Consider the following 57,671-nt stretch of genomic DNA (forward strand, 5'->3'; position numbering starts at 1 on the left):
CCCGTGGTGCGTGGTATGGAGTGCGGCAGCGTGGCTGCCGCACCAGCCGTGCGTACCGGCAGGCGCTGGTCGCAGCGGTTTGCCGTGCCGATACGTGAGCCTGGTGAGCGGGGAAGGATGAAGGGGTCGGGATGTTCGCCCCATCACCCACCAACCAGCGATGACCCTGATACAGCACCTGCACGATGTAGTGCTAGCCGTCGATAGGGGCGACGCATGCGTCGCTTCTATCGGTACGACAGGAACCGTATGGGCACGGCACACCGTGCCCATACGACCACGCCGACGATAATCTACCGACTCGTCGGTCGTACATCTACGTATTGAACACTACATTAGGCGTTCTCTGTCCTCCGCTACTCATCTTCGCGTTCGGCCAGCTTTCGGTCAAGCATCAACAAACCAACGCCATCATTACCGATGAGTTTAAGGTGCTGAATGATCTCGTCAGCGTTCTTCTCCTCTTCAACCTGCTCATCGATAAACCACTTCAACATACTCATCGTGGCGTAGTCGTTCTCCTGGGCGGCCAGTGCATAAATAGAATGGATCGACGCTGTAACCCGTTGTTCATGCGCCAGTGCATGCTCGAAGGCGTCAAGTGGTGAGGCATACTCGTTCTGCGGCTCGTCAATTGCACCGAGGGTTACTCTCCCGCCACGGTCATTCACGTAGTCGAAGAAGCGGAGAGCGTGCTCGCGTTCTTCTTCGCTCTGGATGCGGAACCAGTGCGCAAAGCCGGTCAATGAGAGCGACTCGAAGTAGGCGGCCATAGCCAGATAGGTATACGAAGCGGCATATTCATAGGTGATCTGGCGGTTCAATGCCTGTTGAATCTTCTCACTAAGCATGGGGGTTCTCCTTTGCTGCAAAACCGTACTATTATGATACAACATCTTTGCTCGGGTTACCTGCTCTTGCCCCCGAATCGTTCTTGACAAGCTGGCACGGGCCGCGTATAGTGCGAGAGCAAGATGGACGAGACTGAAAGACTGACATTACATAATAATAGGAATTATCATGGGTGAAAAAGTTGTGATTGTTGAGTCGCCGGCAAAGGCGCGGACGATTCAAAAATATCTGGGCAAAGGCTACAAGGTTGCTTCGAGTATGGGGCATGTGCGTGATCTGCCCAAGAGCGGCCTTGCAATCGATATTGAACACGATTTTGCGCCTTCGTATGAGATTGTCAAGCCAAAGGTTGTCAGTGAGCTGAGCCAGGCTTTGCGCAACGCCGAGGCGGTCTACCTGGCGACTGACCCGGATCGGGAAGGTGAGGCGATTGCCTGGCATATTACGCAAGCGGTCAAGCTACCGAAGAAGACGCCGGTGTATCGGGTGGTCTTCCAGGAGATTACCCGCAATGCTGTGCAACAGGCGCTGCAACAACCGCGCCAGATCAATCAGAATCTGGTGGAAGCGCAGCAGGCCCGGCGCGTGCTTGATCGGCTGGTCGGCTACCAGTTAAGCCCGTTGCTTTGGGATAAAGTAAAGCGAGGCTTAAGCGCTGGACGTGTGCAGTCGGTTGCCGTGCGCTTGATTGTCGAGCGTGAACGGGAGATCGAGCAGTTTCAACCGCAGGAATACTGGACTATCGAAGCCGATTTGCTCAAAGAGGCCGGTGTTGCCCCGCGCGATCTCTTCCGGGCGGTTCTGATTGAGCGCGATGGGAAGAAGCTCGAAAAGTTCTCAATCGAGAACCGCGAACAGGCCGAGGCGATTGTGGCCGATCTGCAGGGGGCGGCCTACGCCGTCGTGCGGGTGACGCGGCGTGACAAGCGGCGCAGTCCGGCACCCCCATTTACCACCAGCACCCTGCAACAAGAGGCAGCGCGCAAGTTGGGCTTTAGTGCCAGGAAGACGATGACCCTCGCCCAGCGTCTGTACGAAGGTGTTGATATTGGTGGTGAGGACGGGATGGTCGGTCTGATTACCTATATGCGTACCGACAGCGTCCAGGTTGCTGCGGAAGCGCAAACCGAAGCGCGTGATGTGATTGGCAAGCGTTTCGGCAAAGAGTATCTGCCCGATCAGCCGCCGGTGTACAAGACGAAGGCAAAGGGCGCCCAGGAGGCGCACGAGGCGATTCGGCCAACCAGCAGCGCCCGCTTGCCCGACCAGTTGAGTGGAAAGCTTGAAAACGATTTGTGGCGGCTCTACGATCTGATCTGGAAGCGGTTTATTGCCTCGCAGATGGCACCGGCAGTCTTCGATAGCACAACCGTTGACATTGCTGCAACACCGGTCGTTGCCGGTGCGCCGGCCTACCTCTTCCGCGCCACCGGATCTGTGCTCAAGTTCCCCGGTTTTCTCGCCGTCTACAACGTAAGCCTCGATGAAGGCGAAGAAGACGAAGACAGTGAACGGCGTTTGCCGCCATTGGCTGAAGGGGAAGTGCTGCAACTGGTTGAGTTGTTGCCGATCCAGCACTTCACCGAACCGCCGCCACGCTACACCGAGGCCAGTCTGGTGAAAGAGCTGGAGCGGCTTGGCATCGGGCGGCCCAGTACCTACGCCTCTATTCTCTCGACAATCCAGGAACGTGAATATGTCGAGATGGTCGATAAGAAGCTGATCCCGACGACGCTGGGGCGGGTGGTGACCGATTTGCTGGTAGAGCATTTCGGCAACATTGTCGATTACGATTTTACCTCGGCTCTGGAACAGCAGCTTGATGATATTGCGGAAGGATCGAAAAAGTGGGTACCGGTGCTGCGCGAGTTCTATGGCCCCTTCCGTTCAACGCTTGAACAGGCGCAGCGCCAGATGCGCAATGTCAAACGCGAAGAGATCGTCACCGATCTCGATTGTCCGAAGTGTGGTCAAGGGAAACTGGTGATTCGTTTTGGCCGGAACGGTGAGTTTCTGGCCTGCTCGCGCTACAACCGCGAAGGCGACGGTGAGTCGTGCGATTTTACCAGTGATTTTCACCGTGATGAACAAGGCCAGATTGTGATTGACAAGGCCAGTACACCTGAGACGAGCGATGTACTGTGTAATATCTGTGGCCGGCCCATGGTGATCAAAAAGAGCCGCTTCGGTCCCTTCCTCGGCTGTTCGGGCTATCCTGAATGCAACAACACCCGCCGGATCGGGCGTGACGGCAAGCCGGTACCGCTTCCCGAACCGACCGGTGTGCAATGCCCGAAGTGCGGCGAGGGTGAGTTACTGCGCCGGCGAGGAAAATTTGGCCGTCCGTTCTACGGCTGTTCGCGCTACCCGAAGTGCGACTACATTACCAATACGCTCGATGAGGCGCAGGCAGGTGAGGCACCGGCAGAGCCGGCAAAGAACGAGCCTGCATTGCCCTCACCCCCTCGTTCGTCAAAGCGCACCCGCAAGATTGCTTGAGTACTCGTCTGGAATCTATATTGGCTTTACCTTATGGGCAGGCGGATATAACATCTTTGCCTGCCCTGTGCGCATCTGGCTGCCAGCTCGCCCTTCTGGTTGTGAGAGCTACCCCCCGGCGATGCGCATTGGTATCGAGGGTGTTGGATTAAAGTGCGATAGAAGCTATCGCTCGTGATCGCACCATCACGCTGGCGGTGTTCGCCGCTGAACAAGTAGCCGAATCTCTTTCCGGCGGGGATACTGTTTCCAGTCGGGTTGCTCGTAGCGCGTCGTTTGGAGTGCGGCAGCCATGCTGCCGCACCAACCATGCTCATGAACAGGTGCAGATTGTGGCGGATTCCTTGCCGGTACGTGACCCCGGTAAACGGTAAGCATGAACGCGAGCGGAAGTCCATCTCTCTGGGTGATTGTACCGGTGCAGCGTTGACAACGTAGCAAAGCACCATGCAAGGGTTAACAGGTGGCGAGTGATCGTCTCGGCGATGATGCCCAGGATTGGTCAGGAATTGATATGATGTTGTCCCTGGTGTATTGGAAATAGCTTTTGGGGAACAAACCACAAAAAGACGATCATCCCGACCAGTTCCACCAATGACTGAAACACAATGGTGACGACGGTAAGATCATAGACTGGCGGTAATGTCAACGCAATTGGCAGCACCACAAACGAATTGCGGGTGCCAAAGCTGAAGGCAAGCACTCTCCCTTGCGAAGCCGGTAGCTGCAAGCCGACGGCTAGTGTATAGCTTAGTAAGCAGGCAAGGGCCAGAAAACTGGCAAAGATCAAAAGCAGTGGCAACAGCATCCTGAAACTATTCAGGACAGTGTTGGCCTGCGTTGCGGCAACGGTAAAGAGTACCAATCCCAGCAGAGGGATAGGGAACATCGCTAACCGCTGCAACCAGCGTCGGCGTGCGGGGTTTGTGGCTAACGATCCTTCAGTTGCCGCTGCTGCCAGTAGCGGAAGGCCAATTAACGCTGTCGCTTCCCCAATAATGTTCGGTGAAGCCATTAATATACCGGCTTGATCGCCGAGAAACAACCAGATGTACAGAGGTAGACAGAGAAATTGCAACAGCAGACTCAGCGGCGAAAAGGCAATGGCATATCGTGTATCACCACCGCCAAGATGGGTAAACGTGATGAACCAGTCCGTACAGGGTACCAGCAGAACGAGGAGAACTCCCAGACGTAGCGCCGGGTTGTCGGGTAACCAATGGATCATCCCCCACACCAGCAGCGGAATGATCACAAAATTGCCGGTCATGACTGCGATCAGAAAGCGTCGGTCGGCGAATACGTGCGGTAGATGTGCGAGCGGTACCTGCGTAAACGTTACATACAGCAGCATAACAAGCAACGGCCACAGACCAGCTTCAATAGCGGAAAGATGATGCGGAAAAAGCACCCCGGTCGCTAAACCGGCTTCGATGGCGATAAGATACACCAAAATCTGATAGCGTTCGATAGTTTGCTGAAGGGAAATCACAATAGTCCGCACTCCTGCACAACGAATAGCTTGACCTCTGCGTAAAGTTTGTCGAACGTTCACGAAAGCGAGGGCAACATACAACTTCATCCTGCTGTATTGAAGATACCGGCGGTCACTTGCCGGGTTGTGGGACATAAAAAATGTAGCACAGGACGCAGCCTGTGCTCTCTGGGTTACTACCCTACCACAGCACCGGCTCTAGCCGCTGCCCGCCGGAGCACGAACCGGCTAGAGCCTCGCCATTGCCATTACCGGCTACGCAATATTCATGACTTCCACACCATTCTGTGCCATATGATGCAGGAAGAGGACATGGTGCAGATCGCCGTCGTGAGCGTAGATGCCGAGGTTGCGTGCGACTTCTACCGGCGTGTCAAACGTATCAACCGCGTTTGCCGCCACAATAACCCGCCGCTTAAGATTGAGCGCATTCGCCTCCAGACGCAGGTGCATAGCCGCACTATACACACAGAGATCGGTGCAATCACCAACCAGCACAAACGTATCAAGCTGGGGATGCTCGGCCAGCCACGGCCCAAAGCGGGTACCGAGATGTGAACTAAGCGAATTCTTTTCAATCACCACAATCTGATCGGCGAACGGCAACTCGGCCAGCTCACGAATCGTCTGGCTCTCGGCAGTACCGGCGAGGCAGTGGGGTGGATAAGCGGCAAATTCTGGTGTCGCCGGATCGTGCGTATCCTGCGTTAACACGAACGTGCGTACCCCCAGGTCGTAAGCGCGCCGGAAGAGGTGCACAACCGGCTCAATCAGAGCACCAACCCGTGGGCCGGCCAGTGGCCCCTCCTTGCAGAAGCCATTGATCATATCAATCGAGCAGAGAGCAACGCGCTCTGGGGTATTACCAACAATCGTCGCCAGATCGACCTGGGGAAGGCTCATGTACCACGCCTCCAGATAGGCGAGAAATGGTGTACTGCGCTGGGCCAGGTCTTTAATTGCGGCCATAACTCCCCTCCTTTCTTTGGTGTAAAACTGACACTATTCTACCACGCTTTGATCATACAGTCAAGGGGAGATTGGTGGGGGACTGAGCAAAGAGATCGGTAGACAACAACCAGTAGCGCAGACATCTTTCCCGCACACGAACATGTCAACTCCCTTCTCTCTCCTAATTCTCTATTTCCCCTCTCCAGGTGCCATCATCACCGGTTTGCTTAATGCGGCTTCCCTCTCCTCTCTCCTACTCCCTACCTCCTCTCTCTTATCTCCCCTCTCCTCTCGCCTATTTCCTCGCTCCTACCTCCTATTTCGCGCTATAAATCCCGCGCCACACTGATGAGGTTTCAAGTATAATGAGAGCATCTTGGACTGTTCAGTACCGGTTTGTCCAACGTGGTGGTGCAGGTACACGTGACATCGAGCCATACCAGGCTGAGGGAGGGATACGCAAATGGTGCGCGAGCGATATATTCGGCAGATCAGTGCCCTGCGCGAAGATTTGCTGCGGATGTTTAGCATGGTCGAGCAGCAGTTGCTACGGGCGATTCGCTGTCTGGAGACGTGGGACTCGACGGCTGCGGCTCAGATTATCAACGATGATCGGCAGATTGATGAGGCCTGGCGTGCGCTCGAAGAGAGTGTGATTCACGTGCTGGCCACCCAACAGCCGGTAGTAGCTTCTGATTTACGTCTCACCAGTGTGGTGTCGGCGATCGCCAGTGAGCTAGAGCGGATTGGTGATTACGCGAATAGTATTGCCAAACGGGTACGGCGTGCTTCGCGGCGCGCAGTCTTCATTCCACCCCCTCCCCAGATTCACGAGATGGCGCAGTTGGCGCTGCAAATGTTGAATACCAGCCTGGAGGCGTTTTTGCGGCAGGACGCTGATCTGGCCCGCTCGCTGACGGCGCACGATGAACGGGTTGATGAAATGGAAGATACCCTGCGCGAGTTGATCATTGCCGAGGCGCGGCAAGACCCGGATCGTTTTGAGGCAGCGCTTGATCTCCTTGATATGGTGCATGCACTTGAGCGGACTGCTGATCGGGCGACAAATATCGGTGAGCGCGTGATCTATCTGGTGACGAACAGTCAGACGACATTGAATTGAAGTCGATCTACCCTCGTTCGTTCCGGTGATGATGGTGACGAGTGGCAGTTGATATTCGTATGAGCCACTCTCACCCTGGCAGGTACGCGCTGCGATACGGGCATACTCATTGCTGAATGTCACTGCGGGTTGGTTGGCCCGCATCCCTTTGAAATCCTGCTGCATATCGGGTATTATTGCTACTAGATGTGATGAGCGCCGGCGCTTTGGATCATCGCCGGCGCTCGTGTGTGAGTCTGGCAACGGTTATATATTCCAGGTGAGGCAACTGTGAGTCGACCAACCTATCTTCAGGCGTTAGCCGAACGGGTTTTGATTTTCGACGGCGCAATGGGCACCTCGATTGATACCTTCGACCTGACAGCCGCTGATTACGGGGGCGAAGCGACATTTGGTTGTCGTGATTATCTGGTGATCACGCGCCCTGATGTGATCGAAGCGATCCATACCTCTTTTCTTGAGGCTGGCTGTGATGTACTTGAGACGTGTACGTTCCAGAGCACCCGTCCACGGCTTGCCGAATGGGGGTTGGGCGAACGCACGGTCGAGATCAATCGGGCGGCTGCCGCGTTGGCCCGTCGTGTTGCTGATCGGTTCGCCGCTCGTGATGGTCGGCCACGCTATGTTGCCGGTTCGATGGGGCCAACCGGTAAGTTGCCCTCTTCCGATGATCCGGCGCTGAGTGATATTACGTTCGCTGAGCTGTCGGATATTTACTACGAGCAGGCAATCGGTCTGATCGAGGGTGGTGTTGATCTGCTGCTAGTCGAAACGAGTGTTGATATTCTTGAAGTCAAAGCTGCCCTCGACGGCATTCGACGGGCGAAGATTGATCTTCAGCGACCCGATATTGCGGTGCAGGCTCAGGTGTTTCTCGATCTGTCGGGTCGTATGTTGCTCGGTACTGATGTGCCGGCCATGATCGCGACGCTCGAAGCAATGCCGGTTGATGTGATCGGGTTGAATTGCAGTACCGGCCCCGAACATATGCGGGCGGCAATTCAGTATCTCACTGCCCACTCGCGCAAACCGATCTCGTGTATCCCCAACGCCGGCTTACCGCTAGAAGTTGATGGCCGCACGGTCTATCCAATGGAGCCAGAGCCGTTTGCGGCTATCCTGGGTGAGTTTGTTCGTGAGTATGGAGTTTCCGTGGTTGGTGGTTGCTGTGGTACCCGTCCTGCCCACATTGCCCGCTTGCGCCAGATATTGGGTGACATACCGCGCCCGAAGCAGCGGCAGGTTGAGTATATTCCGAGTGTGAGTTCGGGGATTCGGGCTGCCGCCCTGCGCCAGGACGCAACCTTAACCATGATCGGTGAGCGCCTGAACACCCTCGGTTCACGGAAGGTGAAGCGCTTACTGCTGCGTGATGATTACGATGGCGCTCTGGAAGTCGCCCGTGAACAGGTTGAGAGTGGCGCGCATATGCTCGATGTCTGTGTCGCTACGACCGAGCGCAGTGACGAAAAAGAGCAGATGACGCGCCTGATCAAAAAGCTGACGCTCAATATCGAGCTACCGCTGGTCATCGATACCACCGAGGCCGATGTTCTCGAAGCGGCCTTGTCGATCTATCCCGGTCGTGCGCTGATCAATTCAGTCTCACTTGAAGGTGGTCGTGGCGCCAAGATTGATAAGGTGTTGCCGCTGGCAGCCCGCTACGGTGCAGCCGTGATCGCGATGACCATTGATGAAGAGGGCATGGCCCACACTGCTGAACGCAAGGTTGCCATTGCCGAACGCATCGCCCGCATCGCTCAAGACGAATACGGTATTCCTGCCGAAGCACTGGTGTTTGATGTGCTGACCTTCCCGATAACGACCGGTCAGGAAGAGTTGCGCTATTCGGCTATCGAAACACTGGAAGGAATTCGCCTAGTCAAGCAACGCATCCCCGGCTGTTTCACCACGCTCGGTGTCAGCAACCTGAGCTTCGGCGTTGCCCCGCATGCCCGTGCTGCGCTCAATTCGGTCTTTCTCTATCACGCTGTAGCTGCCGGCCTGGATACCGCGATCATCAATCCGGCGCATGTTACCCCGTATGCTGAGATCGATCCGGCTCAGCGCGAAGTGTGTGAAGACCTGATCTTTGCCCGCCGCGAAGATGCACTGGCGCGCTTCATCGCCTATTTCGAGCAGCATGGGGCTTCTCAGGATAATGAACGCGAAGACCCGACTGCTGCGATGACAGTTGATCAGCGTCTGCACTGGAAAATCCTACACCGAAAGAAGGAAGGAATTGAAGACGATATCGATCAGGCGGTTGATCAACGCTTGCAGGCTAACGGCTTGCGCTTGAGTGATCCGGCAGCAGCGCTACGCAACGAACACGGCACCTCACCGCAAGGGCAGGCTGCGGTTGATGTACTGAATACGGTTTTGTTGCCGGCTATGAAAGAAGTTGGCGATCTGTTTGGGGCCGGTCAGCTCATCCTGCCGTTTGTTTTGCAGAGTGCCGAAGCGATGAAGAAGGCGGTTGCCCGCCTTGAACGCTACCTTGATCGGATCGAAGGCGCAAGTAAGGGGAAGGTAGTGCTTGCCACCGTGTACGGTGACGTTCACGACATTGGCAAGAATCTGGTCTACACCATTCTCTCGAATAATGGCTACACCGTCTACGATCTCGGTAAGCAGGTGCCGATTAATACAATTATCGAGAAAGCGCTCGAAGTACAGGCCGACGCCATCGGTCTCTCGGCGCTGCTGGTGAGTACCAGTAAGCAGATGCCGCTCTGTGTCCAGGAGCTGTACCGCCGGGGCATTCATATTCCGGTTCTGGTGGGTGGGGCGGCGATTAACCGCCAGTACGGTCAGCGGATCACCTTCGTTGATGATGAAGAGCCGTATCCTGCTGGAGTCTTCTACTGCAAGGATGCGTTTGAGGGATTGGAGACGATGGATCGCCTGAGCGATCCGGCGACACGCGAACAGTTTATTGAGCAGACAATTCGCGAGGCGGCGAATGTGCTCCATCGGCGCGTAACCGGTCGGGTTGCGCTCACCGAATTGGGTGAAGCAGCAAAAGCCAGTGCTGATGGTGTGCGCTCGGCTGTGCGTACCGACGTACCGGTACCGGTGCCGCCGTTCTGGGGATGGCGGGCAACCAGCCGTATTCGCCTGAGTGACGTTGTGGAGTGCCTCGACCGCAACAGTCTGTATCGCTTACAGTGGGGTGCAAAGAACGCTAAAGGTGCCGAGTGGGAGCGTCTGCGTGCCGAATTCGATCAAAAAGTCCGTGAGCTGATCGCCGAAGCCGAGCGCGATGGCTGGCTTCAGCCACGTGTCATCTACGGCTATTTCCCGGTACAGAGTGATGGGCTTGAATTGATTGTCTACGATCCGGCAGATCGCCGTCGTGAACTAACGCGCTTCGTCTTTCCGCGCCAACCTGCCCGTGAACGGCTCTGCATCAGCGACTACTTCCGCAGCGTGGAGAGTGGAGAGTACGATCTGGCAGCGTTCCAGATTGTCACCATGGGTAGCGCGGTTGATGAGCTGGTTGAAACCCTGCAACAACGCGGTGACTACAGCCGTAGCTACTACATCCACGGCCTGGGCGTCAGCCTGGCCGAGGCGCTGGCAGAGTATACCAACCGCATCATCCGCCAGGGTCTGGGCCTTGATGAACGGCGTGGCAAGCGCTACTCGTGGGGCTATCCGGCCTGTCCTGATCTGGCCGAGCATGCCAAACTCTGGCAGATTTTGCCCGGCGAAGAGATCGGGGTAACGCTGACCGAAGCCTTCCAGTTGGTGCCTGAGCAGAGTACGGCTGCCATCGTCGTGCATCATCCAGAAGCGAAGTACTTCAGTATCGGCAGCGCACTCGAACGGGCAGAGATGGATCAGCGTGGTGATGATTAGGTGTGGTTTGCCTGGAGTGGATAGGGGCCGGTTGTTTGAGCGATTCCGTAGGGGTGGGTTCTGAACCTGCCCCTACGGAATCCGCCCTGCGGAACCTGCCCCTGCCAACCCGCCCCTACGGAATCTGCTCTTACGGAACCCGCCCATCCGTAGCATGCAGATGATCCTTACGGATCGTTGCCGAGGAGATGGATTGTCACCGTTCACCCCCTGGCTGGTGGCCGGCAGCGATGCACCGTACCACTCAGGACGGACGTGATAGTGGGTAGCCGCTAGTTCTTATCGACGCGCTACGTCACGCCTCAAGACAGCATCTCAGGTTATCCCCATCCTCTGTGCCCTCCGCACCTCTGTGGTAATAAAGGTAGCAACCTGGTTACATTACTATTTTGTCATCCAGTACTCCCTTTCTACCCTCAGTCCTATATGCATATATAGCCAAAAAGTCATGTAGACCTGCCTGAATATGCTGGTTATCTTCAAGATGAACGAAACTTCATCTCACACCAACGAGGTAGGGTTTGCAATGACGAAAATTTCATATTCGGTACGCTGGCTGATCGCCCTTAGCATCCTGCTCATCTGGACAGCAACACCCGTTCGAGCTGCTGGTGTCGTCGGCAATGGTACCCCAGCGAGCTGTACCGAAGCCGCACTACGGGCTGCTATAGCTGGCGGCGGTCGGATCACCTTCAACTGTGGCCCTCAACCTGTCACTATTACCCTCTCCAGTCAATTAGAGTTGCGTCAGGATACCGAGATCGACGGCGGTGGCCCTCAACAGGGTGGCCGGGTGACGCTGAGTGGTGGTGGACGTACCCGGATTATCTGGCTATACAATGTGACCCTCACTATTCGTAATCTGACTCTGGTTAATGGGCGAAGTGTGGAAGGGGGCGCAATCCGTTCGGCGGGTCTCAATGCCCGAGTCTTCATTTACAATAGTATCTTCCGTGACAACGATAGCACTGCCGGCACTGATGAAGAGGGCGGCGGGGCGATCTCGATGCACTTCGGTCAGTTGCATATCGAAGATAGTTTGTTCGAGAATAATCGGGGCATTAACGGTGGTGCCATCTATAACCTGCGTTGTCCGATCACTGTGCTGCGCTCGATATTTCGGAATAATGATAGTTCGCACGGCGGTGTGGTAGCGAATTTCGGCTTCGGTGGCGCCATCTACAACGATGGTGCCGGCCCGCGCGATGTTGGTGGACGAATTCTGATTCGGGACAGTATCTTTACCGGCAATAAGGCTCGTAACTTTGGTGGTGCGGTGTATTCATACCTCTACCATCCTGATCGCTCTGAAATCGAGCGTAGCTTTTTTGCCGATAACGTGGTGTACCTCAACAGTAATGGCCGGGCGAGTGGTGGTGCGCTGGTTCACCATAATGGGCCATTAACCCTACGCGACTCAACCTTCGTGAATAATCGCTCTGAAGATATTGGCGGAGCTATTCTGGTCGCACAATCGACATTCCATGCGGGCTGGAATACCGCTTTGTTGAGCAATTTGACCGTCGTCGGTAATCGGGCCGATGCGCCGAATGCCGATAAGGGGAACGGCGGTGGTCTTTACTTCAGCGGTGGTCAGGCAACGGTCGTGAATGTAACTGTGGCGCATAATTACGCAGATCGGCTGGGTGGTGGTATTTACAATACCTCGAACAACAGTGCCGATGTTGAGTTACGGAATGTCATTGTGGCTGCTAACCGAATCGGTAGTTCACACGACTCGGTGCAATGCTTCGGCACGTTTCGCGGTAGTCGTAATCTGCAAAGTCCGGTTGGTCGGGCCTGTACTTCCGGGATTTCGCAGGCCGATCCGCGAGTTGATACAACAGTTGCCGCTCACGGCGGCCCAATGCCTACGCTTGCCTTGCTGTCCGGTAGTCCGGCGATCAACGCCGGTGCCAGTTGTCCCCCGACCGATCAGCGCGGTGCCCCGCGGATTGGCGCCTGTGATCTCGGTGCGTTTGAGTATGGCTCGGCTGCCCCATCTGCCAATCTCGAACCACCGACATTGCTTGGTTTGAACAGCAATGGTGGACCGCTAGTCCAGCTCTCATTTACGCCGGTCAATGGTGCAGTGCGCTACGACGTCGAAGCACGACGCTCTGATGGTGTGGTCTGGATGTTGCCGCTGCTCAACAACAGTGTGTTGCTCGATCAGGGTCAGTATACGTTACGCCTGCGTGCCTGCAATGATCTGGTATGCAGTGATTTCAGTAATGGGGTGGGCGTAACCGTAACGCAGTCCCCCATCAAGTCATTCATCCCCCTGGTCGGGCGGTAGATCGGCAAAATCAATCACGCGATTGCGTCCGCCGCGCTTGGCTGCATAAAGCGCGGCGTCGGCGTTTTGGATGAGGGTGGTGATGTGATACTCACCTCTCTCATACGTAACGTAGCCAATCGATATGGTCACCGGTCCTATCAGTTGGTTGGCAAACGTGATTCGGCGCTGCTGTACCGTATTGGCGAGTTGCTGTAAGCGGGTACGGGCAGTTTCCCGATTGACTCCTGGTAGTATCAGGACAAATTCCTCACCACCGTAACGACATGCCAGGTCACTTTGCCGTAGATACCCGCGAAAAAGTACGGCCAGTTCGCGCAAGAGAACGTCGCCGGCGTCGTGGCCATACGTATCGTTGAATTGCTTAAAATGATCAATATCAATCATCGCTATGGTCAGCGGTAACTGCTCGCGCTGCGCCCGGTGGAGCTCACGCGGCAGACTGCTCTCCAGATAGCGGCGATTGTAGAGGCCGGTCAGGGGATCGATGATCGCCTGCTCGCGTAGGGTGGTTCTCAGTTCGAGGTTGGACAGCGCCAGTTTGATCGTATCGCCGGTCATAACAATCAGTTCGCTTCTTGGTAGCTCCTCACCGGCAATGTGCAACAGACCGTAAATTTCACTCTGCACAACAAGAGGGATACAGGAGGTGCAGGCCGGGGTGTTGCTGTGAATATGTGGACAGCGAATACTTGTGCTGGTGCAGGTGCGATGGATTAATCCCCGGCGTAACGCCCAACATTCATCGATGGTCATGGTTGGCGGTGCATGGGCTGCTTCGCCCCATTGGGCCAGTAAATTGAGATTGGCCTTTCCGGCCTGACGTACCATTAGATACCCACTCTGGCGCGGAAAGATGCGTTGCAGACTGAAGGAGATGACCTCCGCCGCTTCCGTTGCGGTCTGACAAACCTGCAAGAGGTCGTGTAATTCGTTGACCATCATGATTTCGGCTGTCTGGCGGCGAGCTTCAACGATGGCTTGTTCGAGGCGCTGATTGGCTTTCATCAGCAACTGCTCGAAATGACGACGCTCGCTGATGTCGCGGTTGACGGCTACGATGCCGGTGGGTGTGCCTTGCTCATCACGGATCAGGACAACTACAGAATGGATCGGCACATATTGCCCATCGCGTCGCCGTTGCTCAACTTCACCCTCCCAGCGTCCGCTCTGCCACAGGATTGCCGCAGCATCTTCGGCATTGGTGTCGGCGAAGCGTGTTTCAAGACGCTCACCTAATTGCCGACCAATCATTTCGTCAGCCAACCAGCCGTATATGCGTTCGGCACCACGGTTCCAACTGGTAACGACATAATGGAGATCGGTCGCAATAACGGCATCAACAAGTTGATCAAGGAGTTCGGCTTGCTGACGTATCTTTTGATCGAGCTGATGCTGAGCAGTCATATCACGCCAGATCGAGACGAAGCCATTGGCGAGCTTGCCGGCGTGCAATTCAATATGCCGCTGCACACCATGACGATCAAGCAGGGTCGTGGTTCGTCGTACCGGTGCTCCTGACTCAACCAGGTGACGCAGACTGGCAAAGGTGCCGTCGTTGGCTAATTCGGGCCAGAGATCGAGCATGCGCTGGCCGAGCAGTTCTTCGCGTCGATACCCGGTAATCTGGCACATAGCAGCATTGACGACCATGATTTGCGCATCGACGATCTGGTTGCGCGGGTTGCGGATGACTTCATACATGCCAAATGGATCGGGCAGTGTTTCAATCGCAGCCCGAAAGAGCGTGTCGCGTTCTGTGGTCGGGGAGGTGCTGGCGTAGCCGAAAATCCACTTACGTACCGAGTCTATCGTGATCGATTGCAGGTGATAGGTGGTTTTGTTGATGGTTATCGTGACATGCTCACCATCAAGAGCGCGTTGATAGTTCTGTCGCCACCGTTGGTGCTGGGTGACATCACTTTCGTCCGGTAGCATGAGCGCTCCGGTACGAATCGGAACAGGTATACCGGGTGGAGCTTGAGTAATAAAAGCCGGATTAGCGTAGACGAGAAGATGCCCGGTATTGACAATCCATACTGCGAAAGGCAATTGCTCCAGGATGTCAATTGCCGCTACAGTGCTCAATTCCGGCCAGCGCGACTCAGGGGTATCGGATGGAGTGGTTGCTGGTGTCATCGCGCTCTCCTGCGACGCGAGATCGATGCTTTTTTATATCATAATTCATTCCTATCATATTAAACGAGAAGATTTATTGATACTCAGAGGTAATCAATAAACTCGATCCTGATAGTTACCTCTGTTGATTGCTACCCTGCTCGTGATCTGCCGTGCATCGTATGACCGGTACAGTTGAGTCGCCGATAGTATGCCATTCCGTCACCATATACAACCGTCTCCACAAGATGCCGCAGAGAATACTTACTTCAACAATTCCGCTGGCAACAGTAGCTATCGGCACTGCCAGCACTCCCACTATCGGCCATAGCAAGGTTGCCACGCCAATCCGGCTCAGCAACTGAGCACCGTTGGCAAGTAGTGGGGTACGGGCATCACCGAGGGCTACCAGAGCACGCCCGGTGATCTCGACGATGACGTAGATCGGTAGCCCAAGCGCAAAGAGTTGGAGAATGGCAAAAGTCAGATCGCCCGCAGCACTATCGAACGCTCCACGCTCGAAGATTAGACGGATCAACCAGCGTCCTCCGCCGATCAGGGCGAGTGCACTCATTGCCGCGAGGAAAGCCGCAGTTGTGATGGTGGTCAGCCAGCATTGCTGAAACAGCTTGCGATCACGGCTGACCGCCGCTGCAGCGAGATACGGAAAGGCAGCCTGACCAATTGCAATGCCGCATAGCCGTTGCGGCAGGTGACCAAGCAAGAGCGCGTTGTGCATCGCACCTAAGCCGGCAGCCTGACCACCCAGGCTGGCAATCGCTGTGTCAACGATGGCATTGCTGTAGTTAATAGTGCCTGAAATGGCGCCGGGAATGGCCAGGCGGAGTGTGCCGCGTACCAGTGGGTCGTTGATCTGCCAGGCCGGACGCACATGCAAACGATGGTGCCACAGACCAGGAATCAGAATCAGCAGTTGAATGACCGAGTCGCCGAGCGAGCCGATGGCGACAGTGATAATGGTTGGTTCCGGCATCAACAGCGTGAGAATGATCATCGTATTGCGCAGGGCAATTCCGGCTGCCGGTAAGAAGAACTGGCCACGGGCAATCAAGACCGCACTGAGCACGCCTTCAGCGACCAGGAGCACAAGTTCGGCGAGCATAATTCGGGTCAACAACGTAGCCAGCCCCTGCGTCTGCGGATCAAGTCCTGGCGCGACGAACCAGCGGAGCAGCGGTGGGGCAGCCAGCCAGAGGACAAAGGTAATGGGTATGACAACGACCAGCATCAGGGTGAGCACCCGGCTTACCAATAGCGAGATTGTACGCTGATGGGTACGTGCAGCCAGTAACAGGTGCGGCACCAGCGCATTGGTCAATGCACCACCGGCTATCAGGGTACTGATCGTTTCCGAGAGACGAAATGCTGCGTATAACGCTGCCGCCTCTTCACCAATCCCAAAGTGCGCGTTGAAGAGTATCTGGCGCACGACACCCAGGGCGGCTGAGATGAGGAAGGCTGCCATAAAGATAAGCGAACCTTCTGCAGTGGAAAGCGGCAGGGTTGGCCATTCCCGCAGCGGCACGGTGCGGAGACGGTGCCAGATGGTTGATGGAAAGTATTTCTGAAAAAGCATGTCGATGATATGGAAATGAGTTGTAACTGCTATCTATCAGATTGTATGCCCGTCTTGGTATGGCAGGCAGTTGTCGTATCATCCATCAGATGAGGCACAGATTGGAGTCTGTGCTATTGTTCCTGTGGTGCCCGTCAGATGTCACCGGATCACCCCGATACGTGCTCACCGAATGGGTAATGTCGCTATGACTCCTGCAATCGTTTTCTCCGCATGGTGATCCCAGTCGATTATAATAGATCAGGGCAAAGCTGACCATATGAAACAGACTGTATGCTTCCAACACCACGCCTTCTCATACTCGTATTGCTGGCTGTGCCATTGATTGCCGGTGCAGCGTTTGTACCGTATCTGGCCTGGGTCGCAGTCATCTACCTGGTGGTAGTTGGTGGTGTACTGGTCAGCGATGTCCTGCTCTCACCGCGACCTGACCAGATTGACATTGAGCGACTACACGAGTCGCGTCTTTCTCTAGGCACGGCCAATCTGGTCACCATTCTGGTAGCCAATGCCTCGGCCCGACCATTGCGCTTTGTTGTGCGCGATGAGTATCCGGTCGAGATGCCGGTTGATGTTGATCTGCTGCCGGGCGAAGCCGGGCCGTTTGGTCTCTGTGAGCTGCGTTATCATCTGCGCCCACAACGTCGTGGTGATTATCAGTTTGGTGATATTGTCATGCGTTACGACGGAGTACTCGGTTGTCATCGGCGGCAGGTGCGGTTTCCGGCAAGCCGACCGGTGCAGGTCTACCCAAATCTGCTGGAAGTGCGCAAATACGATCTGTTGATCCGACGCGGTCAATTACGCACGATTGGTCTGCGCTCGATCCGGCAATTGGGGCAGGGGGGCGAATTTGAGCATCTGCGCAATTATACGACCAACGACGAGTATCGCCGGATTAACTGGAAGGCTACTGCCCGGCGTGCGCAGCCAATTGTCGCCGAGATTGCGGCCGAGCGCAGTCAGCACGTCATTGTAGTGATTGATGCCGGGCGATTAATGGCGGCACCGGTGGCAGATCCGGCGCATCCTGATGATCCCGGTCTGACCCGCCTCGACTACGTTGTGAATACAGCGTTGATGCTCAGTTTTGTTGTCCTTGGCAAAGGTGATTATGCCGGTATGCTCACCTTCACCGGTCAGGTTGAGAACTTTATCGCACCACGCAAGGGTAAGGCACAGTTCCATCGCCTCCTCGCTGCGCTCTACAATGTCCAGCCGCAACTGGTAGAAGCTGATCTGCCGGCAGCCTTAACCTATCTCGATCAACACCAGCAGCGGCGTGCTCTGATTGTTATTTTTACCGATCTCTCGCATCCGGCGGCTGCCCAGCCGCTTATTAGCCATCTGCGCCGGTTGTCGCGCCGGCATTTACCGCTGTGTGTGACGATTAATGATCCCAACATTACCGGCGTTGCCGGCCATCCGGTACAGGATAGTCAGGCTCTGTTTCGCCGGTTAGTCGCAGAACAGTTGGCCGATGAACGGCGAATGATCCTTGATCAGATACAGCGCAGTGGTGCGCTGACGCTCGATGTGCCGGCGACGGCCCTAACCGTTTCGGTTGTGAATACCTATTTGCGCCTGAAAGAGGAAGCGCGGCTGTAAGAGGTTGTTTTTCTACTCGTTGAGATGACCCTAATCGGGTCTGGTACTGAGACTGGCATGCAATATCTCGTCATTTTCTTGTTCGTTACCACCACCTGGTGGTCATGGTTATCACCGATGCAGACATTGCCTGTCCGCACGGTCGAGATTGGCCGTTCGGCTGAGGGGCGTCCGATAGAGGCGGTCGTGTTTGGGGATGGTCCACGTAAACTGGTCGTGATCGGCGCTACGCACGGTGCGCCGGAGGCCAATACCTATCAGTTGGCGCTGGCGCTGATCGAACATTTTCGCGCCAACCCTGCCGCTATCCCGCCCGAAGTACGTCTGGTCATTATTCCGGTTTTAAATCCCGATGGTCTGGCCCGGGGCTGGCGGTTTGATGCTGCTGGTGTTGATCTGAATCGGAATATGGACACGTCCCACGATGCCTGTCCAGATAACGACTGGCGACAGCGTGTGCAGGGTGCGCGAGGGATTGTCTCGGATACCGGCGGTCCTTACCCCGACTCACAGATCGAGAGCAGGCTCATCCGGGCCTTCTTGCTGGATGCGGCAGGGGCCATCTTTCTTCACTCGAACGCTGGATTAGTCTTTCCGGCCAGTTGCGAACATCCGCCCTCAATCGCGATGGCCCAAATCTACGCTGCGGCTGCTGACTATCAGTATGCCCGCTTTTGGGATCGCTACACGATTACCGGCGGTATGCACGATTGGGCGGCTGGTCTGGGGATTGCCGCGATTACCCCGGAACTGGTGACCGGTAATCAGCCGGAAGTCGCCGAGAATCTGGCCGGCTTGCAGGCCGTTTTGCAGCATGCGAAAGATGTCTTGCTCTTGCCCGAAGCGGGAGAAATTAATAACATCACGGTACCGGCTGTGATCTATCGTTTCTGGCGTGCGCTTGGTGGTGAAGCGCGGTTTGGGGTGCCATTAGCACCGGCTGAGGCAACGACAACCGGCTTCCGCCAGCGCTTCGCTCGCGCAGTAATTGAGATTGATGAGACGCAGCGCGATACCGTTCGTTACGTGCGCATGGCATCCTTGGGTAGCGAGGCGATGACCGCACGTGCGTATGGCGGAGCCGATGCAATTGGGGAGGCCATTTCCTGGCCTGCCGGACCATTCGCTGACTTCTGGCAGCGAAACGGCGCCTATCTCATGTTTGGTGAGCCGCTGAGCGAACCGTTCGAGACCCGCCTGGCCGATGGCAGTCGTCGTATTGCTCAGTACTTCACCCGTGCAGTCTTGCTGCTTGATCCGGTCACCGGTCAAATCGAGCTAGCGCCGCTCGGCTTGTGGGACGCGGCGCGTGCTGAACTTGTTCTGCCTTCAACGTCGCAGACGATACGTTAACTGTTCTCTTCAATCACCGTCACCCGTCCACATGCCGGGCAGGTGCGTGCCTCGCTCTGGCGGATTGGGCCACCTGGCAGACGTACTCCGCATGGGCAGACATAACCGGCCAGCCGGGCCGGATTACCCATCACCAGTCCATAATCAGGAACATCACGGGTAACGACCGATCCGGCGGCAACCATTGCGAAACGTCCAATTGTCACCCCACAGACAATGGTCGCGTTTGCGCCGATACTGGCGCCGTACTTCACCAGGGTCGGGGTGACCGTCCAATCCTCCAGACCTTTCAACGTACCGTCAGGGTTGATTGCACGGGGTGTTTTGTCATTGGTAAAACAGACATGTGGTCCGACAAAGACGCCATCTTCTATGGTGACCCCGCGAAAGACCGAGACATTGCTCTGAATCTTGACGCGGCTCCCAACCCGAACACCTGCGTCGAAATAACAGCCTTTACCAATAATCGACTCGCTGCCAATAACCACATCTTCGCGAATTTGCGTCCAGTGCCAGACTCGCGTATTATCGCCGATTTGGGCCTGTGGATCGACCGTTGCGGTAGGATGAATAATAGCCGGCCTCATGGTGATGATCTCCTCGCTACTACAAGACAGCGGTGCCTGATTGCAAATGCTGGCGTACCCATTGCACGATAGCATTCATATCGATCTGTTCGGGAAAGGTGGTGTCAACCGTCAGCAATGGCCCGCCGAGCGGTAATGGTGGAATATCGCCGCGGCTTCGCACCAGTTCGAGATCGTCCGGCGATCGATCATCACAATGGCCGGGGTGACGCGCTCCCTGCGCGATCCGAGAGAGGATACGTTCAACCAGGACATCACCGCTGGCAACACAGCGGATCTGGATCGGAGTAAAGGGGGCAATTGTGTGCAGGTTTTGCATCCGCTCGGTATCGAGGTCTACCCGAAAATTGCTCTCCATAATCAGCGACTGACCACTCTGCAAGATTGTTGCCGCAGTATGGTAGAGCATCATGATCGCGGTTGCACCCACCCGGCGTGACCATTCCCGATCCGACCTTCCTAACCCATCGAACATCAACTCCTTGAAGGTATCTTTGCTCAGCAACGGGAGGCGTAAGCCGGTGGCTAACGCTTGCGAGAGAGTGGTTTTACCGGTTGCCGGATGACCGGTCACGATGATCAGAGCTGGTGTTTGCACAGATTTTATTATATCAGGTGACTGGCAATCTGCGCGGACTATCGAAGCAAGGATGAATAGTGATGAGATAATACTGTACTTGTACTACAGTTGTATACGGCGATAAAGTCTCCTTGCTTTCCCCCAAACAGAGGTCATGTACGAAAGTGACAACAAAAGAATGCCATACTTCTAACCATATCCATGCCAGCCATAGCAGACACAGGTACTGGGGAAGATAATTCTTCCCCAGTACTCACTACGATTACCCTACACCCCAATTTCCACTCTGTTAGCGCTGGATCACCGGTACAAAAATGTCATAACTCGACGGATTGGTGTTCGGCGGTGCCGTAATCGTGACGGTCCGAATGATACCATTCGGCGGTGAAACGTTTTCGCCCCGATTGTTGCTGCGTCCCTGTGAGTCTTCACCGGTAAGGGCATTGTAATCAACAACAATCCCAATGTCGTATGTGCCTGGTTCACCGAAGATCGCATTCCAGTCAACAGGCGTACCCTCACTTGCGGAGACCCAACTGGTGAACGGAACGGTATAGGTAGCCCCTGCATCCATTACTTCTTTCGGCACTTGTGCCGATACCGTCGCACAGGCCGGGGTCGCACCTGCGCCGGCGTTCGGATCAGGTGCCGGCACTGCCGTTAATGCCGGTGTTGATGGATTGGTTCGTTTTGCGATACAGAGATCGACAAAGAAACCACCACCACCAACGGCGGCCACCACACTACGGGTAGCACTGAGATTATCATTGCGCAGATTCCGTAGCGTGAGTGCAATGTTCGTAAAGCTCCCATTATTCGTCTGGACGTTGAAGGTGTCGATTAAAATATCGGGCTTCGCTGCCACGACCTTCTCAACCGCGAAGTACAGCAGTTTCGGCGTGTATGAATTCAGGCCAGGGTCTTGAATGAACTGTGCTCGATACTGCATACAGGTCGCCTGAATCTCTTCATCGGGGAAGGCATTGATCAGGCGCACAACATTTTCGCCGTTTTGGGAGCGTAACACAGGATCGGTGGTATTTCCATCAAGATCACGCCAGCGTGATGGGTTGCTGGTGGATGTTGATGGGTTGAAATCGCTCTCGCGACAGGTACCACTCGTCACCACTGCCCGGAACTGAATCCGAATATCAGCTTCAGGGTTGGTTAGTGGTGGATTCAGATCAGCAAACCACTTCATTGCCAGGAGCCGCGAAGTTTCTCCCTGGGTCAAGACAGAAAATGGTTGTGAGTAGTACCAGCCTTCTGAGGCGCGTACTGTGCCGGTTGTCTCGCTTGCACCACCGACCCCGCCCACAAAGATGGTGTTAGTTGGCTGGTTTGATTGATTTGAACCACCGATAACATACATCCATGCCGCATTTGCCTGCGCCGAACCATTTGATGGTGGTACAGCCGGTACCAGCGCAACAGCCGCATTGAGTCGACGATTCGGTTGAGGAAGAACATAGTCATTATTCTCGTCAAACCCTACGAAATAGTTACTGCCACCGGTTAAATCTTCGAGCAGGAATTGATCGTTGTAGATGGCAACCGGAATAGTCGCCGTAGCCCCGGCAGCTCCCGGCGTGCCCGTTGATGTCGAGCCGGTCACGTAGTAAATTCGGTTATTGAAGCTAATGCCGGTAACACCCTGACGTCCCTGAATACTGATCGCCTGGCTACCGCCGCCACCGGTACGGGCAACCTGGTTTGTCCAGGTCAGTACGCCGGTCGTTGGATCGATGTCGGCCCGGTATACTGATGTATTCAGTGTCGTACACTCAATATCGGTACACCCCCCAAGCAGGAAGATAGCATCTTTCTGTACCGGCACGCCACCTTCGATACGGGTTGTGCTGGCTGCGATAGCCGTGCCGGAATGCAGGGCAAATGGCAGATCGGACAGTCTGGCCCAGACGGTCGCCGATCCGGCAGAGGTTGGGTGGACAAGATCACCATTGGGGTCAACTTTGGTGTAGAAGACGTAAGGATAAATATCTTCTTGCAAAAGTTGAGCCGGTGCAATGCTTAGTCCGCCGATGGCATAGATGAAGTCGTTCCCAGCGCTGGTACGCACGTGAACGACCTGTACATTTTGCACCCCGCGTAAATTGGGGGAGTTTACATTAGTGATGATATTGCCATTACCATCGAGGGTCGGAAAACGCCAACTGTCCGAAGCGTTCCAACCAGTGAGCTCACCGTTTGCGTTTACTGTTGCCCGTTGCACCAGATTGGTGGAAAAGTCGTATAGCAGGCAGTTAGCATCGTACATACTGCCACCGATCACAAAGATGTAGCCAAGATTTGTCCCGCTTGAAGCCGGTACAGCAACTGCTCCCGCCCGTGATCGTCCTGCCAGAGGTGTGTCGCAATCAGGGCCGGGGTCGGTGGGTTGGATCGGAAATGCAGCAAACGTGTCGTTACCATTAGGATACGGCTCTGCCCGTGCTTCCAGTTCACCGGATTCCTGATCAACAATACCGCGATAGACGTAGGATGAACGGTTGTCCTCGTTAGCAATCGGGCTGGTAGCGCCACCGACCACAAACAGGTATCGATCCAGGGCGACGACCGGCGCATCACTCAATGCCTGTGGCAATATTGCAGTAGCAGTACGCCAGTTGTTGCGGTTCAGGGCTCCTGCAGGTGCCAGCTCGATGGCGCCGATCTGATCAGGGTTTGCTGGTGAGTCAGGCGTTGCTGCGACGACTGTGCGTTGGAATATCCCACCGGCAAACTCGGCCTGGGTATTGTCAATGATTTCAGTCACTCCAGTTTCATCCTCGAGTGCCTGCACAGCAACCGGTGGCAGAAGTACAAGCAGTAACGCAGCACCGATGAAGAAGAATGCAAGCAGGCGTACTGATCGGTGCCAACGTGGGTCAACTCTCATTGGGAACCTCCTCGCAGCCAGTATGAAACTGATAGCGTGGTTGATGGGGAATGACGACAGATAATATAAAAGCCGCAGAGACGCGCAATGGCATCTCTGCGGCAATCCTACCCACCTAGTTTACACTACATACATTCCCGTCAAGGCGCAAGCGCAGATTCTGCTCAATCGTTGAGATGAAGCCGGCTCCCTGTCCATTTGGTTCAAGCACAACCACCATGTCAGACTGGCTCGCACTACCGTTGAAGAGCTGGCTATACATCCGTGGCATCGCCGTGGGTGGATCGAGCGGGTGGCGGTAGAAGAGATAGGCCTGCAAGCGGTAGGTACCGCGTGGAATCTCCTCGAAGGTGTAGCGCACCCGACCATCGGTACCGGCCACAATTGGTGCCCGATAAACACTTCCGGTCGAGAAGTCTTCGAGAATAACCTCACCCACGTTCGGATAGCTCAAACCACCAACCGATTGGAAGTGATTACCAGGGATAGTTCCACGCCATTCACCATCGCTACCATTGATACATGGTGCGCTTTCAACCTCAGCGTTGATAGCCAGCATAATACGGTCTACATTGTTTAGCCCATCCGCTCCACGTGTCAGGGTTTCGGCAATGTAGAAGTGGCGTGGTGTAGTTGCGACGCCATCTCGGAGCCCAGTCGGCGGTATAGATGAAATGGCAAGTACGTAAATGTCGGTCTGGATCGACTGATTACTCTTGATCTGCTGTGCGCGCTGTACCATTTGAGTAATAGGGCGATCCATGCCCAGGTATGTTCCGCCAACTTCAGTAGTCTGGCATTCAGCGTTGTCGGTCACATTCGGTATCGTTTTGCAGATGTGCCCGTTGGGATATGTGTTGTTGTTACTCTGCCCACCAATCAGGCTACCGTTACCAGCATCAAAGAAGATGTTAGTAACACCATCGGTCACGAAGATAATTGCCCGCCGATAGATCCACTCACGCCCTAATTGATTGGTCTTGGTAGGAGCACTTTGCAGTAATTGCTGAGCGCGGTACAACCCGCCGGTACCGTTAGTACCACCTTGCACTTGATACGGATCGTTATTCACCTTTCCTGCGTTTAGCACCGCATTCTTTAGCGCTGCCGGATCTGAGCTGAAACCGAAGCGATTTGTAGAAGGAACACTCTCATTGAACCAAATCAATGCCATCTGGTCGATTGGACGTGTTGGATCATACCCTGCATTGCCGGGCATATTGGTCTGTTCAATCAGGAGCCGGATAGCTTCCTTGGCCACGTAGATCCGACGTTCTTCTAGCGGTGTCCATCGATATGGGGGTGAACCGTTACATCTGCCAGTTGGGGGGGGCGATCCAGGAGGACCGCTCAGGCATTGTTCGGTCCTACCGTTGACCTTCCCACGACCGGAGAAATCCATGTTCATCGACCCTGAGACGTCAAGAATGACGACGTATTGTACCGGTGGGCGTTCATTCGCTACAATCTGGTACTCCGGCCACAGCTCAACACTACCAGTCAGACGCACGATGTTGGTATCTTCAGGTGGTGGTGGTGTAGCCGAGCAAGCCGTACCCTGCCGCTCAGGATTACCGAGGAAGATGAAATCCATGTAGGGGCGGTTATTTTCACGTCCATATGCGGTGAGCACGAAGAGGCCGAAGCGGACAACACGGTAGGCTGCATTTGACCCCTGACCGATAGCAACATCGTAGATCGGCAGGATCATGCGCGTACTGTTGCTAATGTGCGCATCGAGTGCCGCCCGCCGATCATTGCTGGCAGTGAAGCCAGAGCTACCATAGACCCAGTCGCCGACATTCAGTTGCCCGGGCCGTTCGGGGTATCCGGCAGGCTGGGGTAAATTGGGGGCCGGCCAGGGTGTGACTTCCATGAACCCTTTTGAGAGTGAACCGGTGCCGGTCAGCGCATATTCTAACTCCTGAGCACTGTTGGCATTAGCACCACTTGCTCCACGCCCGTCAAGCCAGCGTAACCAGCCAAAGCCACCGGGCACGTTATTGTCGGCTACGTAGAGCCGCATTTTGGTATAGCCTCTGTATGTGCCACTGGTGAACTTTTGCCAGTTATTATCAATCGTTCCATCACCGTTTTGATCGCCCGGATTGCGAAATTCGTTGCCGGAAATATAGTCATTGTTGATCGCAATCGGATACACACCATCCGTGGGTGGACAGGTACCAGCGTAGGAGGTTGCGCCAATCGGTAACTGGTTCTGATTGACGACCCGGGCGAAGAAGGTGTCTACTTCACCCCTTAAATTGACCTGAATGTAGGCTACATTATCTGGCGCTACCGTTCCATCACGGGTGATTTGGGCGCCACCCTCAATCGGCTCGCCACGGGCATTCAAATAGTAGGCCTCCATCCGAATATTCGGATTGTTGGCCACATCGATCCCATTTGAGCGAAGCGAATTGACAATCGAGTCGTAGATAACCGTATTAGTTGTCCCGGCCGGTCGGCGAATATAGGTATTCATCGCCGACAGCGAAGCAGCGTTAGCTGCCGCTACAGCGCGTCGTTCCTCAGAGAAGGTGCGCCCGACGTCAACCGACAGCGCAACCATTCCGATTAATACGACGATCATCAGGGCCAGGAGCGGGATGCTCTGCCCGCGCACCCGTTTGAGCGGGCGATACGTGTGTGATCTCTTCACCATACTTTCCTCCAGTTGCTGCGTTGACACCATAGTGCAGGAGCGCGACCTAAACGGTGGCGGGCTGTCGTCTATCAGCCGACAAATTGACTACGAATGGGCATTGTGTGGGTAACGCGCAGAATAATCTCCTGTCCGAATGCCGGCGCGAATGGGAAGAAGAGCCGGTAACGGTAGCGAATGGTTACTCTGATCCAGCAATTCTGACCGGCATTGCGCATATCGACCCGCGGTGTCCTTGTTGCGCATGTTCCACTCAGATTCGCTGGATTGGCACCCTTGGGGTTTTCAATAATCACAAAACCATTTGGATTCGTCGGGTTACCTGGATTGAACACAGCCGTCTGGTTGGCATCATCCACCCCATCGCCATTCAGATCAAGCAGATTTGCTACACCCATCGGCTGGGTCCCGCCGGCAGTGCGAATACGTTGAAAAATCTCGGCATAGTTCAGGCGTACTTCAGTTACCTGGCCGCTACTGTTGGTTACCACCACCGGATAGCTACCATAGGTAGCACCTTCCTGCGCTGCGGCCCGTAACGCCTGAAGCGTAAAGAAGATCAGACCGAGATCAACGGCTGCGGCGAGCAAGAGAAAGATGACCGTAGCCGAGAGGGCAAATTCAACTATCGCCTGGCCGACTGTTTTGCGACGACGTTTCGTGTTCATCATGTCCCCACTCTCCTACGGTTGCATCAGCACTTGCATCTCTTGCCAATCGGCAACATCGCGGGCACAGGCTACGCCACGTGGGTTCCTGGGATCAACGCCCAGGTTCTCAATCGAACGGCGTTGGACGACACGCAGGTTGATTGTGCCGTCTTGCAGCCCAATCAAGTCGAAGAGTGGCGTAATGCTCCGTACCGGATAGTTAATCTCGATCTCAATTGGCCCGCGGTCATTAAGATTTCGGGTTTGACCACCATTCGGATAGCGAATGATAACATAATCCTCAATCCGTCGTCCCTCATTCCCACTGCCATCGAACAGCACAATGTCCGACCGGATCGCTTCCATAATCCCGCGCACGCAGGCATCTGCTGCAAAGCCGGGATAATTGGCCGGTGGGTTGTTCCGCAATTGCAACCAGCTTTCGTATGGCGGCAATTGCGCGGCTGCCTCGGCACCGTTGCGTGCTGCCTGTGATACCATCGAGTAGGCGAAGATCAGATACCCGAATTCGATGATACCAAACAAGACGATCAGCATAACCGGCAGCAAGAGTGCCATCTCAACGATAGATTGTCCGGGTTTGTTCTGCATAGCACGCACTCCCGCAAAAGCTTTTGCTCTGGTTATCAGTATAGAACGCCTCACAGGATGGTTGAATAGTCCGAAGGTACCGGCTTTTCACAAGGGTATGAAAGTGGATTCTGGCCGGGAATATACTGCAAGATAAGGATAGCGCAGGCTTCAAGCCTGTGCCATGCTCTAACATTCAGCCTGTTATGAAATCAGTTCCCTTGATCGCGATCCGCAAGTATCTTTTCCACCAGGCTGCCAATAGCTCCCTGAAATATATTTGAACCTATTTCAAAAAACATCTACGAGAAGGTATCTTAATTCATTGCTGCTCGATTCCATGTTCATGACGAGCACACTCGGCATCCGCGTGACCAGCCGGGTGAACGACGTTGCACGCGCCAGATCGTGAGCACGGCTGGCGTGGCAGTATGGCTGCCGCACGCCAAACGACGCCACACACGGATGATGAGCGAGCAAGGCAACCAATGCAGCACGTGATGGCACCGGAGATGGTTATTAGATCGCGACAGTACAACTTTCTTTTTATGAAATAAGTTCTGCTTCCACGCCTGGTGTATCCTGGTTTCCGATCCGGTTTTCACGTACCCATTAGCCGTATATAGCTTTCAATCATGTCCGCCAATATATTGTACAATCATGCGTTGCCAGTAAGGCCAGTCGTGGTACCAGCCATCCCAAATGCGCAACGCATTGCCGATGCCTTTCGCCCACAATTGACTCGACAACAACTCGTTCGACCACGCTGACGGATCGTCTCTTCCGGTGACCAGGATGATGTCGGTTTCACGCAGGCGATCTATTGTCCATTGATCGTTTAAATTGGGCACAAAGTCCACCGGATTGTGAAAATAGACACCCTGCGTATAGGTGCTGAAAAATCGCTTTAGATCGTAGAGGCCCGATAAACCAATTACTCGCCGCACCAGGCCAGGATGACGCAAGGTAAAGACGACCGCCTCACTGCCCCCGAATGAGCAGCCGGTGGCGATCAGGAACGGGTTGGGGTTGAGATGGCGCACGAGCGGTAACACTTCAGTTATCAGATAGTGCTCGTACTGTTCTTCGCGCCAGATGCGGGCATCGGTGTCGGCAGTGTAGTTGTACCAGCTTTCGCTGTAGACACTATCGACGCAAATAAGTTGTATCCAACCCTGTTCAAGGTGATGACTGAGTGCTGCAACCATCCCCCGGTCTTCATACTCGTAAAAGCGACCATGTGATGTGGGAAAGACCAGGACCGGCGCACCGGCATGACCAAAAACAAGTAGTTCCATCGTTCGGTTAAGGGCAGGGCTGTGCCACGAGTGATACTGGCGTTGCATACATGTAAGTTTGTTGTCTAAGCAGCGATTACGGTAGCTAAAATGATAGCTTGCTGTGAACTGGCTGTCAATGAAAGAGTGTCGTGAGTATGATAACAGGTACAACAACGAAATTACAGACACTATCGTGGTTCCACGTGGCAATGCTGGTTTGGATGCGCTGGCTGATCAGTCTGGTCTTTCGGCTGGTCTACCCATTGCTGACGTTTCTTGCTGCCAGTTTTGCCGTGGATTTGAGTACAGCCAGTCTGTTAATAACTGTCCAGGTTGCCGCGTCGCTGCTGAGTCCGCTGGGTGGGGTGTTGAGTGATCGGTTTGGTGATCGGATTGTGATCCTCTGGGGCGGGATCATCTTCGTGTTGGGGGTTGCAGTTTGTGCTGTGAGTAGTGGTTTTGGGCTATTCCTGTCCGGATATGCGATTGTCGGTCTGGCAGTGGCGATTGCGATGCCGGCGTTGCAGAGCTATGTAAGCGCTCGCAGTCACTATTCCCAACGAGCGCGTTTGCTAGGGGTGCTGGAGTTGAGCTGGGCACTCTCGGCGCTACTCGGTGTGCCGCTGGTGACCTGGGTGGCAGAACAGTTTGGTTTAGCGATGGTTTTTGCCGGTCTGACGGTTGTTGGCATTGCCACGGTTGCCTTGATGACAATGCTACCAAACGATGAGTCCATTCATTACGTGCAGTCCGGTGGCGATGCATCTGCCGGGGGCAATCCAATCCAGATCGTGCTCAAACCGGTTATCCTGGCTGCGCTGAGTTTTATCTTTGTGCAGATGGCTGCCGTTGAGTTGATTTTTGTCAGCTATGCGGGCTGGTTAGAGCACACATTTGGGGCTACCACGGCAGAACTGGGTTTTGTCTTCGGGTTATTAGGGGGCGTTGAGCTGGTTGGTTCGCTGGCAGCAACCCTCTTCACCGACCGCATCGGTAAGCGACGAGCAGTGCTCGGTGGGTTTGCGCTGGTAGGCGTCTGGTTGCTTTTGTTGCCGCAGAGTACGTCATGGCTCACGTTTCTGATCTTGCTGCTGGCGTTTGATTTGTGCTTTGAGTTTGCCATCGTCTCGACCTTCCCCTTGATCAGTGGTCTCAGTGCGCAGGGGCGTGGAACAGTCCTCGCGGCAATGACAGCCAGTATCGGCGGCGGACGGATTCTTGGTTCACTTGTAGCGCCATGGTTGAGTGTGACTGCCGGTTATGCGGTGAATAGCACGTTGGCCGGAATACTCGTGCTGTGTGGAGTAGGCTTTGGTATCATGGCTATGAGAGAAGGTCGTGCCTGAAAACGGCAATGTAACTAAACGCACCGGCCTTGCATCTTATTGGTAGTGATGCGAATTATTGTGAAAGGAACAAGACATGGCTCTTATACAGGAAAAAGATCGCAAGGCGGTGCAGGAAGTGTTTACAGGTCTGAAGCGACCGGTAAGCATCGTGCTCTTCACCTCTGCCGAAAGTGGTGAGTACAGTGAGGTCACCCAGGAACTATTGCAAGAAGTCGTAGCCCTCCATCCAATGCTGAGTCTGCACGTCTATGATCTGGAGCAGGACAGCGCCTATGCTGCAGAATTGGGTGTTGACAAAGCGCCTGGGATTGTCTTCCTGGTTGGTGAAGAGCGGCAGAATCACGGCCTACGCTTTGCCGGATTGCCCAGTGGTTATGAATTTGCTTCCTTAATTGAAGCTATCCGTCTGGCTGGTGGTGCGGTACAGCCCGACTTGCAACCGGCGACTCTGGCGTTGTTGGAGACGATTCAATCCCCAATGCACTTGCAAGTCTTTGTGACTCCGACATGTCCATACTGCCCGCGCGCAGTAGTGATGGCGTACCGCCTGGCTCTGGCCAATCCGTACATCTCTGCCGAAGGCATCGAAGTGACCGAATTCCCCGCATTGGGCGACCGCTATGCAGTGATGGGAGTCCCCAAAACCGTCATTGATAATCTTGTGCATATCGAAGGTGCGGTGCCCGAAGGGATGATGGTCAATAAACTGCGGGAAGCGATTGCTGCGGCGGGGTAATGCCTGGTCTGCGAGAGTGATACCTCTGTAGACTACAAGAAAGCCGGTGTCGTCTTACCTGCCGTTAAATGCAGGATTCTCCTATCGGGATAGCTGAAGGTGATGCTTTCGGCTATCCCGATAGCGTTGTGCAGACAGTCGCTTGAGTCGTGGCTGGCTTGTAAGAACAGGGCTATCGGCGATAGCAGTTGAAGCTCGCGGATTGCTTCTGGTGGAGTGCAGGCTGATGTCTACGCAATTCCTTCCGCAACAGACTGCTGTGGAACAGGTTTAGATGGTAAAAGCGCCGAGAGCTGTACTCCATCGCAGACGTGCTATACTGAAAAAAGTAGCTGTGCTGGAGGAATTGCTGTGTCGGGACTGACCATTGATCTGTCACTATACGATGATGAAGAGGCTCTGCTGGCCGGTTTGCGGCGCGGTGACCCTGATGCCTGTACGTGTTTTGTCAAACGTTTTGCTCCGCTGGTGTATGCCCGCGCACTCCACCTGGTAGGCAATGCTGACGAAGCCGAGAATGTGTTGCAGACGACCTTTATCAAGGCGTGCGCAGCGTTACCCGAATATACCGGTGCCGGCAGTTTACGAAGCTGGCTCTACCGAATTGCATCGAATGAGGGATTGATGCTGCTGCGGCAGAAGCGGGCGCAGCTCGATCTTGACGAAATAGGTGATCTCAGCAGCGACATCTCACTCTCGCAATTTGCACCACGCTGGGCTATTGATCCGGCCAGGCGTGTGCTCGATGAGGAATTACGGCGCGAAATTATGCAGGCAATCACCACATTACCCGATGCATTGCGGGTCGTGACAGTCTTGCGCGATATTGAGCATCTGAGTACTGAAGAGACGGCCAGACAACTGGGTATCAGCCCGGCAGCAGTGAAGGTGCGTCTGCATCGTGCCCGCTTGCGCCTGCGCGAACTGCTGGCTCGCTATGTCGAAGCGGTGGAGGAGCAGCGTGATGTTGACGAGTGACCATCATTCCTGTCATGAACTCATCGATCTCCTGAACGATTATCTCGATGGTGAATTGAGTGCGGCTGAGTGTAGTGAATTGGAAGAGCAACTTCGTCGTTGTCCAGATTGTCGGCGATTACTGGCGTCGTTGCGGCAGACGATGAGCCTGCTCCATCACCTTGCAGATGAACCACCGCCACTACCACCTGCTCTGGAGGAGCGTTTGATCGTTCAGATGCAACAGCGCCTGCGGGCAAAAATCAATGACCGTAATGCGCAATGAGTAATTGTCGGAAAGCATACGCTACCGGTGATAAGGGGCGGGTTGCCCTCCATAGCAGGCGTAATGTGCGACGTAGTGGCCGACCAGCGATAGGGATTGGATGCAGGGCACCAACTTCTTGTTCGGCAGTTACAGCGTAGAGCGGCAGGATTGTCAGGCCGGTTCCGATCATCACCATACGCTTAATCGACTCCAGATTGTCGAGTTCGGCGATGATGCGTGGCGTTAATGATTGCTCACGCAGGGCATGATCGAGCCAGATGCGCGTTTGACTGTTCGATTGGCGCATCACCATTGGCTGACCCGATAGCTCGTGCAAATGAACCTCACTACGTCCCCACCACGGATGGCGGCGACCAACGACAACGTATTGATCAAATTCGCGCAACGCTTGTTGCTGCAAATCCCGTTCCGCGCTATCGAGTTCACCCTCGATTGCCCCCAGATCGAGACCACCATTCCGTAATTCATGCACAATTGATGGAGTCGTGCCAGTTTGGGTACTCACAGCGAGGTTGGGGTAGCGCTGGCGAAACATCTGTACCCATTCAGGTAAGAGATAGGCGCTTACACCGGGTGTCACCCCAATCGTCAACTGTCCATCACGCAGACCGGCAACATCTGTGACAGCCAGTTCGGCCTCGGCGACCAGGCGAAAAATGCCCTCGCAATACGCCAGCAGGCGTTGACCGGCTGGCGTCAGTTCAACACCACGCCGGCCACGCACGAAGAGTTCAGTGCCTAACGAATCTTCGAGCGCACGGATATGCTGGCTCACCCCTGATTGCGTCATGTGTAACTGTTCAGCCGCTTTGCTGAGACTCCCGGCGGCTACAACGCGGGTGAAGATATCGAGTTTGTAGAGATCGAGCATCGTTGCTCCTGGTTATGCTGTTGAGAGAACCTATCGATACTAAACGTTCAGACCTGTACATCCAGCAACATGCATCTATTCCTGGATGCAATGATTCTTGTGCACCTGAGCTATAAGTCTCTGCTTAGAGATAGTATAAGCATCTTTCGGCTTCTGCCAAGGGGGTATTTCTGCTATCGTCATAACTGTCAAATCCCAACACTCTCAACAAGCAATTGGCGCCAATGCTGTCATGCGGGATCAGGTACAGCTGATCATACGTGAAAAAGAAGGGAAGTAGAGCGATGTTGCTGAAGTATTTCTACGACGAGATGCTGGCGCAGGCTTCGTACCTCATCGGTTGTGCAAAGACCGGTGAGGCAATGGTCATCGATCCGATGCGCGATGTAGAACCGTATTTGCGCGTCGCCGCTAAAGAGGGCTTACGGATTATCCACATCACGGAAACCCATATTCACGCTGATTTTGTCAGTGGCGTCCGTGAGCTGGCTGCTCGTACCGGTGCGCAGATGTACCTGAGCGATATGGGTGATGCCAACTGGAAGTATGCCTATCCGGAGATCGAGAGGGCGATTCTGGTGAAGGATGGCGATACGTGGATAGTTGGCAATATCAAGGTACAGGTGATTGCTACTCCCGGCCATACCCCAGAGCACATTGCTTTCATGATTACCGATACTGCCGCTGCCGATCAGCCGATGGGTGTGTTCACCGGTGATTTTCTGTTTGTTGGTGATGTTGGGCGCCCTGATTTGCTGGAAGAGGCAGCCGGTATTGCTGGCACGAAGGAGCCAGGGGCACGCAAGCAGTTCCAGTCGGTGCGACGGTTTGCCGAACTTCCTGACTATTTGCAGGTGTGGCCGGCTCACGGTGCAGGCAGCGCGTGTGGGAAGGCGTTGGGCGCCATTCCATCGAGCACACTCGGTTATGAAAAGCGTTTCAACCCGGCGTTCCAGTTTGACGATGAAGATGCGTTTGTGCGCTGGTTGCTGAAGGGTCAGCCGGAACCACCGCGTTACTTTGCCCGCATGAAGTACGTCAACAAGGTCGGGCCGGCGCTCCTGCATGATCTGGCAACCCCGGTAGAGGTCGAGCGACCACTTCTCGATCAGGCAATGGCAGAGGGGGCAATGGTCTTTGACCTGCGCAGTGCTGCCGAGTTTGTCGCCGGTCACGTTCCGGGCAGCATTAGTGTTCCCATCCGCAAGATGTACAGCACGTATGTGGGCTGGTTCGTCGATTTCAACAAGCCAACCTACCTGGTCGTACCGGATGACGCCGACATGAATCAGATTTTGAAGGATTTGCGGGCGATTGGGGTAGATGATATTCCCGGTTATCTGCCGGCGTCGGCACTCGGTGATAATCTCGTGCAGTTGCCGACCGCTACGGTGAAAGACCTGAGCGCCGCACTGAGCGATCATTCGGCAGTCATTCTCGATATGCGTAATCTGACCGAATACGAAGAGATTCATCTGCCCGGTGCGCTGCACATTCCGCTCGGCTACCTGCCGCGCCGTCTGGACGACATTCCACGTGATACCCCGATTATTGCGCACTGTGCAACCGGTTATCGCTCACAGGTTGGCACGAGCTTACTGCGCCGGTTTGGTTTTACCAATGTAGCAACACTGGTCGATCCGCAGGGCACCTGGCGAGAACTGGCTTCAGCAGTTGCTGTTTGACAGCGTGCTGTTTCTGCCGGGAGGAGTGGCCATTACTACCGGCAGAAACAACCGCAAGGTGAATAATGGTTAGCCCGCTGTGTAGCGGGCGCAAGACGCAGGGAGTACTATGACGTACACGCATACTAACAGTGGACCAGCCGGTGCGGTTCACACGCTGGAAGCCGGTCACATTGCTGAACTCCTCAACCAGTTGATGGAGCGGATGGATCGGCTCGAACGGCACCTGGCGAAGGTTAATACCCTCGCCGATGAAGCGCCGGCACTACTGGCGATGGCGACTGATACGGTCGATGGGTTGTACCGTGACGCTGCCAGTGTCGGGGTTGATATTGACGAACGGTTGAAGATAGGTCTCGTCGCGCTTGAGCGGTTAACCGAGCCGGCGACTTTACGAGCACTGGCTGGCTTGAGTGAACAACTGGTAACACTCGATGAACTGGCCCGGCAGGCACCGGGTTTTGCGGCTATGACCGTCGATATGATCGATGAACTCTACGCGGCGATTCGTAAGCAGGGCATCGATCTGGAAGACACGGCACGTCAGGGTTTGATCGCACTACGCAATCTGGTTGCCTTGATGCAATCCGATGAGATGAAAGCCCTGATGAGTTCGGGTGTGCTTGATCCCAAGACCCTGCAGGTTATGGGCGCTGCGGCCCATGCGCTGGTAAGTGCTCAACGCGAACCACGACGGGCCGGGCCGATGGCGTTACTGGGCGCACTGTTCAACCGCGATGTCCAACGCTCACTCGGTTTTGCCCTGAATTTCGCCGAACGATTCGGTCAGAAATTGCCGGGCTAGTTAGAAACTCGTTACCGGCATGTCGCAGCATAAGCTGCTATTCGCATGAGAAAGAGGTACTGCTATGGCCAAGAGCCACTATCAGGTTGTTATTGCCGGTGGTGGTACCGGCGGTCTTACCGTTGCGGCCCAATTGATAGATCAACCGAATCCGCCAGAGGTTGCACTGATCGAACCATCAACCGTACATTACTATCAGCCGTTGTGGACACTGGTTGGTGGTGGTGTGTTTCCCCGTGAGCAATCGGCACGCCCGGAAGCCGATTATATTCCACCCGGTGTGACATGGATTAAGGAAGCAGTCAAGGCATTTGACCCTGATGCGAATAGTTTGACCCTAAGCAACGGTGAGACTATCACCTACGATTATCTGGTTGTGGCATTGGGTATTCAGATTGATTGGGGCAAGATCAAGGGTCTGCCGGAGACGCTGGGGAAGAATGGCGTCTGCTCGAACTACTCGTATGACACCGTTGAGTATACGTGGCAGAATATTCGCACGTTCCGTGGTGGAAATGCGGTCTTCACCCAACCGGGTACGCCGATCAAGTGTGGCGGTGCACCGCAGAAGATCGTCTATCTGGCCGATGACTATTTCCGTCGATCAGGCGTTCGTCAGCAGAGTAAGATCAACTTTTACCATGCCGGTACAGCAATCTTTGCTGTCAAGAAGTATGCTGATGCGCTGAATCGGGTTGTTGCGCGCAAGGGTGTCGATGTCCATTACCAGCACGATCTGATTGAAGTGCGCGGTGAAGCGCGTGAAGCGGTGTTTATGAATCTGGCAACTAAGGAGACGGTGACCGTCCATTTCGATATGTTGCACGTAACACCGCCAATGAGTGCACCTGATGTGATCAAGAGCAGTAAACTGGCTCATACTACCGGTTGGGTAGAGGTTGATAAGCATACGTTGCAACACGTGCGCTACCCCAACGTCTTTAGCCTGGGCGACTGCTCGAATCTGCCGACATCGAAGACCGGAGCAGCGATCCGTAAGCAGGCACCGGTGCTGGTTGCGAATCTGATGGCGGCAATGGCGAATGAGACGCTTCCCGCCACTTACGACGGCTACACCTCATGTCCGCTGGTGACCGGTTATGGTAGTCTGATCCTGGCCGAATTCGATTACACTAACCAGCCCAAAGAGAGCTTCCCCTTCGATCAGTCCCAGGAGCGCTACAGCATGTATGCGCTGAAGGCATACGGCTTACCGGCGATGTACTGGAATGGGATGCTGCGGGGTCGGATGTGAGAAGGAGTTGGGAGTTCTTAAGTTGGCATAATCATTGTCTGAAGGAAACCTTTATCTTATTGCCATTATGAATTGCGATAACGGGGCGGGTTTAAAACCTGTCCCGTTATCGTGTGTTATGCAAAATCCTGGCTGACGCTGTGCGTCTTTTGATTGCCAAAGCGCTGCCAGGTTTGCCACCAGCGAACCGCTGGTGGGTTGTCGCAGATGTTCCGTACCTTCGCGGTCAGATGCAGTGCCAGGGAGAGGAATTTTGCGCGACTTGCCCGTGTGCTGCTTGCGGGGCTAATGTGTGACACGCCCCCACCCCACGCCGCCCCCAGCGGGGGCGGGAGATGGGTTTCCGCTGTCGCGTATTTGGTTCGGGTTTGTGCCAATTTGTGACCAACATGGTACACTGCGGGCCTCGTACCGGGCCTTGAGCGTGGCTGGTGCGGCAGCATGGCTGCCGCACTCCACACTGCGCAACACGCGCATGATGCGCGGGCAAGACAATCCATCCAGCGCATGATGGCACGACCGGAGCTGCGTTCTGCCAACAGGTCAGGAGCAGTACCTGCTGTCGTTGGCGATTGACAAGCGTTCGTGAGCCTCAGTGACAGTCTGGGAGCACAACCGTAAAGCTTTATGAAGTAAGTTCTAACATCGCACGTGGTGGATGTGGTAATGGTTCTCTCCTGCCAGATCACATCTTGCGTGATACGATTCGTCACTGTCTTCCACCGGATATGCGGCGAACCGTGACCATCCGTTCCCGCTGCAACGATCCACGGGGATCACCGGCATGCTACGGAGGGGCGGGTTCTAGACCTACCCCTACAATAGGGTGCATGTGACTGTTCATATTGCCATACGAGGGATGTGGTGAGGATAAGGAGTGGCGAAAGGGTACTCTCGGTATGGCATAGCGTCTGATCAGTACCGCTGATCACTCACCGAGATGCGTAAGAGCAGGCCGATAATCAGGAAGTTCACCACAACCGACGAACCGCCATACGAGATAAATGGCAACGTAATACCGGTTAGCGGGATCAGGCGTAGATTGCCGCCTAAAATGATAAATGCCTGTACGGCAATGATCGACGTAAGCCCCACGACTAGCAATTGCTCGAACCCGCGAAAACGGCCCGGAATCGCTAATGCCAGGTGATAACCACGAAAAATGAGGAGCATGTACGCGATCAGCACGGCCAGTGTACCGGCTAACCCCATCTCTTCACCAATTGCCACGAAGATAAAATCGGTATGCACCGCCGGTACATACTCTGGCACACCGCGCCCCAGGCCAGCCCCGAAGATGCCGCCGGACGCCAGTGCATAGATCGCCTGTACGATTTGGTAGCCAGATCCCTGAGCCACTGCCCAGGGGTCAAGCCAGACCGATACCCGTAAGCCCACGATGGGCAGCAGACGGTACAGCAAATAGGCACCGCCGGCAAATGCAGCCACTCCCACGACAACATACAGGCCGCGTCCTGTGGCGATGTAGAGCATGGCGAGGAAGACTCCAAACAGCAGGAGTGCTGCGCCGAGATCACGTTGGAAGACGATGGTCAACATCGCAATAGCCCACATACCGACCAGTGGAGCCAGGTAAGGGAGTGGTGGTAAGGTAAAAGGCCCGATCCGATAGTTCGACTGTACTACTTCACGGTATTCATTGAGATACGAGGCCATGAAGATAACCAGAATGATCTTGAGTAGTTCCGACGGCTGGAAGTAGAAGAAACCGAGATTAAACCAGACTCGTACTCCGCTGTTATTGGGGTCAACGCCGAAGACAAAGGTCGCCAGGATGAGTGCCAATCCGAGCGTTAGCCAAAGGTAACGATAGTGATCGAGCACGTCGATGAATGAGAGACGGAACAACCGGATGCAGAGATGATCGAGGGGGGTAAAAAGGATGGTTGCCATGATCAGCGTGCCCAGCGTTACCCACAGGGTTTGCCTGGCAGCGATGCCTTCGTAACAAGGGAACCGCTCACCAGCCAGGTTGCTACAGATGTAAATCTGATTGAGACCTGGCTCAAGCCGCGCCGTCATCATCAGGCTCAGTCCGGCCAGTAAGGCCACTAATGGCAGTATCACCTGGTCGGCTGTTGGGCTGCGCCATGAAAGACCAAGCGAAATGGCGAGAAACAGCACGAGGGGGAGGCTTGATGGCCAGAGGATGCTGGCCAACCCCTCAATTGTCGTCTGCAATTCACTTTGGCCAGTGGCAACAACGACTAACAAATAACCGGCCGCAAAAAAGAGCAGCACGGTAACGAGCAGTTGCAATTCCACCATGCGTAACTGGCGGAGGCGGGCAACAGTTGCACGGAGTGATGCCATAGTGTGTCTCCGTGGAAGAATACCGGTCATCGTGATCGCGAGAGTTTATCCAAAAAACCGGCTGTGCAGGTAGCGGTGTCGCCTTGATGTCTATCGCGTGATTGGGATGGCGACTATGCGGGTGGCTTCCTGCTGCGGATACTCTCACCATTCTGCGCAGGCATTATAGCAGGCATTGCAGTCGTCAGATGCAGTGAGCTACGCTGAATACGGATTGTCCTTCCGCTTCCAGACGATATACCACCCTGAAGTGCGAAAGCACAGCTTCCACACTTCAGGCAACGCAGGATGTGGATGGCTAGAACCTATTAAAAAACATCTACTAGAAATTATCTCATGCATTATGTGCATGATGAGTGGGCAAGGCAACCCATCCAGCGCGTGATGGCATCGGAGATAGTCGTTAGCCATCCTTGCTGCCATACCGGCAGCCTGGCAGTGGGATATGTTGTTGTTGGTGATTGGCAAGCGTTCATGCACCTGTGCGACCGTTTGGGATCACGACAGCACAACTTTTACGAAATAAGTTCTAAGCACATCAGGCGATCCCTCAACAAGGCGTACTGTTTCAGAGGAAGCGATGATTATCATATCGGCCAGTTCGGTTCACGCTCGCAATGATAACCGGCCTGTTCGAGAGAATTGATGACCATCTGAGCGTGCTCTTCATCACGGACTTCAAGGATGAGTTCAACGCCGGCACGGTCAATTGGCACTCGCCACATACCACGGCGGTGGAAGAGATCCATGACGCTGGCACCGGTCGAGGCAACGTGATTGACCAGGCCGGCCAGGCCGCCCGGGCGATCATCGACGCTGGTACGGAGCAAGAGATAGCGTCCCTGGCGAACCAGAGCATACTCGATCACCCGCATCAGCAGATTCGCGTCGATATTGCCCCCACAAAGGATCGTTGCCGTCACCTGATGTGGTTGCACCGGCACTTTACCACTGAGCAGGGCTGCAACACCTGCGGCGCCGGCTCCCTCAACAACCAGACGACTGTATTGCAACACGTGCGCGATTGCCATCACAATCTCTTCATCATCAACGGTAACAACATCATCAACCAGCGCCTGGATCATCGGTAGGGTGAGTTCACCAGGACGTTTTACTGCGATACCATCAGCAATCGTATGTGCAGTCGGTGCCGTTACCGGATGACCGGCAGCGAGTGAGGCCGGCACCGGCGCACAGCCGGCAGCCTGTACACCGATGATGCGCACATGCGGTAACAATGTCTTCACGGCCAGGGCGATACCACTGATCAGGCCACCACCGCCGATTGGTACGACCAGTTGGTTTAAATCGGGTAGGGCTTCGACCAGTTCCAGCCCGATTGTTCCCTGACCGGCGATCACCCGTGGATGATCAAAGGCATGGACGTAGGTCAACCCACGTTCTTCTTGAAGAGCGTGCGCGTAGGCCATCGCATCATCGAAGGTGGCGCCGTGCAAGATGACCTCAGCGCCCAATCGGCGGGTTGCCACCACCTTGGTCAATGGGGCGCGTTCAGGCATCACAATCGTCGCTTTTACCCCCAGTAACTGGGCTGCCTGCGCGACACCCTGAGCGTGATTCCCGGCGGATGGTGCAATCACGCCGCGTTGTTTCTCTTCAGGTGACAGATGAATAATCGTGTTGTAAGCACCACGAATTTTAAATGAACCACTCTGCTGGGTATTTTCGGCCTTGTAAAAAATTGACCCACCCAGTTCAGTACTCAGGCGGGTGGCCGGCAAGACTGGTGTGGGCAGAATAATATCCCGCAACGCCCGTCGGGCAGCCTGAATATCGGCCAGTTCAATTGCGAATCGGCTCATGGAACGTCATTGCTCCCTGGACTAATGGCCTGCATTGGCCTAATCTTCACCGGTGATAAGTTCCTGGGCATTGGCGGCACGGGCAGCCAGGATGCGGAAACGCATAGCCGTCTCGCGATCACGAACCTGCTCGGCTGCCTTCATCAACACACCGATAGCCAGTTGCAGCCGACGCAGTTCTTCGCGATCACCGGCCAGTTGCAACCGCGCAATTTCTTGTTCGCAGTACTGCGCTATTTGATCCACGGTGAGCATCGTCTTCCTCCTCTGGCACGGTCGCCAATTCCCTATCAATATTCGCCATTATTGTACCATTCTTGCTCTACAATGAAACAAATGGGTTGCAACGAAAGGAGAGGCTGGTCATGCCGATGACAATAGCTGAATTAACCGACGCAATTAATCGGTTTGTCACGGATAAGGGATGGTATGCGCCTGATAGTATTTTCCCGCAGACACCACGCAACATCGCGATTTCGGTGGCGGTCGAGGCTGCGGAGCTACTCGAACATTTTCAATTCCGTGACGAACCACGTGACCGGGAAGCGCTGGCCGGTGAGCTGGCCGATGTGGCTAATTACCTCTTCCAGTTGGCTTACCTGCTTGACATTGATCTGGAACAGGCCATCCTGACTAAACTGGCTGAGAATTACGGTCGCACGTGGGAAGGGTAGGGTGTTATTTGCACTCACCTTCACAAAAATGTAACTACTCCGTAACGCAGAGTGTTATACTGCTAAGCATCAATGAGACCGTGTTCGTCAGATTCAGCGCAGAAATTGGAGAAACGCACATGGATCGTGCCGCACAGATCAAGCAGATTGCTGACAGTTGGAACACGCCGCGTTTTGCCGGCATTGTCCGTCCCTATACGCCAGAGGATGTGTATCGTCTGCGGGGTTCGGTGCAGATTGAGTACACCCTGGCGCGGATGGGCGCCGAGCGCTTGTGGAACCTCTTGCACACCGAGCCGTACATCAATGCCCTGGGTGCCTTGACCGGTAATCAGGCAATGCAGCAGGTGAAAGCCGGCCTGAAAGCCATTTACCTGAGTGGCTGGCAAGTAGCCGCTGATGCCAACCTGGCGGGGCAGATGTATCCCGATCAGAGCCTCTATCCGGCAAATTCAGGCCCCCAACTGGTGCGCAACATCAACAATGCCCTCCGCCGTGCCGACCAGATTTATCACAGCGAAGGGCGAAATGACATTTACTGGTTTGCCCCGATTGTGGCCGATGCTGAAGCCGGCTTTGGTGGCCCGCTCAATGTCTTCGAGATTATGAAGGCGTATATCGAAGCCGGGGCGGCAGGTGTGCACTTCGAGGATCAGCTTGCCTCGGAGAAGAAATGTGGTCATATGGGCGGGAAGGTGTTGATCCCCACCCAGGCAGCGATCCGCAATCTGGTGGCGGCTCGTCTGGCAGCCGATGTGATGGGGGTGCCGACGATCATTGTAGTGCGCACCGACGCGAATGCGGCTACCTTGCTCACCAGTGATATTGATGAGCGGGATCGGCCCTTCTGCACCGGCGAGCGCACCAGCGAAGGCTTCTACCGGGTGTGCGCCGGCCTTGATCAGGCGATTGCCCGTGGTCTGGCCTATGCCCCCTACGCCGATCTGATCTGGTGCGAAACGAGCGAGCCAAATCTCGAAGAGGCACGCCGCTTTGCCGAGGCGATTCACGCCCAATTCCCCGGCAAGCTGTTGGCCTACAACTGTTCGCCATCGTTCAACTGGAAGAAGAAGCTGGACGATGCGACGATTGCGGCCTTCCAGCGTGAATTGGGTGCAATGGGATACAAGTTCCAGTTTGTGACTCTAGCCGGCTTCCACGCGCTGAACTACAGCATGTTTGACCTGGCGCGCAACTATCGTGATCGAGGGATGGCTGCCTACAGTGAATTGCAACAGGCGGAATTTGCGGCAGAAGCCTACGGTTACACGGCGACCCGTCACCAGCGTGAGGTTGGTACCGGTTATTTCGATGAGGTGGCGCAGGTGATTGCCGGTGGCGAGATCAGCACAACGGCGCTGACCGGTAGCACTGAGGAAGAGCAGTTCCACTAGCGGTAGCGGTTACTACCAGATCAAGCCTGATGTGAGTATCAGTCCAGGGGGCAGCCAGATGGTTGCCTCCTGGATGTTTTGTCTGTGGAGTGCAGGACTGGCGGGATGCATATCACATCTTGACTGACACTGTGCATCACTCAGGTTGTGAGATCCGTGCAGGAGTGCTTTGCCAGGCGTGATACTGGCAATGTTGTCGGTATGGTCGTAGTAGGGGCGACGCATGTGTCGTCCCTCCTTGCTAGCGCGGCGAGAACACACATCATACCCGTGACCAGCAGGGTGAACGGTGTAACACGCGCCTGATTGTGAGTATAGCTGGCGCGGCAGCGTGGCTGCCGCACTTCAAACTCCGCGACACGCGCATGGCGAGCGGGCAAGGCAACTGAATCCAGCGGGTGATGGTACCGTAGAGGGTCGCCAGTGCTGCTCACTTTCATAACGGTTTGATATGCTGTCTTTGGTGATTGGTAAGCGTTCATGAGCCTGGGTGACAGTCTGGTGGCACGACAGCGCAGCTTTATGAAATACGTTCTAGCGGGTCATGAATTCTCTAACAGATTTGATATTACAGATGACGGTAGGTAGTGCGCTATTATAACTTTTTCAACCCGGATTTGATACCAGATGGACCAGGATTCTGCTCAGGGATTTGGGAGATAAGTCTCTCCCGTCTAAACTCTGATATGGTATTATCATTGCGACCATACGTATTCCATTTGCATGACATGAAAGGTGGCATACGCATGCAACCACTGGATCAGGAGAAGGTCGATCTGGATTTCACCTTCTTACTCGATTGTTTTGCCAGAGTATTGCGTGACGTTGATGCTGAACTGGTATCGGAAGCATTGCCCTGGTTGGGTTCGCATACTTCCGGTGATCATATTCCGACTCGTGCACTGGCACAGGCACTCATTATTGCCTTTCAATTGCTCAATATCGCCGAGGAAAACGCGGCCGTGCAGCAGCGTCGGATTGCTGATCGCGATCCGAAAATCCCGCCGGAGCTGGGGCGCTGGCGAGATGCTCTGCAGAAGCTGCACCAAAGTGGTTTAACCGGTGAAGAGATTGCGGCGGCGCTTCCTCAAATTCATGTCGAGCCGGTGCTCACAGCACATCCAACCGAGGCCAAACGGGCTACAGTCCTCTCCCATTATCGCGAGCTGTACTTATTGCTGGTGCGTCGCGAGAGTCAGCGCTGGTCACCAGCGGAGCAGGCAGAGATCACGGCAGATATAGAGACCCTGATTGAACGATTGTGGCGTACCGGCGATGTCTTCCTGAGTAAGCCGGGTGTGCCTGCCGAAGTGCGTAATGTGCTGCACTACCTGGTCAACGTCTTTCCCGATGTTTTGCCCGTGCTTGATAATCAGTTGCGTTATGCCTGGCAGGAAGCCGGTTTCGATCCCGCGCTATTGAGCGATACCTGGCCGAAGCTCTGTTTTGGGTCGTGGGTGGGCGGTGATCGCGACGGTCATCCACTGGTGACTGCCGAAATTACCGCGCAAACCCTGCGTGAAATGCGTTTGCAAGCCTTGCGTCTCCTACGGCGTCGAATTCGACAGGCAGCGAGCCATCTCAGCATTTCTGATCTGCTCGTCCCAACACCAGCGGGGCTGATTGACCAGATTCGTCGGTTGTCGAGTGGTTTGGGTAGTCGAGGTGCGCAGGCAGTGGCGCGTAACCCCAATGAGCCGTGGCGGCAGGCGCTAAACCTGATGCTGGCCCGCTTGCCAATAGATGATGCACCGGCTGAAGCAGCACGGCTGGTTGACGATCCTGATCGTTATCGTTGTGCCGATGAACTGCTCAATGATCTGCGCGAGTTTGCCGGATACTTACGTGAAGTAGGGGCTGGACGACTGGCTGATGCTGAGATCCGACCATTGATGCAACTGGTTGACACCTTTGGCTTTCATCTGGCTACACTTGATGTTCGCCAGAACAGCCAGTTTCATGATCGGGCCCTGGCGCAGTTGCTGGAAGCGGCCGGTTTATCATCTGACGATCTACTCGGTGGTGATCCTGAGCGACGGCGGGCATTGTTAGAGCGTGAGGTTGCTTCACCACGGCCATTTGCTCATCCTAATACACCGCTTGACCATGAGGCGGCGGCTGTTGTTGATTGCTATCGTGCTCTTGCCAATCACATTGCTCGCTATGGTACAGCCGGCCTTGGCCCGCTTATCATCAGCATGACACGTGATGTAACTGATGTTCTGGTCGTGTACCTACTAGCGCGTGAGGCCGGTCTGGCATATGCCACTCCAGAGGGTCTGGTGTGCCGGTTGCCGGTTGTTCCATTGTTTGAGACAATCGAAGATCTCGAACATAGCCCCCGCATTCTTGCCGATATTCTCGACCACCCGGTGACGCGCCGCAGTTTGATCGCTCAGGCCCAGGGTGGCGAGTTAGTGCAGCAAGTGATGATCGGTTACAGCGATAGCAACAAAGATGGTGGTATTCTAGCCAGTCAATGGGCATTACATCAGGCACAGCGGGCAATGACGGAAGTGGGACGGGCACGCGGAATACGGATTCGTTTCTTCCATGGCCGTGGTGGCACGATCAGCCGTGGTGCTGGACCCACCAGCCGCTTCATTTCAATGCTGCCACCGGGAAGTTTGAATGGAGATCTTCGTCTCACTGAACAAGGCGAGGTCATTTCGCAGAAGTATGCCAATCGCCTTACCGCTGCATACAACCTGGAACTGCTCATTGCCGGGACAACTAAGCATACGTTACTCCAGCAACGGCAACCGGAAGAGCCGCATCCGCTGGAGCCAGTGATCGGCTGGCTGGCCGAGAAGTCGCGTATCGCCTACCGCGAACTGGTTGAACGTGATGGCTTCATCACCTTCTTCCGTCAGGCCACGCCGATTGACGTCATCGAACAAAGCCGGATTGGCTCACGTCCATCGCGGCGTACCGGACAGGCGACGCTGGCCGATCTGCGGGCCATACCCTGGGTCTTTAGCTGGAATCAGGCTCGCTTTTACCTGCCAGGCTGGTACGGAGTGGGGAGTGCACTAACGGCCTTGCAAGAAGAGGAACCGGCGTTATGGGAGCAACTGCGTGAAGAGCAGTGGCGGTGGCCGTTATTACGTTACTTGCTTGCCAATGTTGGGACGAGTTTGCAAACGGCACATCGCGAGACAATGCATGCGTATGCTGAGCTAGTCGAAGATGATGAGATACGGCGACGATTCCTCGATCTGATTGATGCGGAGTTTACACGTACCGAAACAGCATTGACGGCTATTTTTGGTATGCCGCTTGAGCAGCGGCGACCACGGGTGGCTGCGACACTGGCCCGACGGCAGATCGGGTTGGCACCATTGCATCGCCGGCAGATAGAGCTGCTGGGTCGGTGGCGTGCCCAGCGTGCGGCTGATGATCCGGCAGCCGAGATTACATTGATCGATCTGTTGCTGCTAGTCAATGCGATTGCTGCCGGTTTGCGCACAACGGGATGACCTGTAGGCGTAAGCCTTTTCCGGTGGGTGCAGGTACGGGTTTGATCGAGATGGTAAAACGCTAACCACCGGGCAGGTCGGGTAATGATCTGATCTGCCCGGTGGTTATGTTGCCTGTTTCATCATCACGTAGTGCGTGTTTGAGATGATACCGAAATCAAATGGTAGATAAGGCCGGCTCGAATCTCTTGCGGTTTGTCAATCTCGTGCTGGCGCACTGCCGGCGTGCTTACAGCGCGTCAGCGGTAGTTCGTTAGCGGTGCACGACCTGGCTCACGCGCTGTCCTGTCTTGGTACTGCATCAACGTCGTGGATGATGGACGCGTCGTGGCAGTATTACGTCCAGTGGTGTTACGCAACATCCTCCACCCACCACCACTGCTAGGGGGGTGAAACCACCGGTGCCGGATGGCTCCTGCTTGTTGCATGTTAGTTCTGGCTTGCGATACCGGCGAGACAGACTTGTGCTCCCAGGGAAGAACAGCGCTTGCGTACCACAGTGTGGCATTCAGGTGACGTTGGAGAGGGAGCCATGCCTTCTATGGAAGCAGAGTTGATGTCACATCCGACAAACATATGCTGTGTGTGGTATGCTGATCAAAAATACAGGTGTCAGCTTCAGTCATCAAGCGCTACACCCATTTGGGAGCAATAATGGATCGTGAAGTAGCAACAGATCGGGTAACGTCGGTAGATCACTCGCAGCCGACGACTGAAGGACTTGGTCAACGCCAATCTATTTTTAATCGCATAGGACTGCACTTGCCGCCGCTGCCATTTCGCGTGCGGCTAACGTTGCTATACACCGGTATGTTTGCTCTGGCACTCTGTGCGATTGGAGTTGGTGTCCATTTCGCAGTTGCCCAGGCGCTATACTCCGGTGTGCAGCGTGATCTTACGTCAGCAACACAGCAGGTAGAAGCGATCCTTTCGGCAGTCGGATTTCAGAGTATTCGCACTGCCAGTGGTGAACTACAACTCTACCTGAATCGCGATTTTATCAAATTGTTTACCAATCGCGGTGTTGGCGTTCAGTTTTTTCGGATTGATGGCACACTGGTAAGTAGTACACCGAATCTTGAGGCACACATGCTACCGCTGCCGCCGGATGCGATACCGAATATTACCGCTGGCAATGATCAGATGAGTGTGATACGCGAAATTAATGGGGTGCCGGTCAAATCGCTGATCACACCGGTTACCCTGCGCAATGGTCAATTAATTGGCTTTTTGCAGGTCTCGCGTCCACTTGATGATGTTGTAAACACCCTGACCTTGTTGCAGCAGATACTGATTGGCGGTGGTCTTCTGGCATTGATCGTCAATGGTTTAGGCGCGATGTACCTCTCGAAGCGGACATTGCGTCCAATCGAGCAGATCACTACGACGGCGCAAAGTATTGTGCGAGCCGAGGATTTGGGGCGACGTATCCCCGAACCTGCGCAGCGTGATGAGCTACAACGGCTGACAGTTACCATCAACGAACTCCTGTCACGCCTTGAGCGTCTCTTCGTGACGCAGCAGCGGTTTGTTGCCGATGTGAGCCACGAGTTGCGCACGCCATTGACAGCGATGCAGGGGAATCTCGAAATTCTGGATCGCGGTACCTGTCCCGATCCTGAGCTGCTCAAAGAAGTGATCGGTGACATGCGGCGTGAGACGGCGCGTTTGATTCGGATGGTGAACGACCTGCTCTTACTGGCGCAGAGCGAAATTCACGTAGTGTTGCGCCATGAACCGATAGAACTCGATACGCTATTGTTAGAAGTCTTCCGCGAGTTGCGACCACTGGCAGGGCAGGTACGCCTGCGGATCGGTGCTGAGGATCAAATTCTGGTGTACGGTGACCGTGACCGTATCAAACAGGCGTTGCTGAATTTGGGGGTCAATGCGTTGCAGTATACACCACCCGGTGGCCTGGTCATGCTAAGTTTAGAACGTTACGAGCAGTTTGCTTGTCTAAGCGTTGCCGATACAGGTGTTGGCATCAGTGAAGAGGCACGTGATCATATCTTTGAGCGGTTTTACCGAGTAGATCGCTCGCGCTCCCGGCATAGTGGTGGGGCCGGTTTAGGGCTATCGATTGTGAAATGGGTTGCTGAGGCGCATGGCGGCTATGTGACTGTGGCGAGTGAGGTTGGACGGGGAAGTACGTTCGCAATATACTTGCCGTTGCCGGAAGCCAATCCTGTCCCCGTTGCTGAGGTTGAAGTGGGTAATACCAAATAATGGTAATCATGTCGCGATAGTCTGTTGTGCGGTATGCATGATCGTTACGCTGGGAGTGAGTTGGCAACCATCCGGTTTCTGACCACGTCCAGAGCCAGATAGACTACAATAGGCGGCATGCGAACTCTAACGATCAGCGATGAAATCGTTCCAGCCGTCTATAGCCTGAACATCAAGCAACGCTTTGCTGATGTGCAACTGGTGTTAGCATGCGGCGATCTGCCAATCTACTATCTGGAATTTGTCGTCACGATGCTGGGGCAGCCCTGTTTTTATGTGTGGGGCAATCACGATTCGCCGGAAGTACAGGCCGATGGGCAGGTTGTCAGTTATGCTCGTGGTGCAACGTGTGTTGAAGATCATGTTGTCTGTCATCAGGGACTGTTAATTGGTGGACTGGGTGGTTCGATCCGGTATAAGCCTGATGGTCATCATCAGTATACCGAAACCCAAATGATGTTACGGGTGTTGCGGATGGCGCCACGCCTGTTCTTGAACCGGCTTAGGTACGGGCGTTACCTTGATGTCTTGCTTACGCACGCGCCACCGCTTGGCATTCACAATGGCCCCGATTATCCGCACCGTGGTTTTCTGGCCCTCTTGCGCTTTATCCAATGGTTCCGACCACGCTATCTGATCCACGGTCATATCCATCTCTCTTACGGTTTTGGTCACGCGACAGAGACACTCTGCGGTCAAACGCTGGTGATTAACACAGCCGGTTATCGGGTGCTCGATCTGGTGATCTAGTCGATTGTTAATTTGACATAAAACATTTTTGTTGCATCTGGTAGGATAACAGTCATCATACCCCGGCCAACGATGACCCTGATGCGGCATCTGAATGATGCATCGCTGGCGCTGGTGTTGTAGGGGCAGGGCATGCCGTGCCCCTACGAATTCGCCGACGATAACCCATCAGCGACCTGCGCTCAGGTTGCCGGCGTGATAGTGCGATCACGAGCGATAAGTGCCAGTAGAGCGGATTTGATATTAGTTGATAAGGTGTTGCAATCATCTCAGAACCATGGTACGCTACCCGCGGCTACGGCCGTCGGTGTTGCCGGTCGGTGATGGAGCGCGTTGTCCTGTGCGCTGACTATCAATTACGGTAAGGCCGAAAGGAGAGGCCGATGTCAGCCATTCAAGCTATCGTCCATGATGAATTTACGCGCATTCGTCGCGATCAAATCGTGCGTGAGCTACTCGCGCTGGTAACACGTCGCCCAAATGAATTGTTGCCATTTGACGAAGTGCGGGCCAGGCTCCGCGTGCGCGGTCAGCATTACCTCGGTCATCAGACGGTGCCACTTGAGAAGATTGTGGGGAGTGAAGGTCGGTACAGTGATTTTGATCGGCAGTTCGCCCCTCGCCATAATGCGAATCGCTTTCGCTGGATGAGTATTGATCGAGCGCATCACGAGGGTATTCCGCTCCCCTCGGTAGAGCTGTATAAGCTTGGCGATATCTATTTTGTGAAAGATGGTCATCATCGCATCTCGGTGGCTCGTTTCCAGGGGCAGCGCGAGATTGATGCCATTGTCACTGAGCTGGTGGTTGATGTGCCACTCGATGCCAGCCTGAGCGTTAAAGATCTGCTTTTGAAGGAGGAGTATAGCGATTTTCTCGAGTGGACTGGTTTGGCCGATCTACGCCCTGATCAGCGCATTGAGTTTAGCGAACCGGGTGGGTATCTTGAATTGATCCGCCACATTAATGCCCATCGCTACTATCTGGGGCTGGAGCTGAACCGACCGGTATCACGCGAAGAGGCAGTGGCGAGCTGGTACGATAATGTGTACCTGCCGGTTGTTGAAGTGATCCGGAGCCAAAACGCACTGCGCTATTTTCCGGGGCGTACGGAGGCCGATTTGTACCGCTGGATAATGGATCACCGCTGGTATTTGCGCGAGCGTAACGGTGGTGCCGATCCAGGGCCTTTGATCGCCGCAGCCGATTATGTCCGCCTGTTTGGCAAACGTAGTTTGATCGATCTGACCAACTGGCTGCTCGGTGTACTACGTGGTAATGCAACTGTCGGTGTTTCATAGGCGGTTGTTCCAGGGCATTCGTTTGCAACGATGGTATCATACGCACCATGATTCGTGCGCTTCATTTTCCAATCCTGGTCAGGTGGCCTGCCTTGTGGCTACCGATTACGCTCGTTTTGCTTGCTCTGGGTGTCCTCTGGGCTGGTGTTGACCATCCGGCGCAGTATTGGAAGGTTGGCGAGGATAACGAACCGCCGCTGGTCAGGTTTCACGGTAACGAGCAGAATGAAGACGGGCTGTTCCGCTGGTCGTACCCGCAGGCGACGCTCTTCCTGTATGGGTATCGCGGTGCACCGGCATTGGTTGAATTGCGATTGGCTGCCCCGCGTCGGGATGGTATGAAGCCAGCACAGGTGGCTTTTTCTTATCAAGATGGCCACCTGGCAACGACAACCGTAGCCGGTTACTGGCGGCGTTATCAGCTATTATTGCCGACCACTACCACTACTGAGACGTTCCTGTCCTGGCGAACGGACGCTTACGTAGCGTTGCCTGATGTGCGTGAGCTTGGGGTGGCACTCAGTAGCGTGAAGCTGCTCACAACAACGACGCGACCGCCACTGAGTGGCCAGCTTATTGGGTGGGCCGTGTTGCCATTGCTGGTGTGGTGGGCAGGGATCGTCTGGGGCTGGTCTGGGCGATGGCGTGATGGAACGGCTGTACTGGCGCTTGTGCCGGCTGTTGGGCTGGCCTTCGTTCCGGTTGTGGCCGAGTACTGGTTGCCTACACTCCCGTGGCCGGCATGGCCGTTGGTGCCGATAGGGTTGCTTGCCGGATGGCCGCTGATCATAGCCGGTTCTGCTCGTGTTTCGCATTGGGTTACGCTACAACCACAGTGGCCATGGTTGGGCTTGATAAGTGCATTTGCCGGTCTGCTGGCGTTGCGCTTCGGCGCACCTGTCTGGCTGATGCTGCCAATCAGCATTGCTGGGGTCTGGCTGGCGTGGTCGTTGCTGCACCATCGCGAAGAGTCCGCTTCGTGGCCGATTGGGTGGATGCTGACAGGTATTACCGGTGTAGCGTTAATCACACGTCTGATTGCGCTTGACCAGATGCCACCAGCCCTGTGGCGGGATGAAGCGCGCCATGGGTTGCTGGCTCTGCAAATCTGGACAAATCCGACGTTCCGGCCCGTATACGTGGTTAAAGATGCAGACCTACCGGCACTGTTCTTTTATCTGGTTGCGCCGTTTGTCGGTATCCTGGGGCCGCACGCCTGGAGTGTGCGGTTGGTGAGTGCGCTGGCCGGTGCGCTAACACCACTGGCCCTTTATTGGTTTGCGGCTCCAATTGTGGGGCGGCGCGCAGCAGTGTTGGGGGCTGCGTTACTGGCCTGGGCTTCATGGTCATTGAGTATGAGTCGCTGGGCCTTCCCGGCGACGCTTGACCATCTGTTGGTGCTTATAGCCGGCGGTTTGTTGTGGCGAGGGCTTGATCCGGAGCAATCGCACTGGCGTTCGTGGCTGTATATTAGCGGTGCAGCATTGCTGGGTGGATTAGCTGTCTATACGTATCATACCGGTCGTCTGGCACCGCTGGCTCTTCTGGTCGTTGCCCTGTTTCGTCTTGGTCGTGACTGGAATCGCTGGCGATTGTTCTGGTCACGGTTGCTGGTAGCAGCACTGCTAGGAGCTGTAGTGCTGTTGCCGCTGGTGCTTTATATTGTCAACGATAGTGCCGGGTTCAATCGTCGGGTTGGTTTTGTCTCAATCTTTCAGGCTGACGATCTCACCCGCCACCGACCACTCAATTTTCTATGCGAACATCTCCTGCGTTACGGATTGATGTGGCACGTCCAAGGTGATGCCAATGGTCGTCATCATCTGCCGTTGGCGCCCATGGTTGACCCCGTGTTCGGTATGTTCTTGTTTATCGGGTTGGGGCTGGCCTGGCAGATGCGCCGACAGGCGGTGGCTGTGATAGCGGCACTATGGCTGATCTACCACCTGCCGGGATTGTTGAGTTTCAACGCGCCGCATGCAATGCGGGCGTTGGGCACGCTGGCCCCGGCGTGTGTGCTGGCAGGGTGGGGGTTGAGTCGATTGGGCAGTGGGCGTGAATGGCAGCGGTGGTTCATTACAGGGATGTTGGTGATCAGCGTTGTCTTCAATCTGTGGGTCTACTTTGGGCAAATGCGCACTCATCCACGAGTGTATGGTGAGTTTGATCGAGTGGAAACCGTGATGGCCCAGATCGCTCATTTGCCGGTGAAGCGGGATGAGCCGGCGGTAACGGTCTATCTACCGCGTGAGTGGGCATTGAGTGACTCGGTGCGCTTTCTTACCTCTGATATACCACCGGCCATGCGACCCCAGATCTGGCGCGGTACAAGCGCCGCAGATAATGTGTTGGTCGTGTTGCCGGCATTTGCCAACGCAGAAGATGTAGCAGCCGTACTACAGGCACTTGGTTCGACTGCGGTGGAAGTTTTGCCCACGCCAACCATTCCTGCAGATGGCGAGCCACTGGTAAGAGTTTTTGGGCGTGGCGTGGTTGCGCTAGAATTGATGAAGGATCCATGAAGATTGGTGCTGTTCTGACAAGAGAACAGGTCATTAGTGTAAGGTATGTCAATCATGGCCTGTTGACGCCATTTCCCGACCCGCTCGTGGCGGCGCAGCGATTGGCAGGCGTGCAGGCCCAGATTCTACCCGCCGCCGGTTTGGCATTATGGAATCGAGTGGTAGGCTTTAGTGTTCGTCAGCTCGAACATCTGCTGTATCACGAACGGTCGCTGGTCCGGCTCTGGGGGCAGCGTGGTACATTGCATCTGTACGCCATGACTGACTGGCCGTTAGTGTACGGTATGCAGGCCGGGCGGGCCACGTATTGGGAACAAGAGGCCCAACGTGACGGTTGGGCGGTAGACGAGTATGAGGCATTTATTGCGCGGGTAGGGGATTTGCTCTACGAACACGAGACATTGGGGCGGAGTGACCTGCGCCGCCTGTTGCCGGCGATTGATCAGCGCCATTTGTCAGGGTGGGGAGGTGTATTTGCCATTCTAACCCGGCGTGGTCTGGCGTGTCACGCGGCGCCGTGTGGCGGGGAAGCACGCATGGCGCACCGATTACGCTGGCGCTCCGATCTGGTGTGGGAACCGCCTGATACCGATACGGCAAATGCAGAGATGCTCCGGCGCTATCTGGCTCTGTTTGGCCCGGTAAAGCTGGTCGATATGACGTGCTGGCGCGGACGTACGCAGGCTGAAATGAAGCGTTGGCTGGCGTTGATTGGTGAAGATGTGGTAAACGTATCAGTAGACGGACAACCGGCGTGGTGGTTGCAGAGTCATCTGGATCGGCTGACCGATCTACCGATACCCGCTGATTTGCCACCGCACCTATTGGGGCGTTTTGATCCGTTATTGCTCGGTACCCGTGACAAAAGCTGGCTCATTGATGCTGATGTCTACAATCGGGTCTGGCGACCGGCCGGACATATTGAAGCGACAATGCTAGTGCACGGACGGATTGCCGGGACGTGGCGTTACGATTGGCGTGGTAGTAGTATCATTGTGACGCTGCGGCCATTCAAGCCGTTACCACCGTCAGAGCGAATCCGTATCGAGAGCCTGGCTGCTGGCGTCGCCGAACACTTTGCGGTGCCGTTGGGAGATTGTCGATGGGAAGTGGTAGCGTGATCTGGCGGTTATTACCACCAGCACAGAGCGATCCGACCACTGAACTGGCGGCTGGGGTGGCGATGCTGGCAGGGTTGAAAGAGACGAACCGCCCCGCGATACGCTGGTATGCAGCCGGCTCACGGCCCGCGCTGGTCATAGGTTCGGGTCAGAAATTGAGTGATGTTGATCATGCAGCATTGCGTCAGCAAGGGGTTACCCTTCATCGCCGATCAAGTGGTGGTACGGCAGTATTGTTCGTGCCTGGCTTGTTGATGCAGGATATTGCGTTACCGCTTGACCATCCTCTGTACCATCCAGACGTGAGTGAGTCGTACCGCTGGTTGGGCGACGTGTGGCAGGCGACGCTGGCGCAGTTTGGTATTCATAGCAGTCTGATCGATATTGCAGCAGCACGTGCTGATCGTCAGACGCTTGATCCATTGATTGCACGGGCCTGCTTTGGTGGTCAGTCACCGTATGAAGTACTGGTGGCGGGTCGGAAGCTGGTAGGTTTTGCGCAGATTCGGCGGCGTGAGGGGGTGCTTTTTCAAGTCGGCCTGTACACACACTGGCCTGGCCGGCAACTGGCGACCCTGCTGGCCATGAATGAGGCTGAACGTACTATCTTCGGCGAACGATTGGCCGGTAGGGTAACTGATCTGGTAACAGTATGTGAATCGCCACCAGATATCCATCACATTGCGGCAGCCTTTGCCATGGTGTTGCGTCAACGATATGAGGTCAGTATCGTTGCTGCGGATTGGACAGAGACTGAACGCGAAGCGATGATTGCAGCGCAGGTGCGCTTTGCGCCCTTACGTCTGGAAGGTTAACGTTTGGCTATGCGCAGATTACTCGTACTGTTCAGTATTCTTCTTATCGGTGTAGTGACCGCATGTGCCCGGCGTGAAGCGGTACTCTCTTCCTGGGCACCGGTGGGGCCGCAGCCGACCATTCTACCCAGTGTTACGCCGGAAGGACCGGCAGTGGCGACTACACCACTGATTGCTGTGATGGAGCCGGTACAGCCTACACCGACACCGAGTCTGGTTGATATTGCTGAACAGATTGATAGCTATCTGCACAATCTTGCCGAACAGGGGCAGTTTTGGGGTGCGGTTTTGGTTGCAACGCAGGAACGTATCCTGGTGGCACGTGGCTACGGTCTGGCAAATGCAGAGCGAAATCTTCCCAACACGGCTCAGACCCGTTTCCGCATTGCTTCAATCTCGAAGCCAATTACTGCAGTAGCGATTTTGCAGTTGCAGGCGGCGGGTAAGCTGGTCGTCGATGAGTCGGTTTGTCAATACCTGCCCGATTGCCCGGCGGCGTGGCAGGCAGTTACGCTCCATCATCTGTTAACGCACACGTCAGGGATTCCCAACTATACCGATTTTGCAAACTTTGCCGAGGTAGAACTATCACCGGTGACACCGCGGCAATTAGTGAATCGGTTTCGTAACCTTCCGCTCGATTTTGTGCCGGGGAGTGCATACCGTTACAGCAACTCCAACTATGTCATTTTGGGTCTGATCATCGAAGCGGTTAGTGGCCAGCCTTACGCCGACTACATCCGCGACAATATCTTCGTGCCGGCAGGCATGGTCAATAGCGGCTACGACACTGGTGATGCCTCGGCACTCAACGGCACGGTGGGGTACCTGGGGCCGGGTATCGAGCGGTCTATCCCCATCGATACCAGTAATCTTTACAGCGCTGGCGGTCTCTACTCGACGGTTGAAGACCTCTACCGATTTGTACAGGCGCTCAATAGTGGGCAACTCCTACCGGCAAACGAACTTGCGAAGATGTATACACCGAACCGGAGTAACTATGGGTACGGTTGGAAGATTGAAGAGCGCAACGGGCGGCGGGTGATCTACCATCCTGGTTTTATCTCTGGTGCCGTTACGCATCTCGCCTACTACCCTGAGAGCCAGAGTGTCGTTATTGTTCTGAGCAATATGGAACGCACCAATGCTGATGCCATTGCCGCTACCATTGGTGCGCTCCTACCGTGAGTATGCCTGGTGCTACAACTGACCACTATCACTGTGATAAGCCAGTTGCTGCTGATACTCTGGATCAGCGTAGCGGTTCGGGTGAAACGCTGCTGCATAATCGGGTAGCGGTTCACCGATAATGTGCGCTGCCAGGAGTTCGGCAGCGGCGAGGGCAGCCATAATGCCGTAGCCGGCTAATGCACCGATCACGAACGCTCCCTCAACGGGCAAGGGGCCGATCAATGGGCGGTTTTCGGGAGTACACGTGTAGTAACCGCCATCGAGATATGCCCGTGGTAAGCGTTCAAGATAGGTGCGGAGACCGGGTAGCATCACCGACATCCCTCTGAGCGCAATCTCGAAGAAGCTATCATCGAGTGGCACAGGAAACCGGGCAATACGGTTATGCCGGTCGTGGAGGTGATAATCCCATAGCAACAACACCTGCTGACTTCCTCCTTCACCTTCAGGCCGACAGTGGACGCCTGGGGGTAGTGGTGCTGTCAGCCAGGCGGTTTCTGGATCGGCTTGCAGATCAGCCTGTTCTGCTTCACTCCAACCTAGATCAATCGGATCGCCCCAAATGAGGAGGGGTGCGTTACGCGGAACGACACCGAGCGGATCGGCAAAGGCTGCTTTGAGGTGTAACTGGTTGTGTACCGGCAGATCAACCTTTAGCAGTTCACCAACGGTGGCCAGATGAGGGCCGGCGGCATTCACAAAGCGCGCTGTCGCAATGGATTGTGTACCACCGGGCGTAGCGATCTGGACACCGCTAACGCGACCGCCGGTCTGCTGTACTGCTGTTACCTGTCCGCGTACTACGGTAACGCCAGCCGCACGTGCTTCTTCAAGCAGCAATACCCCCAACTGCTGGGCGCTCAACCAACCGCAGCGGCGAACGTGTAAGACGGCCACCGTCGCAGGTGCCAGGGCAGGAAAATGATGGCGAATCAGGTCGGGATCGAGCAGGAGATCGACACCATCCGGCGCTTCACGCCAGTCATGACCAGAGGTAGGCTGGTAATCGGTATCAAGTCGTTCGTGAATGCGGAGTGGTCCGACACCGTGGGCGGTGGCCTGGATAGCCTGGGATTGCCA

Annotated in this window: 40 protein-coding genes (1 of these 40 running past the window's edge); 23 read left to right on the forward strand and 17 right to left on the reverse strand. The window is 55.0% G+C overall.

Annotation, left to right across the window (positions count from 1 at the left end; translation table 11 throughout):
• Window positions 1-356 precede the first annotated feature (356 nt).
• Window positions 357-851: a ferritin gene (locus tag VAE57_RS10730; RefSeq protein WP_322821875.1), complete on the reverse strand. Its 495-nt coding sequence runs from the start codon at window positions 849-851 to the stop codon at window positions 357-359.
• A gap of 169 nt (window positions 852-1,020) precedes the next feature.
• On the opposite strand from VAE57_RS10730, the gene topA reads away from it, so the two are divergent.
• Window positions 1,021-3,351, forward strand: coding sequence for a type I DNA topoisomerase (gene topA, locus VAE57_RS10735; RefSeq protein WP_322821876.1), 2,331 nt, complete (start codon window positions 1,021-1,023; stop codon window positions 3,349-3,351).
• A gap of 502 nt (window positions 3,352-3,853) precedes the next feature.
• Here topA and VAE57_RS10740 read toward each other — a convergent pair.
• Together VAE57_RS10740 and VAE57_RS10745 are read right to left on the reverse strand one after the other, a co-directional pair.
• On the reverse strand, window positions 3,854-4,843 hold the full coding sequence (locus tag VAE57_RS10740; RefSeq protein ID WP_322821877.1) for an arsenic resistance protein: 990 nt from the start codon (window positions 4,841-4,843) through the stop codon (window positions 3,854-3,856).
• A 258-nt stretch (window positions 4,844-5,101) separates the two neighbouring features.
• A complete protein-coding gene (locus tag VAE57_RS10745) occupies window positions 5,102-5,815 on the reverse strand; it encodes an isochorismatase family cysteine hydrolase (protein ID WP_322821878.1) in 714 nt (237 codons plus the stop codon).
• A gap of 445 nt (window positions 5,816-6,260) precedes the next feature.
• Here VAE57_RS10745 and phoU point away from each other — a divergent pair, with 445 nt between their 5' ends.
• The 3 genes from phoU to VAE57_RS10760 all read left to right on the forward strand — a co-directional run bounded on the left by phoU (window position 6,261) and on the right by VAE57_RS10760 (window position 13,083).
• Window positions 6,261-6,920 (forward strand): phosphate signaling complex protein PhoU, encoded by a 660-nt coding sequence (gene phoU, locus VAE57_RS10750; protein ID WP_322821879.1) that lies wholly within the window; start codon window positions 6,261-6,263, stop codon window positions 6,918-6,920.
• 270 nt (window positions 6,921-7,190) lie between these two features.
• Window positions 7,191-10,784 (forward strand): methionine synthase, encoded by a 3,594-nt coding sequence (metH, locus tag VAE57_RS10755; protein ID WP_322821880.1) that lies wholly within the window; start codon window positions 7,191-7,193, stop codon window positions 10,782-10,784.
• A gap of 526 nt (window positions 10,785-11,310) precedes the next feature.
• Window positions 11,311-13,083: a choice-of-anchor Q domain-containing protein gene (locus tag VAE57_RS10760; protein ID WP_322821881.1), complete on the forward strand. Its 1,773-nt coding sequence runs from the start codon at window positions 11,311-11,313 to the stop codon at window positions 13,081-13,083.
• On the opposite strand, the gene VAE57_RS10765 is transcribed toward VAE57_RS10760, so the two are convergent.
• Complete coding sequence (locus tag VAE57_RS10765) at window positions 13,057-15,222, reverse strand: diguanylate cyclase (RefSeq protein WP_322821882.1); 2,166 nt, start codon at window positions 15,220-15,222, stop codon at window positions 13,057-13,059. The two genes, VAE57_RS10760 and VAE57_RS10765, sit on opposite strands and share 27 nt — an antisense overlap.
• Before the next feature lie 115 nt (window positions 15,223-15,337).
• The gene (gene murJ / locus VAE57_RS10770) at window positions 15,338-16,798 is read right to left on the reverse strand and encodes a murein biosynthesis integral membrane protein MurJ (RefSeq protein ID WP_322821883.1); all 1,461 of its coding nucleotides are present in this window, start codon (window positions 16,796-16,798) and stop codon (window positions 15,338-15,340) included.
• A 273-nt stretch (window positions 16,799-17,071) separates the two neighbouring features.
• Here murJ and VAE57_RS10775 point away from each other — a divergent pair, with 273 nt between their 5' ends.
• Together VAE57_RS10775 and VAE57_RS10780 are read left to right on the forward strand one after the other, a co-directional pair.
• The gene (locus tag VAE57_RS10775) at window positions 17,072-18,406 is read left to right on the forward strand and encodes a DUF58 domain-containing protein (RefSeq protein ID WP_322821884.1); all 1,335 of its coding nucleotides are present in this window, start codon (window positions 17,072-17,074) and stop codon (window positions 18,404-18,406) included.
• A gap of 117 nt (window positions 18,407-18,523) precedes the next feature.
• On the forward strand, window positions 18,524-19,759 hold the full coding sequence (locus tag VAE57_RS10780) for a M14 family metallopeptidase (RefSeq protein WP_322821885.1): 1,236 nt from the start codon (window positions 18,524-18,526) through the stop codon (window positions 19,757-19,759).
• Here the strand turns inward: VAE57_RS10780 and VAE57_RS10785 are convergent.
• The 7 genes from VAE57_RS10785 to VAE57_RS10815 all read right to left on the reverse strand — a co-directional run bounded on the left by VAE57_RS10785 (window position 19,756) and on the right by VAE57_RS10815 (window position 29,077).
• The gene (locus VAE57_RS10785) at window positions 19,756-20,346 is read right to left on the reverse strand and encodes an acyltransferase (protein WP_322821886.1); all 591 of its coding nucleotides are present in this window, start codon (window positions 20,344-20,346) and stop codon (window positions 19,756-19,758) included. The genes VAE57_RS10780 and VAE57_RS10785 overlap by 4 nt on opposite strands.
• A gap of 19 nt (window positions 20,347-20,365) precedes the next feature.
• Window positions 20,366-20,944 carry an AAA family ATPase gene (locus VAE57_RS10790; RefSeq protein WP_322821887.1) on the reverse strand — a complete coding sequence of 193 codons (579 nt, stop codon included), beginning with the start codon at window positions 20,942-20,944 and terminating at the stop codon, window positions 20,366-20,368.
• A 271-nt stretch (window positions 20,945-21,215) separates the two neighbouring features.
• Window positions 21,216-23,825, reverse strand: a complete 2,610-nt coding sequence (locus tag VAE57_RS10795) for a hypothetical protein (protein WP_322821888.1) — start codon at window positions 23,823-23,825, stop codon at window positions 21,216-21,218.
• Window positions 23,826-23,940: 115 nt separating this feature from the next.
• Complete coding sequence (locus VAE57_RS10800) at window positions 23,941-26,490, reverse strand: VWA domain-containing protein (protein ID WP_322821889.1); 2,550 nt, start codon at window positions 26,488-26,490, stop codon at window positions 23,941-23,943.
• Window positions 26,491-26,561: 71 nt separating this feature from the next.
• The gene (locus tag VAE57_RS10805) at window positions 26,562-27,161 is read right to left on the reverse strand and encodes a TadE family protein (protein ID WP_322821890.1); all 600 of its coding nucleotides are present in this window, start codon (window positions 27,159-27,161) and stop codon (window positions 26,562-26,564) included.
• A gap of 12 nt (window positions 27,162-27,173) precedes the next feature.
• Window positions 27,174-27,752 (reverse strand): TadE family protein, encoded by a 579-nt coding sequence (locus VAE57_RS10810; protein WP_322821891.1) that lies wholly within the window; start codon window positions 27,750-27,752, stop codon window positions 27,174-27,176.
• Window positions 27,753-28,360: 608 nt separating this feature from the next.
• The gene (locus VAE57_RS10815; RefSeq protein ID WP_416208445.1) at window positions 28,361-29,077 is read right to left on the reverse strand and encodes an esterase family protein; all 717 of its coding nucleotides are present in this window, start codon (window positions 29,075-29,077) and stop codon (window positions 28,361-28,363) included.
• 89 nt (window positions 29,078-29,166) lie between these two features.
• On the opposite strand from VAE57_RS10815, the gene VAE57_RS10820 reads away from it, so the two are divergent.
• From VAE57_RS10820 to VAE57_RS10835, 4 genes are all read left to right on the forward strand, one after another.
• Complete coding sequence (locus VAE57_RS10820; protein WP_322821893.1) at window positions 29,167-30,357, forward strand: MFS transporter; 1,191 nt, start codon at window positions 29,167-29,169, stop codon at window positions 30,355-30,357.
• Window positions 30,358-30,433: 76 nt separating this feature from the next.
• Window positions 30,434-31,096 carry a protein disulfide oxidoreductase gene (pdo, locus tag VAE57_RS10825; protein WP_322821894.1) on the forward strand — a complete coding sequence of 221 codons (663 nt, stop codon included), beginning with the start codon at window positions 30,434-30,436 and terminating at the stop codon, window positions 31,094-31,096.
• Window positions 31,097-31,447: 351 nt separating this feature from the next.
• Window positions 31,448-32,074, forward strand: coding sequence for an RNA polymerase sigma factor (locus tag VAE57_RS10830; RefSeq protein WP_322821895.1), 627 nt, complete (start codon window positions 31,448-31,450; stop codon window positions 32,072-32,074).
• Window positions 32,061-32,339, forward strand: coding sequence for an anti-sigma factor family protein (locus VAE57_RS10835; protein WP_322821896.1), 279 nt, complete (start codon window positions 32,061-32,063; stop codon window positions 32,337-32,339). The genes VAE57_RS10830 and VAE57_RS10835 overlap by 14 nt, the downstream gene beginning before the upstream one ends.
• Here VAE57_RS10835 and VAE57_RS10840 read toward each other — a convergent pair.
• On the reverse strand, window positions 32,317-33,213 hold the full coding sequence (locus tag VAE57_RS10840) for a LysR family transcriptional regulator (RefSeq protein WP_322821897.1): 897 nt from the start codon (window positions 33,211-33,213) through the stop codon (window positions 32,317-32,319). The two genes, VAE57_RS10835 and VAE57_RS10840, sit on opposite strands and share 23 nt — an antisense overlap.
• A gap of 284 nt (window positions 33,214-33,497) precedes the next feature.
• Here VAE57_RS10840 and VAE57_RS10845 point away from each other — a divergent pair, with 284 nt between their 5' ends.
• From VAE57_RS10845 to VAE57_RS10855, 3 genes are all read left to right on the forward strand, one after another.
• Window positions 33,498-34,898: an MBL fold metallo-hydrolase gene (locus VAE57_RS10845; RefSeq protein WP_322821898.1), complete on the forward strand. Its 1,401-nt coding sequence runs from the start codon at window positions 33,498-33,500 to the stop codon at window positions 34,896-34,898.
• A gap of 109 nt (window positions 34,899-35,007) precedes the next feature.
• Window positions 35,008-35,703, forward strand: a complete 696-nt coding sequence (locus VAE57_RS10850) for a DUF1641 domain-containing protein (protein WP_322821899.1) — start codon at window positions 35,008-35,010, stop codon at window positions 35,701-35,703.
• A 64-nt stretch (window positions 35,704-35,767) separates the two neighbouring features.
• Window positions 35,768-36,958 carry an FAD/NAD(P)-binding oxidoreductase gene (locus VAE57_RS10855; protein ID WP_322821900.1) on the forward strand — a complete coding sequence of 397 codons (1,191 nt, stop codon included), beginning with the start codon at window positions 35,768-35,770 and terminating at the stop codon, window positions 36,956-36,958.
• Between the two features lie 915 nt (window positions 36,959-37,873).
• On the opposite strand, the gene VAE57_RS10860 is transcribed toward VAE57_RS10855, so the two are convergent.
• From VAE57_RS10860 to VAE57_RS10870, 3 genes are all read right to left on the reverse strand, one after another.
• Complete coding sequence (locus VAE57_RS10860; RefSeq protein WP_322821901.1) at window positions 37,874-39,292, reverse strand: FtsW/RodA/SpoVE family cell cycle protein; 1,419 nt, start codon at window positions 39,290-39,292, stop codon at window positions 37,874-37,876.
• A gap of 587 nt (window positions 39,293-39,879) precedes the next feature.
• Window positions 39,880-41,115 (reverse strand): threonine ammonia-lyase, encoded by a 1,236-nt coding sequence (ilvA, locus tag VAE57_RS10865; RefSeq protein WP_322821902.1) that lies wholly within the window; start codon window positions 41,113-41,115, stop codon window positions 39,880-39,882.
• Window positions 41,116-41,154: 39 nt separating this feature from the next.
• Window positions 41,155-41,370: a hypothetical protein gene (locus VAE57_RS10870; RefSeq protein ID WP_322816685.1), complete on the reverse strand. Its 216-nt coding sequence runs from the start codon at window positions 41,368-41,370 to the stop codon at window positions 41,155-41,157.
• 110 nt (window positions 41,371-41,480) lie between these two features.
• Here VAE57_RS10870 and VAE57_RS10875 point away from each other — a divergent pair, with 110 nt between their 5' ends.
• The 10 genes from VAE57_RS10875 (at window position 41,481) to VAE57_RS10920 (ending at window position 56,588) form a co-directional block, all read left to right on the forward strand.
• Window positions 41,481-41,789: a nucleotide pyrophosphohydrolase gene (locus VAE57_RS10875; protein ID WP_012259720.1), complete on the forward strand. Its 309-nt coding sequence runs from the start codon at window positions 41,481-41,483 to the stop codon at window positions 41,787-41,789.
• Between the two features lie 119 nt (window positions 41,790-41,908).
• Window positions 41,909-43,183 carry an isocitrate lyase gene (aceA, locus tag VAE57_RS10880; protein WP_322821903.1) on the forward strand — a complete coding sequence of 425 codons (1,275 nt, stop codon included), beginning with the start codon at window positions 41,909-41,911 and terminating at the stop codon, window positions 43,181-43,183.
• A gap of 746 nt (window positions 43,184-43,929) precedes the next feature.
• On the forward strand, window positions 43,930-46,662 hold the full coding sequence (locus VAE57_RS10885; protein ID WP_322821904.1) for a phosphoenolpyruvate carboxylase: 2,733 nt from the start codon (window positions 43,930-43,932) through the stop codon (window positions 46,660-46,662).
• A gap of 654 nt (window positions 46,663-47,316) precedes the next feature.
• The gene (locus VAE57_RS10890; RefSeq protein ID WP_322821905.1) at window positions 47,317-48,891 is read left to right on the forward strand and encodes a sensor histidine kinase; all 1,575 of its coding nucleotides are present in this window, start codon (window positions 47,317-47,319) and stop codon (window positions 48,889-48,891) included.
• Window positions 48,892-49,008: 117 nt separating this feature from the next.
• Complete coding sequence (locus tag VAE57_RS10895; protein ID WP_322821906.1) at window positions 49,009-49,641, forward strand: metallophosphoesterase; 633 nt, start codon at window positions 49,009-49,011, stop codon at window positions 49,639-49,641.
• A 383-nt stretch (window positions 49,642-50,024) separates the two neighbouring features.
• Window positions 50,025-50,942, forward strand: coding sequence for a DUF4032 domain-containing protein (locus VAE57_RS10900; protein ID WP_322821907.1), 918 nt, complete (start codon window positions 50,025-50,027; stop codon window positions 50,940-50,942).
• A 47-nt stretch (window positions 50,943-50,989) separates the two neighbouring features.
• Window positions 50,990-53,464, forward strand: coding sequence for a glycosyltransferase family 39 protein (locus VAE57_RS10905; protein ID WP_322821908.1), 2,475 nt, complete (start codon window positions 50,990-50,992; stop codon window positions 53,462-53,464).
• Window positions 53,461-54,585 (forward strand): winged helix DNA-binding domain-containing protein, encoded by a 1,125-nt coding sequence (locus VAE57_RS10910; RefSeq protein ID WP_322821909.1) that lies wholly within the window; start codon window positions 53,461-53,463, stop codon window positions 54,583-54,585. Before VAE57_RS10905 ends, VAE57_RS10910 begins: the two co-directional genes overlap by 4 nt.
• Entirely contained in the window at window positions 54,567-55,400 is an 834-nt protein-coding gene (locus tag VAE57_RS10915; RefSeq protein ID WP_322821910.1) for a lipoate--protein ligase family protein, read from the forward strand. The genes VAE57_RS10910 and VAE57_RS10915 overlap by 19 nt, the downstream gene beginning before the upstream one ends.
• A gap of 9 nt (window positions 55,401-55,409) precedes the next feature.
• Window positions 55,410-56,588 carry a serine hydrolase domain-containing protein gene (locus VAE57_RS10920; RefSeq protein ID WP_322821911.1) on the forward strand — a complete coding sequence of 393 codons (1,179 nt, stop codon included), beginning with the start codon at window positions 55,410-55,412 and terminating at the stop codon, window positions 56,586-56,588.
• A 12-nt stretch (window positions 56,589-56,600) separates the two neighbouring features.
• Here the strand turns inward: VAE57_RS10920 and VAE57_RS10925 are convergent, their stop codons facing one another.
• Window positions 56,601-57,671, reverse strand: partial view of an FAD-dependent oxidoreductase gene (locus VAE57_RS10925; RefSeq protein WP_322821912.1) — the 3' portion only. Its footprint extends 300 nt past the window's final position; 1,071 of the gene's 1,371 nt are visible here — the last part of the coding sequence; its start codon lies off the right edge, out of view; the stop codon is at window positions 56,601-56,603.

Origin of the sequence: Chloroflexus sp., from assembly GCF_034434295.1 — a bacterium.
Lineage (GTDB): Bacteria > Chloroflexota > Chloroflexia > Chloroflexales > Chloroflexaceae > Chloroflexus.

Excerpts from the sequence above, each read along its gene's own strand:
- VAE57_RS10730 (WP_322821875.1), bottom strand. The coding sequence starts at position 851 with ATGCTTAGTGAGAAGATTCAACAGGCATTGAACCGCCAGATCACCTAT.
- topA (WP_322821876.1), top strand. The coding sequence starts at position 1,021 with ATGGGTGAAAAAGTTGTGATTGTTGAGTCGCCGGCAAAGGCGCGGACG.
- VAE57_RS10745 (WP_322821878.1), bottom strand. The coding sequence starts at position 5,815 with ATGGCCGCAATTAAAGACCTGGCCCAGCGCAGTACACCATTTCTCGCC.
- phoU (WP_322821879.1), top strand. The coding sequence starts at position 6,261 with ATGGTGCGCGAGCGATATATTCGGCAGATCAGTGCCCTGCGCGAAGAT.
- VAE57_RS10760 (WP_322821881.1), top strand. The coding sequence starts at position 11,311 with ATGACGAAAATTTCATATTCGGTACGCTGGCTGATCGCCCTTAGCATC.
- VAE57_RS10765 (WP_322821882.1), bottom strand. The coding sequence starts at position 15,222 with ATGACACCAGCAACCACTCCATCCGATACCCCTGAGTCGCGCTGGCCG.
- murJ (WP_322821883.1), bottom strand. The coding sequence starts at position 16,798 with ATGCTTTTTCAGAAATACTTTCCATCAACCATCTGGCACCGTCTCCGC.
- VAE57_RS10775 (WP_322821884.1), top strand. The coding sequence starts at position 17,072 with ATGCTTCCAACACCACGCCTTCTCATACTCGTATTGCTGGCTGTGCCA.
- VAE57_RS10780 (WP_322821885.1), top strand. The coding sequence starts at position 18,524 with ATGCAGACATTGCCTGTCCGCACGGTCGAGATTGGCCGTTCGGCTGAG.
- VAE57_RS10785 (WP_322821886.1), bottom strand. The coding sequence starts at position 20,346 with ATGAGGCCGGCTATTATTCATCCTACCGCAACGGTCGATCCACAGGCC.
- VAE57_RS10795 (WP_322821888.1), bottom strand. The coding sequence starts at position 23,825 with ATGAGAGTTGACCCACGTTGGCACCGATCAGTACGCCTGCTTGCATTC.
- VAE57_RS10800 (WP_322821889.1), bottom strand. The coding sequence starts at position 26,490 with ATGGTGAAGAGATCACACACGTATCGCCCGCTCAAACGGGTGCGCGGG.
- VAE57_RS10805 (WP_322821890.1), bottom strand. The coding sequence starts at position 27,161 with ATGATGAACACGAAACGTCGTCGCAAAACAGTCGGCCAGGCGATAGTT.
- VAE57_RS10810 (WP_322821891.1), bottom strand. The coding sequence starts at position 27,752 with ATGCAGAACAAACCCGGACAATCTATCGTTGAGATGGCACTCTTGCTG.
- VAE57_RS10815 (WP_416208445.1), bottom strand. The coding sequence starts at position 29,077 with ATGCAACGCCAGTATCACTCGTGGCACAGCCCTGCCCTTAACCGAACG.
- VAE57_RS10820 (WP_322821893.1), top strand. The coding sequence starts at position 29,167 with ATGATAACAGGTACAACAACGAAATTACAGACACTATCGTGGTTCCAC.
- pdo (WP_322821894.1), top strand. The coding sequence starts at position 30,434 with ATGGCTCTTATACAGGAAAAAGATCGCAAGGCGGTGCAGGAAGTGTTT.
- VAE57_RS10835 (WP_322821896.1), top strand. The coding sequence starts at position 32,061 with ATGTTGACGAGTGACCATCATTCCTGTCATGAACTCATCGATCTCCTG.
- VAE57_RS10840 (WP_322821897.1), bottom strand. The coding sequence starts at position 33,213 with ATGCTCGATCTCTACAAACTCGATATCTTCACCCGCGTTGTAGCCGCC.
- VAE57_RS10845 (WP_322821898.1), top strand. The coding sequence starts at position 33,498 with ATGTTGCTGAAGTATTTCTACGACGAGATGCTGGCGCAGGCTTCGTAC.
- VAE57_RS10850 (WP_322821899.1), top strand. The coding sequence starts at position 35,008 with ATGACGTACACGCATACTAACAGTGGACCAGCCGGTGCGGTTCACACG.
- VAE57_RS10855 (WP_322821900.1), top strand. The coding sequence starts at position 35,768 with ATGGCCAAGAGCCACTATCAGGTTGTTATTGCCGGTGGTGGTACCGGC.
- VAE57_RS10860 (WP_322821901.1), bottom strand. The coding sequence starts at position 39,292 with ATGGCATCACTCCGTGCAACTGTTGCCCGCCTCCGCCAGTTACGCATG.
- ilvA (WP_322821902.1), bottom strand. The coding sequence starts at position 41,115 with ATGAGCCGATTCGCAATTGAACTGGCCGATATTCAGGCTGCCCGACGG.
- VAE57_RS10870 (WP_322816685.1), bottom strand. The coding sequence starts at position 41,370 with ATGCTCACCGTGGATCAAATAGCGCAGTACTGCGAACAAGAAATTGCG.
- VAE57_RS10875 (WP_012259720.1), top strand. The coding sequence starts at position 41,481 with ATGCCGATGACAATAGCTGAATTAACCGACGCAATTAATCGGTTTGTC.
- aceA (WP_322821903.1), top strand. The coding sequence starts at position 41,909 with ATGGATCGTGCCGCACAGATCAAGCAGATTGCTGACAGTTGGAACACG.
- VAE57_RS10885 (WP_322821904.1), top strand. The coding sequence starts at position 43,930 with ATGCAACCACTGGATCAGGAGAAGGTCGATCTGGATTTCACCTTCTTA.
- VAE57_RS10890 (WP_322821905.1), top strand. The coding sequence starts at position 47,317 with ATGGATCGTGAAGTAGCAACAGATCGGGTAACGTCGGTAGATCACTCG.
- VAE57_RS10895 (WP_322821906.1), top strand. The coding sequence starts at position 49,009 with ATGCGAACTCTAACGATCAGCGATGAAATCGTTCCAGCCGTCTATAGC.
- VAE57_RS10900 (WP_322821907.1), top strand. The coding sequence starts at position 50,025 with ATGTCAGCCATTCAAGCTATCGTCCATGATGAATTTACGCGCATTCGT.
- VAE57_RS10905 (WP_322821908.1), top strand. The coding sequence starts at position 50,990 with ATGATTCGTGCGCTTCATTTTCCAATCCTGGTCAGGTGGCCTGCCTTG.
- VAE57_RS10910 (WP_322821909.1), top strand. The coding sequence starts at position 53,461 with ATGAAGATTGGTGCTGTTCTGACAAGAGAACAGGTCATTAGTGTAAGG.
- VAE57_RS10915 (WP_322821910.1), top strand. The coding sequence starts at position 54,567 with ATGGGAAGTGGTAGCGTGATCTGGCGGTTATTACCACCAGCACAGAGC.
- VAE57_RS10920 (WP_322821911.1), top strand. The coding sequence starts at position 55,410 with ATGCGCAGATTACTCGTACTGTTCAGTATTCTTCTTATCGGTGTAGTG.